The sequence below is a fragment of the Streptomyces sp. MB09-02B genome, from assembly GCF_033794485.1.
Classification (GTDB): domain Bacteria; phylum Actinomycetota; class Actinomycetes; order Streptomycetales; family Streptomycetaceae; genus Streptomyces.
Genome location: NZ_JARGEE010000013.1, coordinates 1 through 48,517 on the forward strand (window position 1 = coordinate 1; position 48,517 = coordinate 48,517).

Sequence of the window (48,517 nt, forward strand, 5' to 3'; positions counted from 1 at the left end):
GTCGGGCGACGTGGGCGGGGGCCGGCGGTTCCGGCTGGACCTGGACGAGCTGCGGGACGCCGTCACCGACCGGACGCGGCTGCTGCTGATCAACACGCCGCACAACCCGACCGGGACGGTCCTCACCCGCGAGGAGCTGACGGCGATCGCCGAGCTGGCGGTGGAGCGGGACCTGCTGGTGGTGACGGACGAGGTCTACGAGCACCTGGTCTTCGACGACGCCGAGCACCTGCCGCTGGCGTCGTTCCCGGGGATGCGGGAGCGGACGGTCACCATCGGGTCGGCGGGCAAGACGTTCTCGTTCACCGGGTGGAAGGTGGGCTGGGTCAAGGCATTTTCACCTGCCTATTGGACGCTGGTCGCGTGAACGCCTTGCCGGGCATCGGCCAGGATGGTCTCCGAAGGATCGACGGATACCCGGGTGAGGACGGTGGAGACATGAGCGGCAGGCCGCTGCTGAACCGCAGGCTGGACGGACTCGGGACGACGATCTTCGCGGAGATGTCGGCACTGGCTACAGCGACGGGCGCGATCAACTTGGGCCAGGGCTTCCCGGACACGGACGGGCCGGAGTCAGTACGGGAAGCGGCCGTACGAGCGCTACGGGACGGACGCGGCAATCAGTACCCGCCGGGACCGGGCATCCCGGAGCTGCGCCAGGCGATCGCCGACCACCAGCGACGTTTCTACGACCTGAGCCTCGACCCCGACACAGAAGTCCTGGTCACCGCAGGGGCAACCGAGGCGATCGCCGCAGCCATGCTCGCCCTCCTCGAACCGGGAGACGAGGTGATCGCCTTCGAGCCCTTCTACGACTCCTACGCGGCCTGCATCGCGATGGCCGGCGCGAAGCGCGTACCGCTCACCCTGCGCGCCCCGTCCTTCCGCCCGGACCTGGACGAACTACGGGCCAAGATCACCCCGCGGACCCGCCTCCTTCTCCTCAACACCCCCCACAATCCGACCGGGATGGTCCTCACCGCCGAAGAGCAGAGTGCCATCGCCGCACTCGCCGTCGAACACGACCTGCTCGTGGTCACCGACGAGGTGTACGAGCACTTGGTCTACGAAGGCACGCACCGCCCCATCGCGGCCCTGCCGGGCATGCGTGAGCGCACCGTCTCCATCTCCTCCGCCGGCAAGACCTTCTCCTTCACCGGTTGGAAAGTTGGCTGGGTCATGGCTGACGGCCCGCTCGTCTCCGCCGTCCGGACGGCCAAGCAGTACCTGACTTACGTCAGTGCGGGCCCCTTCCAGTACGCGATCGCCGAGGCGCTGCGCCTGCCGGACTCGTACTTCGACGGCTTCCACGCCGACCTCCGCCGCAAGCGCGACCTGCTCGGCAACGGCCTCCGCGCCGCCGGGTTCGAGGTCTACCAACCCCAGGGCACGTACTTCATCACCACCGACATCACCCCCTTCGGCGAGAAGGACGCCTACGCCTTCTGCCGCACCCTCCCCGAACGCTGCGGCGTCGTCGCCATCCCCAACTCCGTCTTCTACGACGACCCCGACGCCGGCCGCAGCCAGGTGCGCTTCACCTTCTGCAAGAGGGACGACGTTCTCGACGAGGCTGCCAGTCGGCTGCGACACCTGGCGTCCTGAACTCACGCCCTCTTCGTCCCGAATGAGGTTCGGGCGGGATTGATGCCGGGCGGTTTGGCGTTTTGCCTGCTCAGGGCGTTGGAGTGGAGTGGTCTCGGGCTGTCTGGACGGGGCTTGGGGGCGGGTTGGCTCCCAGGTGACTCCTCCCCCTCGTGAACGAGGGGGAGGAGTCACGCCGTATTCGCCCCGTGAATGCCGCCGCCAGCCTCGATTCTCTTGGTCCCCGGCAAGCTCTACTCCAGCACGGAGAGGAGCCCGCCCCACTTGCCCATATCTGGGGCGGGGAGCCCCCAGTCACGGTACGGGCACCCGTGGCCGTCGCACGTGCCCCCGAGGAGCGATTGGACGCCAGCGGCAAGGAGCTCGGCCGCCAACCTCTGGGGCGGGAGCAGAGCCATCGGGGGCCCGGCGAGCTCCGTACGTTCCAAGACGAGCCGGTCACGGGTGAGGAAAACGTGAGCGCCAACGGCCTGAGCCTCAAGTACCAAGTCGCGGTCGGCGCCATGAGGAGGGCCGGTCACTTCACCAACGGGAGTGGGCAACGGTCCGTGCGACGGCGCAGGCACGGACCAGTTTCCCACCTGGAACGCCAAGCTGTCCGCTAGCGCGTTGATCGACGGGAGCCTGCGTTCCAGGAAGCGCTCGGTGACCTTCTTGGCGTCGGTCTTCGATCGGGGGGTCACCACGAATCGAATGTCGCGCAACAGCCACAGGTTGAGAAGGTCCGCGAGGCCGGACAGCTCGTCGGCGTAGGCGACGTCCGCCGCAACTCGATCGGGCAGCGGCTCATCGTTCATGAGCGCAGCCCCATGCTGCTGGAGGTCGATCAGGACGTTCGAGTCGACGGCGACGACCAACGGACCGTGGTAGCCGGGTGGCAGCAGACCCGGAAGGACGTGATGGCAGAAGCCCAGCCCGCCATCCTCGGTGACTTCGTGGAGCACCCCCGCAGACTACGCCGGTGCGGGAAAGCGATGTAGACCAGCCGACGCACCGACCTTGCTGGCCAGGCTCAACTACCATCTTGCGTAGGTGGGGAGTTGGCCCGGGGGATGAGAGCAGAGCTACTTAGGAGACGTCCAGAAGAACGTCTCGGTTCTCAGCTCCATGGATCGCTCGGACACCACACGTCGGCAAGGGGTTGCAACGGGGAGCAGGACTGGAACTGGGCATGAAATACGACATCGCAGCCCCTGAACCTGCAGGCATGGTCGCCTCGCTCAGCTCTCTCGGCTATTCACTGCCCGCCGCCATCGCGGATCTCGTGGACAACAGCATCTCCGCGAAGGCAGCCAACATCGACATCGAGTTCACATGGGCTGGACAGGACTCGTGGATCGCTGTTGTCGACAACGGCGAAGGGATGAGCGCGGGCGAGCTCGTGACCGCCATGACCGTGGCTGCGCGCGGTCCCACCACACCGCGTACCGCCACAGACCTGGGGCGCTTCGGCGTCGGACTCAAGTCCGCGTCGTTCTCCCAGGCCCGTCAGCTCACCGTCGCGACCGCTGTCTCCGGAGAGTGGCACGTACGCACGTGGGATCTCGACGTCGTTGAGAAGTTCGGTGAGTGGAGGCTGTTGCACGGCGCGGACGAGGCGACGGCGGACCTGCTTGACAGGATCCGCGGTAGGGCTGACCACGGCACGGTCGTTTTGTGGCAGCGGCTAAACGGATACCACGTCGACGGCGTGACCGAGGACGACGAGCGGACCCAGAAGCAGTTCTACGCAGAGGCCGCCCGCGCGGAGTCGCACTTGGGTATGGTCTTCGCCCGTTTCCTGACGGGCAGTCGACGCCGCACCATGCGTGTCTCCGGTAGCCCGGTCGAGCCCTGGGACCCCTTCCTCTCCGGTCACCCTTCCGTTCAGCCCCTCCCTGTGGAGCAACTTCCGCTTGGCACCGGCTCCGTACGAGTGGAGGCGTTCGTCCTCCCCAGCGCGCAGCGGCTCACGCCTACCGAGTACGAGAAGGCCGGCGGCCCACGCGGTTGGCTCGACCAGCAGGGGTTCTACGTGTACCGGCGGGACCGTCTGATCCTGGCTGGCGACTGGCTTGGCCAGCGCGGTGTACGCCGCGAGGAGAAGTACAACCTGGCACGGATCGCCGTGGACATCCCCGCCGAGACGGACGTCGAGTGGGGCGTCGACGTCCGTAAGTCCAGCGTTGTGCCGCCCGTCGGCCTGCGTCCCCACCTCCGCCGGATCGCTCTGCAGGCTCGGAGGAGAGCCGCCGACGTGCTGCGCCACCGCGGGCAGATCGCGGCGCGAACGCACGGTGACCCACTCCTCTACGCGTGGAACGTCCGCCGTGCGAGTGACCAGGTCACCTGCAGGATCAACCGTGGTCACCCCTTGGTGAGGGCGGCGCTACGCCCCGGCGGCGCCAGTGCAGAAGACGTGCGAGCCCTAATCCGCCTGTTGGAGGAGACCGTGCCGGTTACGGCCCTCCGTGTGATGCATGAGACGGACACCAGTGACGACCCCGAGCCCTTCGGCGGTCCGGGACCTGCCGACGCCGGCGCGACGGAGGTCGCACAACGGATCTACGAGGCGATGGTCTCCGACGGTCGTTCGCCCGCAGCTGCCCGGGAGCGACTCCGGACCATGCCCCCCTTCGACCAAATGCAGGGCTTCTGGAGCGGGTGAGCCCGTTGTCAGTAGTCACCCCTACCCTGCCCGATACCGTCCCCGTTCAGCTGGAGGTCAGCTGTGAGTTCCACCCCTGAGGACTCCTTCGAGTCCCTTGCCAAAGCCAGGCGCCTGGTTCTCGCACTGCTGTCCCAGGACCGTCAGCCGACTCCGGAAGAGGTGCAGAACGCCGTCACCGTCATCTTCGGGATGTTGGCCGGCCAAGGGGAGGTTGTCGATCGAGACCAGCTGGCCAAGGAGATCGAGGCCATAACCGCTGTTTTCCAGGAGGGCTCCTCCGGTCTGGAGAGCGACAGGGGACACGAGCCGTGGCTGCCGGAGGCGAAGAACGACCGCGAATGGGACTTCTGGGAGCGCTACCGTCGCTACCTCGAGGACGTCCGTAGCCTGCCCCCGGTAGTCGTGCGTCGGCTGGACCAGAGCACGGACGAGGTCCTGAGCCAGCTGGAGGACCCGCGCCGCATCGGCTCCTGGCGCCGTACCGGCCTTGTGATCGGTCAGGTTCAGTCGGGCAAGACAGGGCAGTACATCGGGCTCGCCGCGAAGGCCGTGGACGCGGGATACCAGTTCGTGGTGGTCCTGGCCGGAATCCACAACGACCTCCGCAGCCAGACGCAGCTGCGTGTCGACGAGGGCCTCCTGGGTTTCGACACACAGCACCAGCAGCGGTCCAACCAGAACGGGAAGTCCCGTCTCATGGGTGCTGGGCGGATGCCCGGCGCCAAGAGGCTCGACATCGCGTCGCCCACGAACAGCTCCGAGAAGGGCGACTTCGGTCGTCAGGCGGCCAACGCGGTCAACTTCCCCCTCGGCCGGTTCCCGGTCGTCCTCGTCGTGAAGAAGCACTGGAAGATCCTCGAGTACCTCCGTACGTGGGTGACGGAGGTACAAGGCGCCGAGGATGAGACCGGCCGCAAGGTCGTGCGTGACATCCCGCTCTTCGTCATCGACGACGAGGCCGACAACGCCTCCATCAACACCAAGCGGGACCCTGACGCGGATCCGACGAAGACCAACGCCGCGATCCGAGACCTCATGCAGAGTTTCGAGAAGTCGGCCTACGTCGGGTACACCGCGACGCCGTACGCCAACATCTACATCGATCCCGATGTGGATCACGCCGCCCTCGGCGCCGACCTCTTCCCCGACAGCTTCATCCGGACGCTGCCCTCACCGTCCAACTACCTCGGTCCGGAGCGGGTCTTCGGACTCCAGGTCGACAACGACGACGAGGACGACGTGCCCCCGTTGCCGCTCGTGCGTCCCGTGGACGACGACGAGAGCTGGGTTCCGAGCAAGCACAAGTCCGCCTTCGTCCCGTCCGACGACCTACCCCAGTCCCTGCGTGAGGCGATCGCCTCGTTCGTGCTCTCGTGTGCCGCTCGCAGGGCGCGGGGGCAGACGAAGGTGCACAACTCCATGCTGGTGCACGTCACCCGCTTCACCGCGGTCCAGGGGATCGTTCGTGACCAAGTGGCCGACCATCTGGGCCTTCTCGTGGACTCGCTCCGTGACCGGTACGGGCAGGCTCCGGAGCGGATGGCAGAGCTCCGAGCCCTGTGGGAGCGCGACTTCGTCCCCACCACGGACCACTTCCCCGCGGACGAGGCCGAGCCCTTGACCTGGGAGGAGGTGGCCCCACAGGTCATGCCGGCCCTGCGCAAGATCGTGGTCAAGACGGTGAACGGCGCCTCACGTGACGCTCTCGACTACTACGAGCACCGTAGGACCGGTCTCTCCGTCATCGCCATCGGAGGTCAGAAACTCTCCCGAGGACTCACTCTGGAAGGGCTGACCGTCAGCTACTACCTGCGTACGTCCAACACCTACGACACCCTGCTGCAGATGGGCCGGTGGTTCGGATTCCGCCCGGGGTACGAGGACCTGTGCCGTCTCTACACGACGTCCGACCTCCAGGCCAAGTACGTCGAGGTGACCGCCGCGACCGACGAACTTCGCCGTGAGGTGGAGGAAATGGCCGCGCTCAACCTCACCCCAAGGAACTTCGGGCTGAAGGTACGTGCCTCCTCGCTCGGCCTCGCGATCACAGCCACCAACAAGATGCGCCAGGGTACGAAGGTCATGCTCAGTTACTCCGGCGAGGGCCCGGAGACCGTGATCTTCAACCTTGCTCAGAAGACCGTTGACCAAAACCTCAAGGCACTCGAGGACTTCGTCCAGCGGCTCGACGGCGTCGCGGCGGCCGAGTCGAAGGTTCCGGGCGGCAATGTCGCGTGGAAGTCAGTGCCTTCCGAGGTGATCGCCGACTTCCTCTCCAGCTACGAGACCGACCGCATGGCGCAGCGCGTCCGTCCCAGGTTCATCGCGAAGTACATCGACCAGTGCGTGGCAGTGGGCGAACTGCCTGAGTGGACGGTGCACCTGGTCGGCAAGTCCGCGGCACAGGATCCGCAGAACGTCGCCGGACACACCATCGGGCCGGTGACCCGCGCGGCGATCAACCCCGGTTTCAGGACGGAGGGGCGCTACACGATCCGCCGGGTACTCAGCCCGCCTGACGAGTACCTCGACCTCGAACCGGCCCAGGTGAAGGCCGCTCTCGACGCCACGCAGATGGCCGCGGCGATGAAGAAGAAGGAGAAGGTTCCCCAGACCCCCTCGGGCGAGCACCTGCGCTGGCAGAGGAGGCCCGACCAGGCCCTGCTGCTGATCTACCTGATCGAGCGGCCGGCGGCCTCTCCGGACGGTGAGGCAGAGCCGCCTCTGGTGGGCTTCAAGGTGAGCTTCCCCCGCTCCGAGCACCAGTCCGACACGGAGTACGTCGTCAACACCATCTGGCAGCAGGAGGGCCTCGACGCCTTCGACGACGAGGAGGGCGGGGAGTGACCGTCACCGAGGCCGAGTGGCGTGACCTGGAGACCCCCCAGAGCACGCCCGGTAGGTCCCGGCTTCGGCTGCACCCGAACGCTCCTCTGGACGTCTTCCTGTCCGTCACCCACCCTGGTCACCAACGCATGTTGGTCCTCAGGACCGACGCCCGCTCCGCGGACCACATCGTGCGCTCGGTGGGGCGGCTGCCGCGTGCGGCCGGACTGGAGATGAACCTGAGCGCGGTGTCGCGGCTCGAGTACGAACTCCAGGTGGTCCTGACCGCGAACGAACTGCGTGAGGTTTTCAACCCGCTCGTCACCGACGTTGCCGACACCGTCAGGGACGCCCCCGAGGCCGCTGCCGCCCTGACCGCCGCCGTGGACAGGTTCGAGCGGTGGCAGGACCTCCTTCGCTCCGTAGGTAGGGACGGCCTGGCTCCCGAGGCGCGCCGCGGCCTCGTGGGCGAGCTCCTCGTACTCCGAGAGCACGTCCTGCCCGCCGTCGACCCGGCTGATGCCGTGGAGGCGTGGACTGGTCCGAGCGGAGCCAACCAGGACTTCCAGCTATCCGAGGTGGCGATCGAGGCGAAGGCCAGCACCGCCAAGCGTCCGCGTAGCATCCGTATCGCCAGCGAGCGGCAGCTGGACGGCACCGGCACGCCCTCGCTGCTGCTGGCACTGGCGATGCTCGACGAACGGCGTGGTGGATCGGGTGAGAGCCTGAACCGGCTGGTCGAACGTATACGCGAGCGGCTCACCAGCTCCGCTGACCGGGCTCAGTTCGATGGGCGTCTCGTCCAAGCCGGATACCTTCCCGGACAGCGAGACATGTACGACGAGCCCCGCTACACCCTTCGCGACCTGCACTTCTGGCATGTGCGGGGGGATTTTCCGAGAATCGTCGAAGCGGATCTCGCCGCAGGTGTCGGCGAGTGCACTTACCACGTGAGTACCTCGGGGCTGGATCAGTACCGCGCCACGACTGACGAGGTGACCGAATTGATCGGGGGCTTGCATGCCTGAGCTCGACCTGTCCGAGTACTCCCGCGATCTCGTGGCAGATGTCCAGGCGACCGCCGACGCTGAGGGAACCAACCCCGCGGAGGCGTTCACCCGCCGAGTCTTCGAAGACCTGGAGCAGGCGGGCATCGCTTCCAACACCTTCACCGCTTACCACAAGGCGCAAGGGCATCTGGTCCACGGATACGGCATCGGGGAGTCCGGGGAGTGCCTCGACCTGTTCGTCACGGACTTCACCCTGGGCCCCTCGGAGTCCAAGCTCACGAAGAGCCAGACCGAGACGGCCTTCAAGCGGCTGCTGACGTTCGTAAAACGGTGCCGGGACGGGCTGCGTCAGCACATCGACGAATCGTTCGACGTCTACGACATGTGCGCGGCGGTCGAGAAGGCCCTCACCGAGGTACAGAGGATCCGGCTCTTCCTCCTCAGCAACCGTGTCGGCACCAGCACCGTGGTTCCGCCCACCGACTTCGACGGTCTCCCCGTGACCCACGAGGTGTGGGACCTGGCGCGACTGCACCGCCATGCGACGTCCGGCAGCATCAGCGAGCCCATCGTGGTCTCCTTCGAACCTCCGCTGCCGTGCGTCTCCGCGCCCAGCAGCGAGTCGGACCACTCGGTGGCCATGGCGGTCATCCCGGGGCGGAGACTGGCCGAGCTGTACGGGGAGTACGGCACCCGACTCCTCGAACTCAACGTCCGCTCGTTCCTGCAGGCCCGTGGCTCGGTGAACCGGGGAATCAGGGAGACGCTCCTGAGTGCGCCCGGCAGGTTCCTGGCGTACAACAACGGCATCACGGCGACCGCCTCGCAGGTCGACTTCGTGCACGGCCCGGACGGACAGCCGACAGGCATTTCCCGTGTTCACGGACTCCAAGTGGTGAACGGTGGCCAGACGACGGCGTCGCTGCACTACGCGCAGAGCCGCGACAAGGCGGATCTCTCGCATGTGTCGGTACAGATGAAACTGACGGAGGTGTCCCCCGAGCGGCTCGCGGAGATCGTCCCGATGATCTCCGAGTACTCGAACACACAGAACCGGGTGACGCTGGTCGACTTCAGTTCGAATCACGAGTACCACGTGGCCGTCCAGCGGATCACGCGATCCCTTTGGGCGTCGGCGACCGACGGGAGCGGTCAGGAGACTCACTGGTTCTACGAGCGTGCACGCGGCCAGTACACCGACGAGGTGGCCAAGGCCCGGACCCCTGCGAAGCAGCGCACCTTCAAGAAGCTCAACCCTACGAGGCAGAAGTTCACGAAGGCGGACCTCGCCAAGTACGTCAACTCCTGGAATCACCTTCCGTTCCAGGTCAGTCGTGGAGCGCAGAAGAATTTTGCGGCGTTCATGGTCCGCATCGACGAGGCGCCCCCTCACGTCGACGTGCAGTACTGCCAACGCGTGATCGCGATGGCTGTTCTGTTCAAAGCGGTCGACCGCATCGCGGCGACCCACGAGGCAGGCAGTTACAAGAGCATGATCACGACCTACACGGTGGCACGCCTGTCCCTCGCCACGGATCGGCGCATCGACCTCGACCGGATCTGGCGTGAACAGCGGATCTCGCCGGCTCTCGAAGACGCGATCGACGATCTGTGCCCCCGGGTCATGGCGGTGGTGACCAATCCACGCGAAGGTAACCACGTCGGCGAATGGGCCAAGAAGCCCAGCTGTTGGGACGCGGTCTCCAGGGTTCGCTGGACCGTCCCCCGCGACCTGCAGTCGGAGCTCCGCGAGCATCCCTTGGACGAGGAGGCGCTGGCGGGCGGCACCGAAGGAGACGAAGGGGCCAGGGATGAGGTGACGATGGTCCCCGCGGACGAGTGGTACGCGCTCGAGCGGTGGGCCAAGGAGACCCACAACCTCGTACCCGCACAGCGTCAGCTGGCCCAGTACGTCGGAAGGCGTCTCGAACTCGACCAAGAGGTCCCCGAGCCGCAGGCGGTGCAGGCCCTGCACGCTCGCAACGAGGCCCTGTCCCTCGGGTTCACCCCCGGGGCGTAGACGACACCCCACCGACGGTCAGAGCTGCCCCCGCTCGATCAGGTCCCTCATCGCGTCCTCGGCGCGGCGGAGCACGATCCGTCCGTCTCCGTCACTGAACGCGATGAGCGCGGCCTCCGGCGCGATGCCCGCCTCCGCGAGCAGGCTCATGGGGAGTTCGATCCGGCCCTGGCTGTCGATCCGGAGTTCAGATGGTTCCCTAAGCATGGGAAGAGTGTGGCACCCCTCCCTACGCCCAGATTGGCCGACGGCGGGACAACGAACATGGCAACGGGAGGCGACACGGCGGGCACCGGTTGGGTCAGTACCGAGAAGAGCGGTCACCTGCGCGGGCGGCGCGTACGTGACACCGCTCCGGAGGTCGCTCTGCGACGCGCCGTGCATCGGCTCGGGCTGAGGTTCCGACTTCAGCGCCGGGTGGCGGCCCGCTGCAGAGCGGACTTCGTCCTGCCCAGGTACCGCGTCGCCGTCTTCGTCGACGGGTGCTTCTGGCATGGCTGCCCAGTACACGGGCCTGCGGACTTCCGAGGCCCGAACGCCCCGCTGTGGAGGGACAAGATCGAGACGAACAGAGCGCGGGACCGCCGCAACACGAAGGCGGCCGAGTCAGAGGACTGGACCGTGGTCCGCGTTTGGGAGTGCGAGATCCGCACCGATGTCGAGCAGGCCGCGCTCAGGGTGTACGAAGCCTGCACAGGGCAGCCCTCTTGATCGCCGTCTTCCAGCCCGCTCCCCCTACGTCGAGGTCTGTTTCCTCTCTCCGCGCTCCCTGACCTGTGATTCCCCGTTGCCCTTTGTGGTCACTGAGACGTCTGATGCGTCGGACTTCCGCTTGCAGTGTTTACTCAGCGGACATTCGGAGCACATCGGTTCACGCGCGCTGCAGACGGTGTTGCTGATGAGACGCAGCGCCGCCATGCGGAGCGGTGCGTCCTCGCCCCCGGCGCCCACGAGCCTTACCAGGTTGACCCGGCCGTCACTGAGTCTGTTCGTGCGGTCCGCGTCGCTGTCGTTCAGACGTGCGGCAACGCGTAGCGCCCCTTGGCCCACCCAGAGGAGGTCCTCGCCCACCAGCAGGCGATAGAGCGACGCTTCGGCCGGCTTGAGGGCGAGGTGCTTGGGAATCTCAAGACGCCTGTTCTCCTGCCAGGCGGCTGAGTCATCGACGAGCGGAGCAAGGCGTTCCAGCCGTGTCCTGATCTTCTCGGAGGGGGCCGCTTCCAAGAGGTTCTGGAACGCCTTGGACGTGAGGGTCTTGCGCCATCTCACGTCCCTCAGGATCTCGTCCAGTCGGGCTGCCGACGGTTTGGCGCCGGAGAGAAGCGCAATCACGGCTGCCGCGAGCTGCGACATCTGCTCGCCGGGGAGGTGGCACCAGTCGTCGCCGTTCCGCCTCTCCCGGGCCCAGGCCACCAGCTCCTCCCTGACCTGCCGCCAATGCGGCTGTAGTCCTCCGAGCTGTGCCTGCACGCCTTCCACGGGCGCGAGTGCCTCGGCTGCTGCCTTGCCCAGCAGCGGTGGCACCGCGTTTCCGATCTGCCGGAAGGCGTCGCTACGGGTGCCGGCGAACCGGAACCAGTCCGGGAACGTCTGCACCCGGGCCGCCTCACGCACAGTGAGTGTTCGGGGCTCGTCCGGGTGGATGTACCAGTAGCCGTCCTTGGCGATATGCGCAGTGATGGAACGGCTGCGCTCGCCCCAGGCCAGCTTCTTGTACTTGTCCGTGAAGTTCTCGGCACTGTAGCGACGGAACTCCTCCGGAATATCCGAGTACAGGGTCTTGGAGTCCATGTGCTCGGAGAAGATCTTCCAGTCGTCGTCTCGGACCCGGCGCGTCATGTGGTCCCAGACAAGCCCCTCCGGGGCGCCCTTACGCATCATCTCCACGAAGGCGGAGGGAGCCTCTGGCATGCGGTAGGGCATCTCTCGTTCGCCGACGCGTTTCCTGGGCTGCGGATCGAGGCCGGGAAGGTCGCCGATCGCCTCACGGAGGTTGGTGAAGCCGTCCTGCTTCGGCTGCCAGTCGAAGCGCTCGACGTCGTTCCTCGCGAGCAGGATCAGGCGCTTCCGGTGCTGCGGAACACCGTAGTGCCAGGCGTCGACAAGGCGGACCTGCGTGGCGTACCCAAGATCCTCCAGGTGCTGCTCGATCGTGCGCACCACGAAGAAGTCGTCTCCAAGCCCCATGTCTGGCACGTTCTCCATGAGGATGGCCCGGGGCCTGACACGCGTGACAACGTCCACGTAGGCGCGCCACAGTTCCTTGCGAAGATCTTCCGGGTCCCGCTTGTGGTTCGTCACAAGATCCCGGATCTTGCTGCGTCCGGCGCGGCTGAAGGGCTGGCAGGGAGGCCCGCCTGCGATCAGGTCGATGTCAGCAGTCTTCAGGAGCTCAACCAAGCGGTCACGCTCGTCAGGGTTACCGAGGTCCATGTGGAGACTCATGCCGGGAAAGTTCGCCGCATGGGTCTCCAGAGCTCGCTCGTCGAAGTCGACGGCAGCCGCGACCGTCCAACCCGCCTGCTTCACGCCGTAGCTCAGACCACCGGCTCCGGAGAAAAGGTCGACGGCGAGCCGCTTGCCCTTACCGTGGGTCTTCAGCCATTTCCGGAAGTCCTCCGGAGAGCAGCTCTCCTCGTGCCGTTCGAGCGGAAGGTAGTCGCTCCGCTCCAGGGGTACGCCGTACTTCCCCTTCTCCACAGCACAACCTCCAACACGCACGAGACGAACGAGCACCAGGAGATCACGGACACGCTCGCGGAAGCAACAATTCCGACGAGGTCGAGCCTCCCGAACACCCGGCATCCACCTGGCTCGATCCGCCAGCGGGCTTCATGATCGGTAAGGTTCGCCCACTGTGTCTTCGAGATGATGTTTCTGGCACACCCTTGAAATGATCGATCGTACGGGATGCCACTGACAGCTCGATCAGGGGCCTCGCGCACAACCATCCCGTTCCGCCCGCTATGCCCCAACGAATCCGCCCGCCAGAAGGCACACCCGAGTGAGCCATTTCCCTGGTTGGCGCCGCTCTGGAGCGGTTTTCAGCCAATCCTGAGCAAGGATGTCCTCAGCCGCACGGCTACGCACGGGCCGTGATCCGCAACGTCGATAGGATCTGCCTCCTCCCGCCGCGCTGAGGGCTGGACCGGAACGGACCGAAAGTGGGGCCCAGTTGGATTCGGAGGGCACGGAAGCGTATCTCCGGCCGCGCGCGCGGTTGATGAGCACCTTGGGCGAGGAACTGATCAGCAACGAGCGTGTGGCGCTCACCGAACTGGTGAAGAACTCCTACGACGCTGATGCCAGCCTCGTACTGATCCGCTTCAACCCACCGCTCGAGGAGGGCCAAGGCTCGATCGAAGTATGGGACGACGGGCACGGTATGTCCCCGGACACGGTGCGCGGTACCTGGATGGAGATCGCCACTCCGCACAGGCACCGGAACCACCGCAGCGAGTCGGGCGGGCGGCGTGTGCTCGGAGCCAAGGGCATCGGTCGGTTCGCAGCCGCCCGCTTGGCCCATGTCACCACCATCACGACGCGACGTGTCAACGAGCCAGAGGTCACCCTCCGGATCAACTGGGGCAACTTCACGCAGGGTGACGCCTACCTGGACGAGGTTCCGGTCACCTGGTCCACAGCCTCGCCGTCCGTCTTCGCCGTGGGCGGCGAGGCGGAGCGGAACTTCGCCGAGGTCGTCAGGGGGTTCCAGACAGCTTCGGCCGGCGCGTCGGTTGGTCACGGAACCGTAGCCCGACTCGAGAAGCTACGGATGCCCTGGGGGCCCGACGCCGTCGAGGCCCTCAAGCGCTCCCTGTCACGGCTCCTGCCCCCGCCGCCTCCCGCTGAGTTGTCGGTGCCGGACCAGCCGGAGTTCGCCATCTACGTAGACACCCCTGACGGTCCGCTCCGCCACCACGCCGGCTTCGTGGCTGCCAGCGAGACATTGGCCCACCCGCTCTACCGGCTCGTTGGCACTGTGGACGCCGTAGGGAACGCACACCTGGCCATCTACGCCAGCGGGGACGAGCCCGTGGAGGTCGTCGAGGAGAACCTCCGGAAGGACTCGGACAGGCCGTCCTGCGGACCACTGAAGCTGGACTTCCGTGTATGGGACCTGGAGAAGTCGGCGCTGGAGCCCCTCTTCCACATCGACACCGGGTCGAAGAACCTCACCGAGGTGCGAAAGCTCATCCGGGACAACAGTGGCGTGGCCCTGTACCGGGACGGGTTCCGTGTTCAGCCATTCGGCGAACCGGGCTACGACTGGCTCGGGTTCGACCAGCGACGTGTCAACAACCCGACGATGCGACTGTCCAACAATCAGGTCGCCGGATTCGTCTACCTCTCGGCGGACGAGAACCCGGGCCTCCAGGACCGGTCGCACCGGGAAGGGCTGATCGACAGTCCGGAGTACGAGGAACTGAAGACGGTCATACTGCAGGCGATCTCGAAACTCGAGATCCAGCGCTACAAGTTGCGCCGCCCGGAATCCGCGGTGAAGACGAGGAGCCAACTCCTGGTCAGCCCGCCCCAAGCGGGAGGCCACGGAGTCTTCCAGAGCTTCAACTTGGATCCGCTACGGCAGGTCGCCACCGAACGGTATCCGGACGATGTCGTCCTGGGACGCGCCATCGAGGAAGCCACGGCGACGATCAACGAAGGTGTGCGCAAGGTCCAGGAGATCATCTCCCAGTTCTCCCGGCTCGCGACGCTGGGCACGCTCGTCGACGTCGTGCTCCACGACGGCCGGACCGCACTGGCCCGCATCGCATTCGACCTTCGTCGACTCAGGAAGATCACGGGGAAGGTCGAGGCCCACGACACGGACCTATCCGGCGCGCTCGGAGAGCTGCACACGGATTTCACCGCGCAGGAGAGGGCTCTCGACCGGCTGTTCACCCGCATCGAGCCCCTCAGCGGTCGGCAGCGTGGGCGTCCCCGCGAACTCTCGCTTCACCAGAGCATCTCCGAAGCTGTCGCCGTGCTGGAATCCGAGATCGCCAAGCACGGTGTGATCGTGACCATCGGCGGGGAGGACGTGACGGTGACGGCCGAGCCGGGTGACATCAGGACGCTCGTGCTCAATCTCGTGAACAACGCGGTGTACTGGCTGTCAACGACGCCCAGCGGGACGGAACGCGAGATCCTTATCGAGACCGAGCGCGCCCAGGAGGGCGAAGCCGACGTGGTGGACATCACGGTCAGCGACAGCGGGCCCGGGGTGCGCGAGGAGATCAAGGACCTGATCTTCGACACCTACTTCAGTGACAAGCCGGACGGTATCGGTCTCGGCCTCAGCATCGCAGGCAGCGTCGTGAAGGACTTCTACGACGGTGACCTGTGGCTGGTAAGTCCCGGCGCCCTCTCCGGCGCGAGTTTTCGGGCACGACTGCGAAGGAGAGTTGGGTGACGACGCCGGACGTTGCGTACCGCGTACTCATCGTCGATGACGACGCCAAGATGACCGAGGACCTCCAGGAACTCCTCACCGACGAGCTCACGGACCTGGGGGGTATCGAGTTCGAGGTCGAGCAGGACTTCGCCAGCGCGGAGGAGCGACTGAACCACGAGGACTTCGACTTGGTCATCCTCGATGTCCGGGATGCCGCTGACGGCAGCCCGTCCGCGGACATAGAAGGACGCGGACGTGAGCTCTACAAGAAGATCGCCAGCGTCAGGTGGGTACCAGTGGTCTTCTTCACCGGCGTCCCTCAGCAGGTGCGTGCCTTGGAGAAGCCTCCTCTCATCCGTGTGGTGACGAAGAACGCTTTGGACGACATCGCCCCTGCGGTCCGAGAAGGGCTGCTTTCAGGCGTGCCGGCGTTGACGCGTCGCATCTCCGGTCTGGTCGAGCGCCAGGTCCGCGATTTCATGCGCGACGTCGTTGCACCGCATTGGACCGAGATGGCGGCCGCCGACCCGAACGAGATCGCTCCCGTCATCGTCAATCGCCTCGCGGCCTGGCTCAGGGAGAACGGCCTCCGCGAGCTGGATCGCGTCGTGGACGGCGACCTCGTCGCAATAACAGGGCGGTCCGCGGCAGCACGTGTCTATCTGATGCCTCCTGTGACCCACCACCTCACGGCGACCGACCTCCTCGTCGATCCCCAAGGCGGTTGGTGGCTGGTCATCACCCCAGCGTGTGACCTCTACGAGGACCATCCGGACGCGAAGGTTGAGAAGCCTCGCAAGGCGAAGGTCCAGTACGTACACCTGGCCAAGGCGGACCGCGTGTTCACCGACGACGGGGACGGCTCTGAGTCCCCGCCCATCACCGCTTGGCTGTCGAGCGCCAAGAGCAACAAGGATAAGGGCCCCGCTCAGCGTGCCTTCAGGGTCGATGACAACCGCTACCGTGCACTCCCTCGCTATCTCGACGTCCCGGACCTGGTGATCGACTTCGAGAACGTCAGATCGGTATCGCTTGATGAGGCACGGGGTTGGAAGAGGGTCGCGACGCTGGACAGCCCCTTTTCTGAATCAATGCTGATTGCGTACAGCCGATCCGTCGGTCGCATCGGGACGCCGGACCTCAGTTTCGACGACGTACAGGTGCGGCTTGGGCTCGCGAAGCCGAAATCCGAGCCTGTTCCCATTCAACCGTCCTCCAGTCCGCCGAACGGCGCGGTGCTCAACCCCTGAGTTCCGTACCGTAGGGAGTTGCGCTAGACCGAGTGCCCCGTTCCGACCGTCATGGACAGGGCGCCGGTTCCCCGTCCGCTGTCAGCGCTGTGAGACATGATTGGAGGCATGGTTCCTTCGTCGATTAGGAGTTGTCCGTGATCCCAGTTGTGGACATAGAGGTTGACCCCACGTTTCCAGCCGGCGTGGCACTCGGTCTGCCCCCCGAGGATGAGATCGATGAAGAGGGGTACGGCTTCTTTCGGGGCGTCTGGGACATCGGCGCCGTGAGCCACGAGGAAGCCGTCACCATGGTCAAAGAGGAACGGCTCCTTGCCAGCCTGGTCGACCTCGCCGCGTCAGCTCACACTGACTTCGAGGCAATCGCCAGCGCCTTGGAGGCAAACGACCCGGACTGCCTGCCAGCAGGCTTTGCCGCCGAGCATCCCCAGAGCGAGATAGCCGAACTTGTCGGGGGAGGCTATGACGCCGAACCGCTCCTCGGCTCCTTGGAGCTTGGCGTCGCGGGTCTCTCGTACGCCCTCACATCCGTTGGCTGCTTCACTGCAGCAAGCTGCCGGAGTCACCTGTCCCATCACTCATGGTCTGAACGTCCCATCGTCTACTTCGCAGCGGAGCGCCCGACCGTCCACTGGCTGACACCGTTGGTTCGCGACACCGGGTGCGGATTCGGGGATGGCAGCGGCCACGGACGGTTGTTGTTCGTGGAAGCGCCGTCGATCGCGAACTTCATGGACTTGGCCGACCGGATAGTCAGTCAGGTGGAGCGACAGTCACCTCGCGGGTGAGTAGTTGTTGTTGTGCCGAACCTGAGCTTGTTGTTTTGATCTCCGCGCACGAGCCGCGTTCGGCACGCGGAGGTCAAGAAACAAGATGAGACGCCCAACACGCTTTCCAAATGATCGTCTGGGTGTCCAGCGGATGCCGGGGCGTTCTGACCTGGTGCGTAGCGTTCGCGGTGGCCCGGTCCGGAGGGGGGAGGCCGTAGGTGTCATCGGCTGAGGACGCGAAGCGACGCAAGGCTCCACTCCCGGACCTTCGCCCAGGGCTCGGCAAGATACGGCCCTCACATCGCGCCAGCCGCGAGCGACGTGTGCCCGGGAATCTCCTCGGCCACCAGCCACGCGGAGAACCCGGCTTCTAACAGCGCCACGCCGGTCGCGAGACCCGAGACGCCTGCGCCCACGACGACCGTCACGACTCCCTCCTCACGCCACAGTTCTCCGCTCAGCCCCGACGCTCACCGATTGCCCCGCTGGCGATTCCGCCAACCAGCGCGCGCATCGCCGTCTTCGGGAAGAACAACGGCCCACGGCTGATGTCCTTGGAGTCGCGCACTGCGGCACGCTCGCCCAATTCGGCAACTTCCAAGCAGTCGTTCGCGCCCCCGCTGTACGAGCTCTTCCACCAGCGCGCGCGTGCGAGGTCGACATCGTGCGGTGCGGCCGTGCTGGGCGTGCTCACTCTTCGAGCTCCTTGCTGATGCGTGCGATGCGGGTGCGGGTCTCCGACGGGTCGAGGGCGGTGTCCCGCAACTGGTCGAAGATCTCTGAGTAGTTGTCCACGTCATCCGGGGACTCGAAATACACGGAGTTCTTGGGATTCTCCAGCCACACCAGGTCCGGCGTGGGGGGCGGGAAGGTCAGGATGACGAACGGGCCGTACAGCCCGGGATGCGCGCCGAGGGAGAACGGCAACAGCTGCACGGTGACGTTTGGCCGCTCGCTCGCCTCCGCCAACTTCCGCATCTGGTCGCGCATCACCGCATCGGAGCCGACCGTCCTGCGCAGCACGGCTTCGTCGAGGATCGCCAAGAGTCTGGTGGGGGCCTGGCCACCCAAGCGGCTGTTCTGCCGCTCCATGCGGACCCTGACCAGAGACTCGACCTGCGGCGGGGACAGGTCCTTCCTCATCTGGGAGATCACGGCACGGGCGTAGTCCTCGGTCTGGAGCAGCCCCGGCACGAGCATCGGCTGGTAGCTGGCGAGGTGCGTCGCGCCGGCCTCCAGCGCTAGGTACCCGTCGTAACGGGTCGGGGTGAGCACTGTGGAGTACTTCCGCCACCAGGGCTTCTGCTGCTCCTTGTCCGCTCGCACGAGGTCGAGCACGTCGGCGCGCCGGTCCTCATCCTTCACGCCGTACAAGTCCAGCAGTGCCCGGACGAGGACCGGCGTCGTACCGCGTTCGCCGTTCTCGATCCGGCTCAGCGACCCCTGGTTGACCTCCAGTTGGTCGGCGACCTCGGTGAGGGTGAGTCCGGTCGCATCACGCAGTTCCTTCAGCCGTGCCGCGAGCTGTCGCCGGTACACCGACTGCGGGACCAGGCTTCTCTTCAAGGCCATGCCGGAAGTCTCTCCGTACCGGCGACACCTCTACAACCCATACGGGTCAACTTCACCAGACATATTGCCTAGTTGATGGTTACGTCGGCATGCTGTCAGGAGTCGCGGCGCGCGCTGGTACGGGCGTGCGCCGCAGCCGACCGATGGGCGAGTAGGCCACGACCTCGCTACCGGCACGCGCCTGCGTCGATCCTGCACGCCGTACCAGGAGGGTGGGCCATGCCACGGACAACGCTGCTTCGGCAGCTGCTCCAGCAACGGCACCTGACGACGCACGAGGCTTTCGCCGCCCAGTACGAGCGGGCCGCCGCCCGGCTGGCAGAGCTCGACCGAGACCCCCGCCTGGCGTCCCTCCAGGTCTCTCCACGTCAGTTCGACCGCTGGTACGGCGGGGAGTTGCTGACTCTGCCCCGTCCTGACGCCTGCCGAGTTCTGGAGCACATGCTGGGCAGACCCGTGTCCGAGCTGTTCTCCACGGCGTACAACGGCGACTCCGCGCACGACAGCGTCGAGGAACCGCGCACGCGCCAGCAGGTGACGAGTCCTGCTCCGCCACGCGAGGACGACGAGAACCCGCTGGACATCGTCACCCGGACCCGGCAGCTCACGGCCAGCAACGCCGACGACGCGACGCTCGCCTTCCTCGACTTTTCCCTGGAGAGCATCGCCAGCCAGTACGAACAGGACGGGCCGTACGTCCTCCGCCCCCAGGCCCGCCAGGTGCGGCAGCTCGCCCACACCCTCCTCGACGGCCGCCAGCCCCCACGCACGCGCCGGGAGCTCTTCCGCCTCGCCGCCCGCGCCTCCGGCCTGCTCGGCTACATGGCGGTGAACACGGGCGACTTCGCTCTCTCGGAGGCGTACTGCACCGAAGCCCGGGATCTCAGCCGTGCGATCGGCGACCTGGACACCGACCTCTGGGCGTGCGGCACCCTCTCCTTCAGCCTCTACTACGCCGGCCGGTACGACGATGCGGACGCCTGCGCCGCCGCAGCCGTCGAGCGAGCCCCGCGCCACGCCCAGTCCATTCGCCTACTCGCCAACGGCCGGGCCCGGGCCCTCGGCAAGACCGGCGACCGGCGTGCCGTCGAGCAGACCATCGGACAGGCACTCCGCCTCTCCGACCTCTACGAGGTACCCGTCGGGCTGACCTCATGCATCTCCTTCGAGCCGTACGGACGGGCCCGAACGCTGGCCAACGCCGTCACGTCACACGTTGCGCTGCGCAACACGGCGCAGGTACTGCGCGACGCCGAGCACATCGACGATCTGGTGGAGCACTCGGCCTCCTCCTGGAGCCGTTCGCTCGTACGCCTCGACGTCGCCACCGCGCTGCTGCAGCAGCGCACGCCCGACATCGACCACGCGATGGCGCTGGGCCGTGAGGCCCTGCGACTGTGCAGAGACACACCGATCAGCTCCGTCTACCAACGCTCCCGCGACCTGAACGAGCAGGCCGGGCCGTGGCGTGAACACCCGGCGGTACGCGATTATGGCGACGAGTTCCGGACCTGGAGCTCGCAGCCAGCCGCCCTGGCTATGGCGTCACCCGCGTCGTAGGCGCCGTGGGTGACGCCATGCTCCGGGGCAGTGTGAAGCCGAAGGAGTACGTCGGGTGCCCCTGCTCAGCGCCGATCCCGCCGCGTTCCCCACCGAGCCTCCCGCCGACACGCACGATCCGGCGGTCACCGCGGCCCACGACTGGGCGGCGTTCAGCGCACTCGACGAGATGACCGACCACTGGGCACGTCCCGGCTGGTCAGACGGCAGCCGCGCGTACTACTGGATGCTGACCTTCCCGGATGATCAGCGGCTCGCTGCTCTCGCTGGGCACTGCCAGGAGGAGCTGGCCGCCCTCGGTCTTGACCCGGTGCCGACGGACGGATTGCACATCACCCTCGCCCGAGTCGGAACGCCGGGCCTCGTCACCCCGGGCCAGCTGGACAGCCTGGCGCGGGACGCCGAGGCGTTGCTGCCCTCCGCGTTCTCCGTACGCGCCATGCCGCTGGCCGGCTCCCGCGGCGCCGTCCGGCTGTCCCTCGGCCCCTGGGAACCCCTGCTCCGGCTGCACCACGCGCTGGCCAAGGCAGGGAGCAGCGTCGGTCTGGCCCCGAAGAAGCCGACGTCCGCATTCCGGCCGCACCTGAGCCTCGCGTACAACAACCGCCGGCGCCCCGCCGCGCCCGTTGTGGAGACGGTCTCAGGGCTTCGCGCTCTACCGGCTGTCGAACTCTTTGTGTCCGCCGTCCAGTTGGTGGAGCTCCGCCGTGAGGGGCGGACGTACCGCTGGGATGTGCGGAGGAACGTCGCGCTCGGGTAGCCCGCTGGCGTCCAGGGCGAGAACCACGACCACTTCCTTGCCGGTCGCGGTCGGCCGGACGGACCATGCGGAGGCCAACTCCCCGACGAGCAGCAGTCCGAGACCACTGCCCTTCAGCTCATTCACCGACTCCTCCGCGGAGCGTGCCCGGACCCTGGAGACGTCCCGTCCCGCGTCATGGACTCGTAGTACCGCCACGTCTCGGTAGACCTCCACGCACATGCAGTCCGGCCCGCTGGCTGTGTGCCTGAGCGCGTTGCCCACGAGCTCCGAGGCGATCAGAACGGCGTCGTCGACCCGCTCTGGCGCGGCACGCCCCTTGAGGAATTTTCGTACGTGTCTGCGCGCGAGGCCCGAAGGCTCGGTGCAATCGGCCAGCTTCACCCAATGACGCCGTACTGGCGTCCGCCTGCAGAGGCGTTCTTCGTCCACCGCGTCCATCGCCGCTTCTCGTTTCCGCTTGGCACTGGACCGATCAGCCTCGCCACACCTGAGCCGCGGCGGTACGCCGTACCTCCGCCTCTTCGCGCGCCGCCGGACGGCGGACGAACGGCGTGCTGACGGCGTACCGCCGCCGACCGCCCCCGGCGAGGCTCTTCGTCGAGGCGCCGGTACTTGGCGTCTCGGCTCACCTGGCTGGAGGTAACGCGGAATGAGCGGCAGTGCGAGGCAAACCGCACCCCACGAGGTGCCCCAGGGCACGCGCCTGGTGCTGTACGCCTGCCTGCCCGCGTCGCTCGGTGAGGCCGCCGACCACAGCGTGGCCAGCACACGGCGGTACGTGGCCGATGCCGGCTGGGAGGCGGTCGAGACGTACGTCGACCGGGCGGCACCGTTCGAGAGCCGCGCCCTGTGTGAGGGCTGGCACAACGCTTTGGCCGCGGTCGAGCAGGGGAGGGCGGCCGGGATCGCCACCCCCCTGCTCGTGATGCTGGGCCATCTGGAGGAGGACAGGGCGAACCTCGCTGCCTGGCAGGTCCGGACCGGGGCGCTGATCACGACGCCGTGGGCGGTCGTCGACGCCGCCGGCTCCACGGCCTTACGGCGGTCGGCTGCGTGATGACCACCATGCGGCAGGGGTTTCTCCGGCAGTTGCTGGGCCAGGTCGGATGGGTGCTGCGGCATCCGGCGACGTACGTCGGCCGGTTCGGCTCGGCTCCTTTCAGGTGCTGTTCCTGCCCGTCCTGGCGACCGGCACCACTTTGACCATGCTCTACACGGGCCAGCTCCTGTAGCTCCGGCCCGTGTCCTCGGCTCCCCTCTCCGGATGCTCCGAATCCATTTCCCCCACGGAATCCGGTCAGTCCGGAGAGGGGTCGCACCGCAGGGTGCGAACGCAGGACCTAGCCGCGCCGCGATGCCACGCGCCGGCCGGGCAGCACGACGAACCGTTCGGATCCTTCCGACAGAAGAGGAAGTGCCATGACCGTAACCACGCTCAGTCCGATCACGACGACCACCACCGAAGTGTCCGCCGCGACGGCCGTCCCCAAGGTTCCCGCCGACCCGTTCGATATCGACCTGACCATCGTCACGGAGGTCGACGCCGACCTGCTTCCCAAGGCGTGCGGCACCGGTGACGGGTGCAATCCGTCCTGCGCCTCGTCCTGCACGAGTGCCGTCTGACGGCACTCGTGCACGGGGTCGGGAGCGCTGCCGCTCCCGACCCCGCCCGTTCACAGCACTGATGACTGATGGCGGAGGCACTGCAAATGGGAAGCGACGGAAAGCTCTACCAGCACACGGGCGTGGCCCTGCTCCGGGCCGCCGCGATGCCGTTGACGGATCTCCCGGGATGGTGGCCCGATCCGTCCGAGACGGAGGCGTGCAGCAGGTGGCTGAAGCAGGTGTGGGCCGACCCGCGGTTCGCCGACGCGGTCCGGCAGGCGAGTGGTGATCTCGCCACGCGCGTCGACGCGATCTGCGCCGGACAGTCGGCACGACCCAAGCAGGTCCGGCGCGCCGCCATGGCCACCGTCCGCTACGTGCTGCGCGCCACTGGGCGACCTACCCCGTTCGGCCTCTTCGCGGGCGTCGCACCTGTCAGCGTGGGCCCCACGCCGTACGCGAGATGGGGAGACGCACACCGGGCCGTGGCGCGGGTGGACACCGAATGGCTGGACGACGTCATCGTCCGTCTGGAAACATGCCCCGATCTGCTGGAGCGCGTGGACGTGGTCCTGAACGACCTGGCGGTGCGCCGCGGTGGACGCCTGCACGTCCCGCACGGCGGACCGATGGGGGCCACCGTCCGACGCACCAGCGCGGTACATGTGATCGAGGACCTCGCGCGCGGGCCGGTCCGCTTCGCTGCCCTCGCCGAGCAGTTGGCCGCCTCCTTCCCCCGAACCGAGCCGAAGGCCATCAGCGCACTGCTCGGCGCGTTGGTACGCGAGAAGTTCCTGATCACCAGCCTGCGCGCGCCGATGACCGACACCGATCCGCTCTCCCACCTGATCGAGCGGCTGCACGGCGCTGACGCGGGCACGGTCCCCGAAGTCTCACAGGTTCTGCACGAGCTCGAAGCGGTGCAACGCGCCGTACACGAGCACAACCGACTTCCGGCGAACCGCCAGGAGCCGCAACGGCAGGCGCTGGCAGCGCGGTTGCGTCGGCTCTCCGACGCGGGCCGCAGTCCCCTGGCTGTCGACCTGCTGCTGGACGCGGAGGCGCGGATCCCCGAAAGCGTCGCGCGGGAAATGGAGAGCGCGGCCGATGTGCTGCTGCGGTTGACGCGTCGGCCGACAGGCCACGGTGTGTGGAAGGAGTACCAGGTCGCGTTCTGGGAGCGGTACGGGACCGGCACGCTGGTGCCGGTGAAGGAGGTCGTCGACCCGGCGGCCGGGCTCGGCTACCCAGCCGAGTACCCCGGCAGCCGCATGACCGCGCCGCCTCCGGCGCTCTCCGAGCGTGACGAGCGACTGCTGGCACTGGCCTGGCAGGCACTGGCCGACGGCAGCAGAGAGATCGTCCTCACCGACGACCTGATCGACCACCTGGCCGACGAGGAGCCGACCGGGCAGGGCGCACCGCCCCACGTGGAGATGTGCGCGCGCCTGCACGCCGACAGCCTGTCCGCCCTGGAACGCGGGAACTTCACGCTCACGGTGACACCGGCACGCTCCGCGGGAACGCTCACCTCCCGGTTCACTCCGGTCGCCACCGGCACGGGACTGGACGAGATCTACCGCCAAGTCCCCGCGGGCGTCGAGAACGCGCTGACCGCGCAGCTGTCCTTCCCGCCGCTGTACCCGCACACAGAGAACGTCGCCCGCGTCCCCGCGTATCTCCCGCACGTGATCCCGTTGGGCGAGCACCGCGGCCCTGACGACACCGCGCCGACGCTCATCGACGTCGACGACCTCGCGGTCACTGCCACACACACCCGCCTCTACCTGGCCAGCATTGCCCGCCGCCGTGTGGTGGACCCGCAGGTCTTCCACGCCATGGCCCTGGACAAGCAACCCCCGCCCCTGGCCCGGTTCCTCGCCCACCTGACCCGCGCCTTCGGCCCCGCCTGGACCGGCTTCGACTGGGGGCCCCAGGGCGCACGGCTGCCGTTCCTGCCGCGCGTGCGCTACGGGCGGGCGATCCTCTCTCCCAGCCGCTGGCACCTGACCGCCGAAGCCCTTCCAGACCGTGGCGCGGACATGCGGGAGTGGACGGACGCCCTCGGCCGGTGGCGGAAGCGGTGGCACTGCCACGGCGCCGTCGAGCTGCGGGAGGACGACCGGACACGGCGGCTGCAGCTCGATGTGCCGGCCCACGTTGCCGTCCTGCGCGCCCACCTGGACCGGGAACGCCAGGCCGTGCTCACCGAGGCGCCGCCCGAGGAGAGCTACGGGTGGATCGGCGGCCACGTCCACGAGATCGCCCTGCCCATGACCAGCACCCGCCCGCCGGCCCCAGACCCGCTCTCCGGCTTCCTCCCCGTGCTCACCAACAGCACCCTCGGACCCGTACCGGGGGCGGCGCAGGCACCCTGGCTGAATGCCAAGATCTACACCCACCCCGACCAGTTCGAGGAGCTGATCGGCACCCACCTCGCAAGGCTCGTGGCCCAGCTCTCGGACGCACCCGAATGGTGGTTCGTCCGCTACCGCACCCCGCACGACCTCGACCACCTGCGCCTGCGCATCCGCACCCGCAGCCCGGGGCAGTACGCCGCCTGCACCGAGCTGGTCGCCCGATGGGCCACCGGACTACGCCACGAGGGGCTCAGCAGCAGGCTGGTGTTCGATACGTACACCCCGGAGATCGGCCGCTACGGCCCAGGCGCGGCTCTGCACACTGCCGAGGCGGTGTTCACGGCCGACTCGGCCTACGCCCTCGCCACCCTGCAGGGCCTGAGAGCCGACCCCGTCGACGGACGCGCGCTGGCCGCGGTCGGCATGGTGGACATCGTCAGCGCCCTGCTCGGCCCTGACGAGGGCATGCGATGGCTGACGAACCGCCCCGCGCCTCCCGCCCATGTCGAGCGAGGCGTCAGTGACCAGGCCATCGGCCTCGTTCGCCGCGCGACGCCCCGTGCCCGCGGCTGGGGCGACGCGCTCGCCCAGGCGTGGCACCGCCGCGCCGTGGCTCTGGCGCTGTATCGCGAGTGCATCGCCGAGAACATGAACCTCGACTCCGTTCTGGAGTCTCTCCTGCACTTGCACCACAACCGCCTGCGTGGCCTGGACCGGGAGGACGAGAGGATCTGCCGACACCTGGCGCGTCAGTCCGCCGTCGCCTGGGCCGCCTGGCCGGGGGAGAGCCGCTGATGAACAATGACGCACCGCCGACTCCCACCAGGCCCGGCTGGGGACAGTCGCTGTACTCCGGCGCGGCGGGAGTCGCCCTGCTGCATGCCGTCAGGGCCCGCGCCGGCGAAGAAGACCCGGACGCGCTCCGGCCGTGGGCCGCTGCCATGGTCAGGGGCCCCATCCAGGCCGCCCCCGAAGCATGCGGACTGTACGAGGGCGCCGCAGCCGTCGCCTACGTCCTCAGCTTCTCGCACACGAACACCGCCGCACGCGCCCTGGCGACCCTGGACAGACACGTCTCAGACGTCACGCGCCACCGCCTCGGGCAGGCACACGCCCGCATCGACCGCTGCGCGCTGCCCACCCTGGGCGAGTACGACCTCATCAGCGGACTGACCGGGCTGGGCGCGTACCACCTGCACCGCGGCCACCAGACGGAACTGCGAGACACCCTCGCCTACCTGGTGCGACTCACCGAACCGATCACCATCGACGCGCACCCCCTGCCCGGCTGGTGGACCAGCGACAGCCCCGATCTGCGCCCATCGCCACGCTGGCCCGGCGGACACGGCAACCTCGGCCTCGCCCACGGCATCGCCGGGCCGCTCGCGCTGCTGGCCACGGCCCTGCGCCACGGCCACACGGTGCCAGGACAGACGCAAGCCATCACCCGGATCTGCGACTGGCTCGACCGCTGGCGCGCTGGCACCGGCTCTCACACCTGGTGGCCGGGCCTGATCACCCGAGACGAACACCGACGCGGCAAGCTCCAGAGCCCAGCAGGACCGACACGCCCGTCCTGGTGCTACGGCGCCCCCGGTATCGCCCGCGCCCAACAACTCGCCGGCATCGCCCTCGGCGACTGGGACCGGCAACACCAGGCCGAACAGGCCCTCGCCGGATGCCTGGCCGACGACCGGCAGCTCGCCCAGCTCACCGACGCATCCCTCTGCCACGGCTGGGCGGGGCTCGTGCAGACCGTCTCCCGTGCTGCCCCCGACGCCATCGACGACGAACTCGCGGCGCGCCTGCCCCACCTGCACGCCCGGCTTGACGAGCACCTGGACCAGAGCGGACTACCGCACGGAGCCGGTCTCATGGACGGCACGGCAGGCATCCACCTGGTCCGTCTCACCGCCCCCGTCGACACGGCGCTCACCGTTCCCTGGGACCGCTGCATGCTCCTTACGGGATGACGTCGCGAACCGCACCCGCCCACCAGAGCACATGAGTACGATCTGCCCTCGCCGTACGCACGGCCGGGCACCTTCCGAAAGGACGCGATGAACACGGACACCGGCGCCTCTCCCGAGAACCTGCGCAACCGCCTGGTCGACGCCATCTTGAAACAGGACCCCTCCGGCCTCCGCGACGCACACGTCGAAACCGCCATGCGGACCGTACCCCGCCACGCCTTCCTCCCCGACGCGCCCCTCCAGGAGGCGTACGCCAACAAGAGCGTCACGATCAAAGAGAACCCCGACGAGGACGCACTCCCGCTGAGCTGCGCCTCCCAGCCCGACGTCGTGCACTTCATGCTGGTCCAACTCGCAGTCCGTGAAGGCGACAACGTCTTCGAGATCGGCGCCGGCACCGGCTACAACGCCGCCCTGCTCAAACACCTCACCGGACCTTCGGGACACGTCACCACGTGCGACATCGACCCCGACGTGACGGCCTACACCCGCCGCATGCTGGACACGAACGGATGCGACGACGTCCGCGTGGTCACCAGGGACGGCGCCCTCGGTGCCGAGGAGTTCGGCCCCTACGACCGCGTGATCGCCGCCGTCGGCATGTGGGACCTCCCCGGAACTTGGTGGGACCAGCTCGCCGTCGGCGGACGCCTCGTGGTCCCGCTGCGATGGCGCGGGCTGTCGCGGTCCGTGGCGTTCCGACGCGAGAAGGACCGGATGACGTCCGACTCCGTGAAGATGTGCGGCTTCCTCCCGGTGATCGGCCAGGACGGAGAGCGGAACGACTACACCGACGACGACCGGCTCGTCAGGCTCTACTGGGACGAGGACCAGCCCATCGTCCCGGAACTCCTGCGTGACGCCCTCACCCGACCGAAGACGGTCGTCTGGACCGACGCGACGGTCGGCCCCGTCGAGTCCTTCGACGGCGTCTGGCTGCGCCTGAGTGCCACCGAGCGAGCGACCTGCCGTATCACCGCGAATCCCGCAGCGATGGAGGCCGGCCTTCACCGCCCTGCCTCGCCCGCCCTGAGCCCCGCCCTTGTCGAGGGCCACTCGATCGCGTACCTCACCGTGGAGCGCACCGCCGAAGACCCGGGTGCCGAACCGCGGTTCCGACTCGGAGCCGTCGGTTATGGCTCGTCCGGCGCTGATCTCGCCGAGCGGATCTGCGCACAGATCCGCGCCTGGAGCCCGGCCAGGACCGTCGAACCCGCGGTCACCGCCTACCCAGCGGACACACCGGACAACGACCTCGCCGACGGAGCCGTGATCGACCGGCCTTCCGTACGGCTCGTCATCACCTACTGACGTCAGCGGGCGCGGCCACGGCGGGCACCAGCTTCCGCAAGGCGCGGTGGCCGCTCCCCTATCGGCCCCAGCCACGCACTGGTCAATCGGCTCGGGGCCTACTCGGCATCGCGGGTCGCGGCCTCGGGTCCAGTCGGTTCGGTGGACCTCGTACCAGCGCTCTCGCTCTTCTTGCCCGCCTCGATGGGGGCGTAGCGTCGCCGTTGCAGCTCGTCGCGTTCAACGTCCGGGATCGTCATCGACTCGGCAAGCACGGCGGCGAGCGCGCCTACTTGAGTGTTGTCCATGTCAGCGTGGAAGAGCCACCGGATGTTCTCGTCGCGCGTGATGAGGTCGATCGCCAAGCGCGCGCTTTTGTCCTGTGTGGTCGTTGTTCGGACGTATCGCACTTGGTCAGTAGGGATGTCTTGCCGGATCTCGGCTTGCTCAAGGAATGCGTTCGTCTTGGCCGTGATGATGCGGCGATCCGTGACAGCGACCAGTGTCTTTGCCGCAGCCTTATCCCTTGCTGCCGCCAACCTCTCCTTCGCTCCGCCGACGATCGCCGAAACGGGGCCGAGGGCATCGAGCTGGTCGGGGAAGCCGAGGACACGTAGGTTCTCACCGTCCTCGAGGAGCCATCGCAGGATGCGAAGGTACGGCTCGCCATCCAGCGATTCAGGTGCGCAGACGACGCCCGGAGCCTCAAGCGGAGGGGCCGGCGGATGGAGAGCGTCGGCAAGAGGCTCGATCGCCTCCAGAAGACGTGCGGAGGCTTCGCGAGCTGCCTTCACGTCCTTCCGCTTCCCCGGTAGCGGCCATGTGTCGGGTCCGGGGAGTTCGGCGGTGATCCGCAGCTCCCGCGTCAGCGCGTCGACAAGGCTCGTCGACGAGGCGAGAGCGGAGTCGAACTCCGCGCGGGTGTCGCGCGCGATGACCTCGGCGTACTGCGCCTCGGCGGCGTCTTCACGTCCAGCGGCTCTCGCCCTTGCGGCGCGGAGCGCGTGATACCCGGTCCATGCCTTGAGGGAGGACAAGAGGGCGTAGGCATCGAAGGCGATCGCCTCGGCGTTCGTCTGCAGATATTCACGGTGGCTGCGTGCGTCGGCCCGACCGATCTGCCTGACGTGGTCGCGGACGTTCTCCTGGTAGAGCTCAAGTTGCTTCTGCAGCAGCGCTCCACTACCCGCGACGTCCTCCCACAAGGACGTCGGGACCGATTCGATCTCTCGCGCCTGGTCGACCGCGCGATCAATGGCGGCGACGAGCCCCGTCAGTTCAGCCCACTGATCCTTGCGGATGGCGGTAAGGACCTGACTGGTCACCGCGAGGTTGGTCCTGACGAGGCCCGAGACCTCACTCAACATCATCTGAAGGCCGACCATGGCCAGCGCAGGCCCGACCGAGGCCGCGGTCTGCGCCTTGCTCATCCCATTCACGGAGAAGAAGCGGGCCTGACGCAGGAAGCGGCCAGGAACCATCACCGCTCCGAGGTTCCCCCCGTCCTTGACGGCGAGCGTCGCGCCGCTGTTCAGCAGGGCCTGTGTCGTGGCGTCGATCCTGTAGAGCCCCTGAACACTGGCGAACGCGTTTCCGAGATTGCCGACCACGGTCGCCGCGTTCCCGATCGAGGCGAGGATCGCTGAGATCCGCTTGCGGTCGGCAGCCGGCACGATCCCGAAGTCGATCAGATCGGGCTTCAGCTCCGGTGGGACCTCACCGGCGACGACAGCCACCCCTGGGAGCACCTCCACCAGGACCGTCGACACCGTCGTCGAATCGATGTCTGAGTCAGACGTCGGATCGTCCACAACAGGTGAATCGGCGGTATCGCCCCGGCCGTTCTCCTCAGGCTCGGCGATCTCCATCGAGTCCGAAGGGTCCTGCATGCGTTCTCCTCCCCCGCAGGCGCGCAACGGCCGGACCTCGTCGGCGTTGGCTGCCGAAGTCTACGGCTCAACGCCCTACGATTCAGCCCGAATCCGACGGACTGATCCCGGACTGGATAGTGCCGGGCATGGGTGAACCCGCTGGCGCAAGTCCACTCCCGGCGGCGCTTGTCGGTCGCCCCAAGCAGGGCTACCAGCGGCCGTATCTCACCGCCTTCCAGGGGCTGTGGACGTATCTGGAGTGGGCCACGGAGTCCGCGCGAATGCTGCGCTCCCAGATCAGCGACCGGGACCTCGACGTTCTGAACGTCCGCATCGTCGAAATCGCCGGACTAATTGCTCGCTTGCAGGGACCCAGGGAGCTGACAGAGTGACGCTCCGTTGCTGGCCAGAGCCTTGGAGGGAAGCATGTCGACGTCCGAAATCGGGTATCGCGTGGTGCGTCATGGAGACAAGGCGCCGAAGGACGGGACGCTATGGCGTACCGAAGCGGAGTCACGCAGCAGGGTAGCGGCGGGCGATCGTCCAGCGCTCCAGGAGGTTCTGTTCTGCCTGCGTGCCGATCTCGTGGATAGCATCCGCGTGTCCAGGTGGGATGACCTGGGCGATCCGATCACCCGGGAGATGGTCCGCGACGAGATCCGGGATCACCGAGCGACACTGACCGTGGCCGGTGATGTCATCGAACCCGATCACCCTCTGCGGAACACCGAGCGAGGTGTTCGCAACCAGGTTCAGGCTACATGCGCTGCACTTCGGGCTCTTCTTCCTCGCCAACGAGGCAAGCAGGGCCAGTTGGACATCGGCCGCGGCCTGAGCAAGAACGAAGTGGTGCGGCTCGCACACAAGTTGCACGTCGGGTTTCAACTGACGCTGGCGCAGACTGCGGACCTCCTCAACCAAGCGGGCTACATGTGGGATGGCGTGCAGGGTGAGCGGGACTTCAACAAGCAGGTCGTTCACCGGCTCCTCCAAGACGCGTGCTGGGACGACGATGCCCCCCGGACGGTCGATGGCGAGCGGATCCGTACCAGTGGGAGGTCACATCAAGTTCTCCGGGAGTTCGAGGTGATGGCCGTCTACGGACCAGACGACGAACGAGATCACCTCACGCGATCGAGAGACGTCCAGAACATCGCGACGGCGCACGACCACCTCTTCGCCTTCTCCTTCACCCCGAGCACTCCGGACTTCGGGCTCACAGACCTTCTCCACCTCGTGACCACACCCGTGCCTGTCCGCACCCTCTACGTAGCCGACTCTTCCCTCTTTCCCAGCGAATTGGACCGGCTGGTCGCGTACAGGTGGGTCGAGCACTTCGGCGTCCAGGTTCTGGAGGCGGGCAAGTCGGTGAAGTCGACCGTTGAAGGTTCCGGACAAGAGCAAGTTCTGCGGGAGGTGGTCAAGACGTTCGCTGCCCTTCGGATGCACGACAGCCACACCGTGATCGAGACCACCCGGTCCATCGATCACGCGAGGGCCGTCGCGAAGCGCCTGCGGAGCCAGGCGGGGTACTCGTATGAGGAGATCGCTCGTCACCTCAGGCTGGAAGCGATTCCCACGCGGAAGCGCAGCGGCGACTGGGGCAGAAGCGCTGTCATGGATCTAGTGTCCGGTGATGTCGCCTCATGAGCATCGCCCGACGTGATGCTCGTCGAGAGCGCGCGCTGACCCGACTTCGCACGCATGCAGGCGTCACGCTGAGCCGGCACGCCCTGTCCCGGGCGAAGGAGCTCGGTTTCGATGAGAGTGAAGTGCTGCGGTGCGTCATATCTCCCGAGCAAACCTACGGAGGCGACCCGAAATACCCAGGTGCCCGGCGCGTCCACCAGCGTCGAGATTGCGCCTGCGTCATCGACACGGCGACCCGAACGGTGGTGACAGTGCTGCTACGCAATACGGGCCTATGGCAACACGGAACGCATACCAGGTGGGACATGCCTCGTGCTTGCTCAAGTTGAGCGCGGGTCATAGGCTCTCCGCCTCTTTCCAATGTGGAAAAGCGCCCCGGGATCTGACTCGCACTCTGCCCGGGGCGCTGTCACGTCGTTTCCCGCCACCCCTGCCGCTCCAGTGCCCGCAGGTCGAACCGCTTCCGCAGGTCGGCCAACCCTGGTGGCACTTCTTCCATGCGGGCACCGGGGAGCGCCGTGTGACCCGTGATGAGAGCGATCCGAGGGTCCGACTCCTCGGCGACCACCTCGTCGTCCGTCTCAAGCGCTTCTTCGATGCGGCCAGGCAGAGACGGAGCCGAAGGGCGTCGCTGCCGGTGTAGGTGGTGAAGCGCGGCTCGACGCCGGCGATCTCGCAGGCGGCCAGACGGTTACGTCCGTCGAGGAGGACGCCGTTGGCGCTCAGGACGATGGCCTCGTGCTGGCCCTCGGTCTTGATGGACTCGGCCAGGTCGTTCAGCTCGTCCGCGCTGAGCATCGGGAACATGTCGGCGGTCGGGTGGGTCTGGATGATGCGCTCCTTGTCGGGTGGGGTGTCGGTGGCGTGCCGGAGATGTCCTGCGGCGTCATAAGGCCGGGGACAGGGCTGTTGTCGTTGATCGGTTGTCATCGTGACTTCGGTGGTTCTCGGTAGCGGGTGCGAGGCGTGCGCGGCCGCTGCGTGAGGGGGCTGGTGCTCACCGCGGCCGGTGAGTGTGGGATGGCGGTGGCGCGGATGTGGGAGGTGTCGCGGCGGTGGCCCGCGCTGTGGACAGGACGTGGGGGAATCGGGGGCTCCGGGCTTGGGCGGCTCGTGCACCTAGGCCCGGGGCGTGACGGTCGCCGAGGCGCTGGATGCGCCAGACGAGAACTTCGCATGCCGATTTGGCGTCGCTCAAGGAGCGTTGCTGGGCTGCCTGTCGGAGGATGGCTGCGGGGTTGTGGCCTGCGGCTTCGGCGGTGGCGAGGGCAGCGGTGAGTGCGGGCCAGGCAGCCTCGGTGAGGATCTGTCCGGAGTGGGAGGGCAGAACCTCGTGCAGGGTGCGGGCATACCGGTGGACGGTGCCGTCGGAGGGGCGGCGCCCGGCGAGTACGGCGAGGCTGGTGGGGGCGAGCTGGTCGTAGGCGGCCTGGAGATGGATGAGCGTTTGGCGGGCGGCGGCCACCTGCCGGTCGTGGTGGTGCAGCGCGCTGCGGCGCTGGGCTGCGAGGACGACGAGAATGGCGACGTCCAGGAGCATGGCCAGGCCGGTGTGGTCCGCGGGCTGGTAGCGCATGGCTTTCAGAGCGCCGCGCAGTGCGCGGGCGTGCTGGTGGTCGGCGTGGGCACGGGTGTGGGCGGCGTGCTCGAAGGCGACGGCGGCGCGGTGGAGTTCGGCCTTGAGATGGACAGGGGCGTGGGCGGGCAAGGCGTAGAGGACTTCGCTGAAGGCGGTCACGTGGGCTTGGGAGGCGCTGTCGTCGGCGTGATCAAGGTGGTGGGGGATGCGTTCGGCGGCGGCGGTGGCCTGGTGCCAAGGGCTGCGGCGGTAGTGGCCGGCTGGTGAGGTTGCAGTGGTGGTGTGCGCTTCGGTGGCGGCAAGACGCTGCTGGATCTGCGGGAGGGACAGGTCGGTGGCGAGGCTGGAGCCGGAGTACCAGATGGGTGTGCCGTCGTCAGGCAGGGCGACCTTGTAGCCGCCGAGGTCGCCGGAGGGCAGAGTGCGCGTTTCGACCTGAAGGCCGGCGTCGGCGAGCAGGTTGAAGAACTCGTCCAGGTCCTTCGCGTGGGAGAGCGCGGTGCGCACGGTGTGCCGCAGCTGCTCGCGAGCCGTCTTGTGGTGGCCCAGCCGTTTGGCCTTCTCCTGCTCGGCGCGGGTGGGGCGCTTCGCCGCCGGAGTGCCGCTGGCGGCTTGGGGGCCGCGCGGAACCTGGGTGAGGCCGAAGTCCTTTTCGATCCTGCCGAGTTCGGCCATGGCGCGGTGGTAGTCGTTCCAGTTCCGCGGCGGGCGCAGATCGCCGCGGACTTTGGTGGCGACGATGTGGATGTGGTCGTCCGCGTGGCGCACGGCAACCCACCGGCAGGCGTCCGGATCGTCCTCCGGTGCGATGCCGGTCGCATGGACCATGCGTCTGGCGATCGCCGCCCACTCGCCATCGGTCAGGATGCGGTCCTCGGGCGCGGCGCGCACCGAGCAGTGCCACACGTGCCCCTCGGGTGCCTTGTCGCCGGCCTGCTCGACCCGCAGATCCAGGGCCTTGGTGAGCTGGCCGAGCCGCTGCATGTGCCCGGGGCTGTCATACGGGCCGGGGTCAGGAACGAAGTCATCCCAGGACGCGACGATGTGCTGGTCGGTGTGTTCGTTCGCGCGGCCCTTGTCGAAGAGGTACGCCAGGACGCCGTAGGTGTTGTTGCCCGGCTTGACGATGTTCGCGATCAACTCAGGCCGCCCGCCTTCTGCCCGGCTGCCCGGAAGGCCGCGTCGTCGATCGCCCGGACCGTGTCGTGGGCGGTCGCGAGCAGGCGCTCGGCCCGCTGAAGGATCGCGGCGTCCACAGGGTGTGGATCGCCGCCCGAGTTGAGGCGGCGGGCGATCTGGTTGACGTTGTTGCCGATCCGGGCGATCTGCGTCCGCTGGGTGGCGAGTTCGTCAACCGCATCGTCGTAGACAGTGCGAGGGGCGGCGACGGTGATCTCACCGCGGACGCGGGCCATGGTGGCGTCGGCGATGTATCGCGCCATGGTCACGTGCTCGGCTCTCGCCGCCGACTGGATGTCGTGCTTCTCATGCGGCGCAAAGCGGGCGGTGACGTGCTCGGAGCGCTGCGCGTCGAGGTTCGCGCGGCGGTGCGGCGTGCGCTGCTTGGCCTCCGTGACGAGAGCGGTCGGCTGATTGCCGGCGCCCACTCCCTCCTGCTCCGGCACGCCCTCGTGCCGGAGCTGCTCCTCCGCCACCCCCGGGGCGGAGGAGTTTGCGATGGACCGGCCTATGGACGGTCCATCGCCATTGCTTGCTGCGCGTGTGACGGGAGTGGTGACCATCTGCTCTTGGGAAATGGGGAGTTCGGGGTAGTGGTCGCGCACGACGCGATGTCCTTGTGTCGGGGTTGCTGGGGTGGTGGGTTCAGGCGGCGCGCGGTTGCGTGTTGAGCTCGGCGAACTGCTCGGCCGCGAGGTCGAGCAGATCCACCAGGCGCCGCTCCGGGAGGCGAGCTGCGGAGGCCAGGACGCCGTCGATGCGCGGGTCGAGGGTGCTGACGGCATCCAGTCCGGTGGCGCGGGCGACAACCATGCGCAGCTCGGCCTCGAGCCAAGCCCACTGCTCGATGGCGGGCACCGGGGTGTCGTCATCGATCTGGCCCACGGGGCCGATCCTGAGTCGGCTCAGGTAGTGGCCGCCGGCAGAGAGGATGTCGGGAAGGGAGATCTCGTCCTGGGCCATCCATCGTCCGTGTTCCAGCAGAGTGAGGATGGCGCAGCGCAGCAGGGTCATCTCGTCGCGCCCAGGTGCGGTGCAGATGGGGCAGGACCAGTTGTGGCAGTCCCAGGCGGGCGTGGTCGAGCGGGGCATGGCGGAAGGGCCTTTCAGCGATGTGTGGTTAGAGGTGCGGGGGAGAGTTCAGTGGGGGTGGCCGGTACGGGCGGAGTCCTGGTGCTCGGCCTTGACCGCGTTGACGATGCTCTGGGCAAGGTCGGTGCCGACCTGGTGGCCGTCGGCACGGACGGCTGCCTTGAGGGAGTCACGTGAGAGGCGACCCGTCTCGCGGTAGATGCGCTCCGCGTACGCGATGAGGGCATCCCGCGGCAGGTCGGGCTTGCGACCCGGGCGTTTCGGCTCCGGCGCCTCGCCGGGCTCGGCACCCGCGTCTCTGCCCGTACCCACCTTCGCGCCCGCATCAGTAGGGGATTGAGGGCGGACGATGGATTCCGGGCGGTCCGACCGGTGTACGCCTTCGTCGCCCGGATTCGGTACGGCCTCCGGGTGCTCGGGCCTTGCCCGCTTCCCCGCGGCAGTGCGGGGCTGGCTGACTCGCTCTCCGGGCGTCTCCCACCGTTCGGGCAGCGGGAGCGAGGCCAACCGTGTGGCCTGCTGTCGGGTCCCGAGCTTCCGCAGCAGCAGCTCGTCCTGGCGGAGATCACCGTCGACGTCGGCCCTCTCCAGCGCTTCGTGCAGGCGCCGAGTCGCTCGCCGGCCACGCCCCTTGTTGCGCTTCGTCTCGGGCATCGCTTCGATGCGGAGGATCAACGTGACGGCCCGGCTCAGGGCACGCTCGCGGATGAGTCGTGCGGCATCGGCGCCCTGGTCGTGGATGCTCAGGCGCGCCAGGAGCCGCTCGCGTGCCTGCCGGCCGAGGATCGCGAGCAGGCTGCGTGAGGCGGCCTCGGGGGTGTGGTTGCGTAGCTCGATTCCCATGGCCAAGTGCCAGAGGACTGCGGCCATGACCGGGCCGATCAAGGCGCGGACCGTACCGCCGACGGGACCGGACTCGGCGTAGGCGGGGATGATCTGGCCTCCGGTGATCACCCATACCAGGACGCCCGGCGGCCCCGGCGACTGCCTGGGACCCTTCAGGTTCTGGCGCGCCATCAAGGCCATTGCGAACAAGGCCAGTTCAGCGGTAGCGAACATGAAGGCGCGCTCGACGGTGCTGCCCATGTCGAGGTAGTCGGCGGCGAAGCGCCAGCTGGTGTCTGCGCTGTAGGCGGTGCAGCCGATCGCGGCGACAGCGGCAACCGGGATGGCGGCGGTGCCACGTCGCTGCCCGACACCGGGCTTCTGGGCCCGTCGGCGGAGCAGCCATCCAGCGAGCAAGGCGACGACGAGGAACGGCGCGCCGATCGCGAGCAGGGACGAGGGTGCAAAGGGGTAGGTCACGCAGCTCCCTGTCGGGTGATTTCGGCGGCGGCGAGGTCGAGGCGCGTCGGGTGGGGCGTGGTGCGGGGCGCATTGCCTCGGGCACGGCCGTCAAGGCCCACGCGTCGACTGCGGCAGGTTTCGCCCTCGCGGGCATGGCACCAGGGGCACCGGACGCCAAGGGCATCCGGGAGCCCTGCGGCGACGGCGGCCTCGCGTGCGGCACGGGCCGGACGGTAGGGGGCGAGCGCGGCGCGGATTGTCGGTGGGACGCACGATCCGATGGCGCGCACGCGGGCCTCCACGTCGGGGTGTGGGCCACCGTTGGTGAGCTGTCGGTGCGTCGAGGGCGCAGCCGTTCCGGTGGCCACGGCCTGCCGGGTGCCGAGCAGTTCGGCCCGCCATGCGGTCGGGTCGTCGGGGTCGGCGGCCGGCGCGGGGTCGGTGTGCCGGTCGAGACGGTCGCGGCGGTACATGCGCCACGCGCGGGCGACGTCCACGGGCAGGATCGGGTAGGGCGAGCCGAGGACGTGCGCCCGAATCGCCTCGCGGACATCCCAGCCGTAGTCCGTGGCGAAGGGGACGTCGTGGAGCAGTTCGTGCCACTGGGCGAGCTGGTCGCGAGCCTCGCCTGGGTCGGTACGGATCGTGCGGGGGTCCAGGCGGCCGATGTAGGCGAGGACGGCGGCGACTTCGCGGCGTTCCAAGGGAGTGGGTTACTCCATTCCTGTCGGTTCGTCGAGGGCGGCGAGGAGGGCGGCAGTGTGTGCTTCGGCGCGGGTCATGCCGCCTGCGAGTGGGGCGGCACCGCCGGGCAGGGCGTGCAGGTTCGGCCGTTCCGGGATGGGAGTGCGTTCCCGGGCGATCCATGTGCGCCAGTCGGCGCCCCACGCGGCGGCGGGGCGGGGCGCCCACGTCGCCCGGTAGGTGCGCCACTTCTCGTCGGCCGCCCGCAGACCGTGCTCGCCGAGTCGGGCGAGGTGCCCGTCGTGCCGCAGCCAGACCCAGGTGGCGTCGTCGATCTCCCACTGGACGGCGGTGATGAGGGAGGCAGAGCTGCTGCTCTTACCGTTCACCTTCGGTTCACTACCGTTCTGGGGGTCGGAATCCGTGCCCCCTGAGGGCTGGAATGCGGTCCCCCCAGGGGTCGGAATCCGGTCCCCGGGGCCGTTAACCCGCTCCCCTTCAAAGACGCCGGCAGGGTCGGATTCCGGCCTTCCGAGGGTCGGAATCCGTGCCCCCGGCGGGGCCGAGTTCCGGTCCCCCTCGTCTGCTTGGTCGGCGAGGAAGGCAGCGGCGATCGGGAGGTGGTAGTACGTCTCTCCGCGCGGCCCCTTACGGCCCGCGAGCTGCGTCAGCTCCCCGCTGGCGATCAGCTTCGTGAGGGCGTCGCGCACGGCCGTACGGGAGGCGTTCGAGCGCTTCATGAGGGTGGGCACGGACGCGTACGCGATGCAGCGGCGATCGCGGCACCGGTCGGCGATCAGGGCGAGGACCATGCGGGCGGTGCCCTTGCTGTTGCTGTGGTCCCACACCCATTCGCGGGCGTCGTAGCTCATCGGGTGGCGGCTCCTTCATCAGGGCAGGCGGGTGCGACGGGCCCTCTTCGGGCGGTGCACAGGTGGGGGTGGGGTACGGTCCCCGGTGCCGACGTGTCGGTGGGGGCCGCGAGGGCGCCGGGCAGATGAGACCCAGCCACGGTTGACTCCTTGGCCCAGGCGCGCTGGGGTCTCTGTTTCTGCGGGCCAGCGCTCCAGGCGGAACACCAAGACAGCCACACCCGCGCGCGAAGATCCAGCGTTCGGCCGAGAAACCACACAGCTCACGGCGAACGCGTCCTTGGCGGCGTATCCGAAGCTGCCAGCCGGTGCGCTGATGCCGGTTGATGGCGACTGCAGGGCCGCCCTGCGAGCTACTGCTGGCCGTCCTAGGACCCGCGACGAGGCGGGACCGCTCTCCGGCTCCAGTCAGGCAGCCTGAACGTAGGTCGAGGTAGAGAGCAGGTCCGCGAGCCGCGCGGCGCTCCGTGGGCTGATCGTCGTCGTGAACCCCGCGCATACGCGCTGGAGAGCGGCGTCCCTCGCCGAGTCCACCTTCTGACGGACGGCGCGGGCTCCTTCGGGGGCGATGACGGGCCGGATGACGGCGGGTTCGGTCTGGCGTTGGGGCATGGACGTCCTCAGGGCGGCGTTCGGTCGGCGACCCGCCGGTGTGTGGTGAGGGCCGGCGGGTTGGCTGGGGAGGTCCATGCTCCGGAGAATCGCCGGTTGGGCTAACCGGCGATCGTCGGCTATGTTGCGCCCTTCATCGCCTCGGTCGGCAGGGCGAATTCCACCGGCCTCGCCCCGCTACAGCGGGTTCTGCTCGATGCTGATCCGGTCCCAGTCCATGAACCGGCCGAACTTCTTCGGCTCGTCGATGACCACCCCGGAGAACAGGAACCGCAGCACCGCGTTGCGCCGCTCATCCGTCATGTCCTCGGCGTCCCAGGCGGCCCGCGCGCCCGCGCCCGTCAGCCCGTCGAGAAGCACCATCGGCCGGACGACGACCTTGCGCTGCGCCTTCGCGATGCGATCGGTGATCTCCTTGCGCATCTTGCGGTACTCCGCCGTGGAGATCTCCTTCGCGGTCCACATCTGATTCAGTTCGCCGAGCAGCCGCTGGTCGTCCTCCAGCTCCTCGGTCACGCTCTCGGAGAGGTTGCTGCTGGCGAGTCGGCCGTCCACCCGTAGCTTGCCGAGCAGCTCGACCGCGGCGTCGGCGACGAAGTCCTCCAGCGTCTGGGCCATGATCGACCGGGTGCACTTCTTCTCGTCGTTCCGGCCCCGGCGGTTGCACTGGTAGACCGGGCCGGTGCCCTTCGCCGTACCGGACATCATCGTCCCGCACCGCCCGCACATCACCAGGCCGCGCAGCAGGTAATAGCGCTGTGCGGGCTTGCTGAGCACCTCCCGGTACACCGCCGACCGGTACTCGCGCCGCGTCCGCACCTCCGCCCACACGCCTGCGTCGATGATCGCGGGCCAGGTGCCGGGGCCGACCTCCTCGCCCTGGTGCATGCGGATGCCGGCGACGTGCCGGGAGTCGAGCAGCGCACGGACGGTGCCGCTGTTCCATGCCTTGCCGCCAGCCGTCTGGATACCCCGCCTGTGCAGGTCCTTCGCGATGGGCGCCGCGCCTTCGCCCTTCAGATAGCGGTCGAACACCTCCCGGACGATCTCGGCCTCCTCCTCGATGATCGTCATCCCGCCCTTGGTGTAGCCGAACCGTCTCACTCCACCTTGAGGCTTGCCCTCCTGCGCCCGCTCCTGCATCGCGGACTTCAACCGCCGTGAGGTGTCGTCCGAGGAGCGGCAGGCGTGCGCGACCTCGATGCGGAGGATGAAGCGGTCGTCGGGGTCGGAGAGGTCCCGCCGGTTCGCCTCGCCGTGGAGGGTGATGGCGTGGTCGTCGGAGACCTGGAGCAGCTCCTCCAGGTCTCGGGGCTGCCGCATGAGCCGGTCGGGGTGGTAGGCGATGACGTGCCGGAAGGTACGGTTCCGGGCATCCTCCAGCAGGCGGTCCCAGCCTGGCCGCTTCCGTTTGCGACTCCAAGCAGAGCGGCTGTTGTCCACGAAGATGTGGGCGGGATCGATGACGAAGCCGCGCCGTTCGGCGATCTCGCGGCAGATGCGCTCCTGGCGGTCGACGCCCGTCTGATCGTCGTCGTCCGCCTGGGATATGCGGCAGTAGATGGCGGCCGGCTCACCGGCGGTGCTGGAGTTGCCCCTGGTGGGCCTGTTGTACGACACGTGAATGAGTGTACGAACGAGGAGTGGCCTGGGTTACCGGCGCCCCCGATCTCGTCACCGCCGTCCGCTCGGCGAAGCAGTACCTGACGTATGTCGCCTCCGGGCCCTTCCAATACGCCGTGGCCGAGGCCCTGCGTCTGCCCGACTCGTACTTCGAGGAGTTCCGCGCGGACATGCTGACCAAGCGGGACCTGCTCGCGGGCGGCCTGGAGCGGGCGGGTTTCACGGTCTTCCGTCCGGCCGGCACGTACTTCATCACCACCGACATCCGCCCCCTCGGCGAGAGCGACGGCTTCGCCTTCTGCCGTTCACTGCCGGAGCGCTGCGGGGTGGTCGCGATCCCCAACGCGGTCTTCTACGACCACCGCGAGCACGGCGCACCCTTTGTTCGCTTCGCATTCTGCAAGCGGACAGGCGTGCTGGAGGAGGCGGCCTCCCGACTCAAGACGCTGGCCCCCTGACGGCAACAGACGTACCAGGATCTGTACCGGCCACACGGCCTGGTTGCCACGAGCCCCCGCGCACCCGCACTCGACTGCCGCCAGGCCCGCTGACAGCACCCCCGGATCATGCAGGACAGGGGCAGGAAAGAGTCATACCGGCCCCGAAGGAAACGAACCCGAGCTGGGCTCTACGCGGGAGGTGATGGGCGGGCAGTAGCCCTCCTCGGCCAGCCAGGCGCGGGCCCTGCCGCGCTGTCGCTCATCGCGGAACCGGTGGTACCGGCGCCAGGAGTGCTCGTCACCGGCGAGGACGTCCTTGAAGCGCCGGAAGGCACCCCGCCCGCCGATGGCGATCCGCAGCCGGTTGGCAAGGGTGGCGTCCCCGACCTCTTCGATGAACAGCTCCATGTCCCGGTAACCGGCCCGGGACCCCAGAGCCGGAACGTACAGCCATCGCTCGGGGTCGTCGTCCTCCTCGGCCTCGGGCCCAGGCCCCGGCTCATCGGTGAGCGCAGGCCGGCACTCCCCGGTGGACAGAGCGACCCGGCCACCGGACTCGGCCGGGTCGCTCTCCAGCAGCATGGCGAGCATCTCCAGATCGACCGCGAGCGGGCGCAGGAAGGGGATCGCCGCGTCACCCGCGGCCGCGCGCAACCGATCCGCCAGTTCCTCATCGCCCCGGAAGCCGCGCTCCTGGAGCGCGCCGAGAAACAGGGCTGCCATCTCCGCAGCCCCCGGCAGGCCCTGTGCCGCGGTCCCGGCCACACCGTCGCCGGCCAGCTGCAGCACCTCACGCACGGGTCCACGACGCAACGCCGCAAGCAGCGTCACCCCGTCCTGCGCGTGGAGCGCACCACGCAGGGCCCGCAGTCCGCCCTCGTCCCATCCCTCAACCACGACCCCGACGGTAACGCGTCGCCAAGGACGTACGACGCCGGAACCATCGGTTCCCTCTGCCCGGCGCCCGGGGGCAGACGGTGTCGCCCGGTCAGCGGCGCCGCTTGCGGCCGCTCTTGCCTGAGGAGCGCCGAGCCTTCCGGGCGCGGCCGACACCGGCGCCGTGCGTACCCAGTGCCCGGGCCGCCAACTGCCTGAGCTCGTCCAGTCCCGCCCGGTCCGGGTGCGCGGAGTCCAACGCGGCGGCAACCGCGTCCCTGGCCTGGGGGCCCTGGGCACGCAGCATCTCCTCGGCGCCGTCCCCTCCGCCCGCCAACTCCACGAGCTGAAGCAGGCTCTCGGCGAGCACCAGCAGCTGCTCGGCGTCGGTCATGTCCTCGGGGGACAGCAACTCACGGTGCGCCAACGCGTTCAGCGCCAGCGGCGCCAGCTGTGTGTCTCGCCGCAGCGTGCGCAGCATCCCCTCCCCCTCACCGTCCAACGCCACCGACAACACGTCGAGCGTCGCCTGCGCACGCGTGCGGAAGGTCATGGACCTCACCGCGTCGGTCAGTTGCCGCAGGGCACCTTCCCGCTCGCCACGGGCCGTGATCCAGCCGGCCAGCTCCGTCCGGGCGGCGTCCGGGTCGTAGTCCTCGGCCAGCACCCCCAGCAGGCCGGCCGCCGACGCCTGGGCCAGTTCACCGACCACCGGTGCGTCCCTGCCGACCGCAAGCAACCGCTGTCGTACGGCCCGGGTACCGAGCTCGGTGAGACGGATGAGCTCGACCGGCCCGGCGGTCAGCTCCTCTCGCCGGGCATCGGCACGCTCCCGCGCCGCCGGGTCCGTTGCCGGCCCCGCGCCGCCCAGCAGCTCCGCGAACTCCGGCGGCATGTCCGCGGGCAGCTCGGGACCGGCGTCGGAGAGGTCGATGTCCAGGAACACCGGATCGGCCATCCCACGGTCCCGCTCGATCGCGCCCAGGTCGACCAGCAGGTCGAGCACCGCGCGCAGGTCCCGGTCGGCGTGCTCGAACCACATCCGGTGCTGAGGGTCCGACCCGGCGTCGAGCTGGAAGGAGGCCCGATAGGCCAGGTGCACCGTGTCGCGCAGCCGCGGCCAGGGCATCGGGTACGGCAGGCTGTAGAGCGTGTTCAGCACATCGTCCAGGATGTCCTCGTAGACGTCGAAGAGCATCGACTCGACGTGCCAGCCGCTGCGCGCCCCGATCAGAGCCTGCCGCAGTTCGAAGCACGCGTCGAAGGCGCGCAGCCACAGCTGGAGCGGGTCGGCCAGCACCGGCCGGGCCTTGGCCACCGCGTACAGCCGCCCCTTGACCACCCGGACCAGGCGCGCCTTCTTCGCCCACTCCACCAGCAGTCCCAGCCGCGGCAGGTCGGCCGAGGAGCGCACCCCCTCGATCTTGTCGCCGGTGCCGAGTACGTCCACCAGCTCACGGGCCTCCGCCATCCGCAGCCGTCCCGTCGCCGTCACCGGTCGGCCGCCCTGCCCCGCCCATTCGGTGAGTCCGCGCAACCGCGCCACGGTCGTCGACGCCTCGGCCCGTCGGCGCAGTTCGTCGTCCGGGGGAAGCATCACGGGCAGTTGCGGCTCGGCCCGGGCCACGCCCGACAGCGCGCGGCCGGTCAGCCGCCGTTCCATGATCGCGGCGAGAGCCTGCTGATCGTAGGCGACCTCTCCGCGCTGCGCCCGGTCCGCGAAGCGCTGAAACGCCGCCCCGTCCTGGACGTCCACGCCCTGCTCCGCGGCCGTCATCGCCCAGAACTTCGCCAATCCCCAGCGCGTGCGGTCCGTCATCGCCGCCAGATGCTGGTCCGCGACCCTGTCGACCGCGCCAAGGGAATCCTGGAGTGAGGGGCCGCGTGGATCCGCCAACCGCGCGGCGTGCAGAAAGCGCAGCAGCGTACGCAGTGTGCCCGGGACGTCGGCGCGTTCCTCCCCGGGAAGCTCGGTGACCTGCTGGGGAAGCCAGGAGAGGAGGAACTCCTCCACATGGCGCGACTCCCACAACCCCAGTCGGCCGTCGGCAGTCGCCCGGTGCCGGTAGTCCAGAGCCGTCTCAGCCGTGAACCCGTCCACCGTCAGCCCCTGCTCCCCGGCCCACCGGACGAGGCGGTCCACCAGCAGCCCGCACGCCGCCTCGAACTCTTCCTCGGCCTCGGGTTCGAACCGCATCCGCATGAATTCGTCCACCCTGTCAGCAGCCGTCCTTGCCGCTCCACGCTATCGGCCTCAGGGGCCGGACATGGTGGTTGTCACCCACAGCCACCGCGGCTTCGAACCTCCTTGCGAGGAACCGGACTTCGTCGTCCGGCCTCACGGCAGGGGACCGGCCGCGCCCGGGAGTCTTCGTCAGCGGGCGTCTGACTCGGGCTCCGGGCGCGGGAGCTCGTCGAGGTCGAGGGTGAAGGTGCGGCCGTCGGCCAGGGGGATGGGGAGTTTGCCCGTCCCGTACTTGTGGGTGTGTGCCGCGATGTAACCGGTGGCGGTCGGCTGGGTGTGGAGGACGACTTCCTGGGCGTACGGGTCGACGACCAGGTAGATCGGGATGCCGTAGCGACCGTACTTGGCCGTGCAGTCGTCGTAGTCCTTGCGCGCGGAGGAGGTCGAGACGACCTCGGAGATCAGCAGGACGTCCTCGAAGCCGTAGCGCTTGCCTTCCCGGCGGGCGTCCTCGCGAAGGATCACGAGATCCGGGGCGGAGTTCTCGTCGGCGGGGAAGTCGATGTAGACGTCGGAGGCGGTCTTCGCATGGCGTCCGAGGGACACGATCGTGTCGTACTGCATCGACTTGATCGTGCTGGAGTGCTCGAAGCTCTGCGGAGTCATGATCACCTTTCCGTCAGCTCCGAACAGGACCGTGTATCCCTTGGGGAACTCGGTGTGCACGATCGCGTCGACGCTCATGGACGGCTCCTTCCCGTGTGTGGTCAGGATACGACGGGCAGTGCCGCGTGACCGAGCCCTGCGGTAGGGCCCGGAGACCGGTCCGGACAGGTTGTGCCGCCCGCTCACCGCCGGTGCCGGAGGTCCGCAGCGGGGCCTGGTCGCACCACACAGGAATAGGTAGGCCAACGAGGAGTCACCTGGGTGACGGCCGCGCCCGCGCTGGTGACGGCGGTGCGCTCGGCGAAGCAGGTACCTCACCTATGTGGCGTCCGGGCCGTTCCAGTACGCCGTCGCCGAGGCCCTCGCGCTGCCGGACAGCTACTTCGACGCGTTCCGCGCGGACATGCTGGCCAAGCGCGACCTGCTGTCGGCGGGGCTCGCGGACGCCGGCTTCGCGGTGTTCCGGCCGTCCGGGACGTATTCATCACCACCGACATCCGCCCCCTCGGCGAGACCGACGGCTTCGCCTTCTGCCGTGCGCTGCCCGAGCGGGCCGGTGTCGTCGCCATCCCCAACGCGGTCTTCTACGACCACCGCGAGCAAGGCGCACCCTTCGTACGGTTCGCGTTCTGCAAGCGGACGTCTGATTACTCGGTGTGTTTGGGATGCCTGGTCGATGCGTAGACGAGAATGACAGTCGAGGTCTCCGGGCTGACCAGGTATATCGCACCCTGCCACCACTCGTGATTTCGTATTCCCACTGTTCCAGGGCGGAGCCCTTCCATTCCTTAGGGGCGTGCCTGCCGCGAAGTTGGTGCTGACGGTTCCAGTTGGCCCGCTCCAGCGGATCCGTGCGAAGGGCTTCCAGGCGGCGATGCGCGTTCGGCAACGCCACCCGGCACAACTCCTCCCAACCGGTCGCGGCCTCCGTCGTCCCGTGGATGACGTTCCAGCCACTCAGCGGCGGGACACTTACCCGGTCGCCTTTCTTCGGGCTCACCCGTGCGCCTCGACCGGGCCGAGGTCGACGTCACCGAGCGGACGGAGTGCTTCCCGGAGCTGGACAGGGTCAGCGTTGATCCGGGCGGTTGCCCGCCACGAGACGATCGCTCGGTGCACGGCCTCCCGGGCGCCCAGCTCAGCGGCGTCGGACAACGCCTCCAGGAGCTCGAGGTCTCCAGGTCCCGGCTCTTGATCCGTCCGTCCTTCGACAGCGGAACCCAGGAGCGGTCGAGACCATGCGTGATCCACTCCTCGTCCGGGATGTCCTGGCCGTCGTCCGGGAAGACGTCCCCGATGCGGTGAACCGTCCACCCGCAGGCTCTCAGTCCCTCCGCCACACGACGACCTGGATTCCGGTCGAGGAAGAATTCGAGGACTCAGGCGACAAGGTGCACCACTGCCTGGCAGAGCGCGTCCACCTGCTCAGGCGTCATCTCGTGGTCGTACGCGATGTCCTCGACCGTCTCGCCGGCCTCCCACAGGTCGGTGATGGCCTGGACCGTGACGCGGTTCGCGGCCACAACAGGGAGTCCGTGACCGAACCTCGGGTCGATCACGACGGGGACGGAGTCCGGGTACTGCCTCAGTCGCAGGCTGGAGGGAAAGTCGCCGCCCGGCTCCCAGCTGAGGTAGCGGAGGTAGTCCGAAACCACCTCATGGATGGGGACCTGGCCGTCGCGGGCTCTACGGAGATCCCCCAGCCGTGCTCGACGAAGATGTCCACGCCGTCCGTGGCGATCCGCTTGGAGACGAGACCGTAGGGAGTGTCAAAGGCGTCCCGTACTGCTGCGGCCGCCTCCCTGATCTCGCTCATGCGGAGCCCCAGAGAACGCAGAGAACGCAGGGCGTGCGCCTCGGCCACCGCGATGAACGGCACCGACGGCTGCCCTTTCCGTAGCGGCTCCACCTGGCGGACCAGGGGTACTCCGGCAGCTTTGCCCTTCAGCCACGAGGTGAGGGTCGACTGAGGGATCTGAAGGTAGGAGGCTGTTTCCGTGGGCGTCAGAAGTCCGTCCGTGAACCTGTCGACCATGCCCCACCTCCTCTTGGCGTCTGGCTTCGCACGTGCCACATCAAGCCCCCCACCTGCGGGTGGACCGCATACCCTGCCACCGGCTCAGCCCGTCGCGGGGAGTTGGTCCCGGGTCCGGCAGTCCCGGCAGTGGCTGTGTCCCGCGGAGCGGAAGCCCCGGTCGCAGCCGTCGCAGTTCCGCATTCTCAGGACCGTCGGGCGCTCTGCGGTCTCGGGGCTTCCGGTCTCCGGTGCGATCAGTGGAGTCTCCTTGAGCCGGTAGGCGAGGATGCCGACCGGGCGGACGAGGAGGTCCGCCGGGAGTCGTGCGGTGAGGAGGTCGGTGATCTGGGTGGGCAGCAGGCCTGCCCCGAGCCACCGGGTGACGGCGGGGGCGAGGCGGGCGGCTTCCCGCTCGGACAGGACGAGGCGGGGATCGACCCGGCGGAGTCCGGCGAGTACGACGATGGCTCGGGGGTCGACCTCGGCGTCAGCGTCGGCGTCAGCGAGCGGGACCGGTGACCCGGCGCCGGTCTCGGGCTCGTTCTTGGCCTCCGCTTCCGGCTCCGCCGCCTCCTCAGCCGGTACGGGCGTCTCCACCGTGTCCTGCACGGCCCCGGACGCGGGCGCGGAAGTGGCAGCGGCGGTCTGCTTGCGGGGGCGACGAGGCTTGGGGGGCCCGGGAGGCCCGTCCGGGTCCGGGGCTGGTTCGCCGCCGGGGACGTCGTAGAAGTACGTACGGGTGCGGACCTGGCCGGTGGGGGTCCGTTCGCGGCGGCGCTCCAGGTATCCGGCCGCTTCCAGCTCCCTCAGCGCTCGCGAGACCAGGATCTCGCCCTCGTCGAAGTGCGCGCACAGGGCGGCGATGCTCACGCACGTGCCGTCCGGCAGGGAGGAGATGTACGCCGCGACACCGACCGTGACCGCGCTGCCGCGCCGCTGGGCCAGGACGTTGGAGATCACCGTGAAGTCGGCCGTGAGGCGGGTGCGTACGTGGATCACGCCGGAAGTCGGAGTTCCGGCGTCGGCGCGCAGGGGCGCGTTAGACTGCGGGCCAGCCATCGGGAAGCGTTCTCTTCCTGATCGGTCAGGCCCTCGTTCGGGATGCCAGTCCCGGCCGGGGGCCGATGTCTGTCTTCGGTTGTCGCGGCGAACGTAACCGCCCAGATCCCACGCCTGCAAGCCCGTCACTCGGACGGGTGACGCGGGTCTCCCGGCCAGGGACTGTCCTTTAA

The 48,517-nt window shown here is 68.3% G+C and carries 43 protein-coding genes and 3 pseudogenes; 22 read left to right on the forward strand and 24 right to left on the reverse strand.

Going from position 1 to position 48,517, the window contains the following annotated elements:
• Together P1P70_RS03800 and P1P70_RS03805 are read left to right on the forward strand one after the other, a co-directional pair.
• Positions 1-334: pseudogene (locus P1P70_RS03800) on the forward strand (aminotransferase class I/II-fold pyridoxal phosphate-dependent enzyme); the annotation flags it as partial.
• 104 nt (positions 335-438) lie between these two features.
• The gene (locus tag P1P70_RS03805) at positions 439-1,605 is read left to right on the forward strand and encodes a pyridoxal phosphate-dependent aminotransferase (RefSeq protein WP_319234565.1); all 1,167 of its coding nucleotides are present in this window, start codon (positions 439-441) and stop codon (positions 1,603-1,605) included.
• 233 nt (positions 1,606-1,838) lie between these two features.
• Here the strand turns inward: P1P70_RS03805 and P1P70_RS03810 are convergent, their stop codons facing one another.
• Positions 1,839-2,549 (reverse strand): hypothetical protein, encoded by a 711-nt coding sequence (locus tag P1P70_RS03810; RefSeq protein ID WP_319234567.1) that lies wholly within the window; start codon positions 2,547-2,549, stop codon positions 1,839-1,841.
• 227 nt (positions 2,550-2,776) lie between these two features.
• Between P1P70_RS03810 and P1P70_RS03815 the strand changes: the two genes are divergently transcribed.
• The 4 genes from P1P70_RS03815 to P1P70_RS03830 all read left to right on the forward strand — a co-directional run bounded on the left by P1P70_RS03815 (position 2,777) and on the right by P1P70_RS03830 (position 10,111).
• Positions 2,777-4,252, forward strand: a complete 1,476-nt coding sequence (locus P1P70_RS03815) for an ATP-binding protein (protein WP_319234568.1) — start codon at positions 2,777-2,779, stop codon at positions 4,250-4,252.
• Positions 4,253-4,315: 63 nt separating this feature from the next.
• A complete protein-coding gene (locus tag P1P70_RS03820; protein ID WP_319234570.1) occupies positions 4,316-7,102 on the forward strand; it encodes a Z1 domain-containing protein in 2,787 nt (928 codons plus the stop codon).
• Positions 7,099-8,109 carry a PD-(D/E)XK motif protein gene (locus tag P1P70_RS03825; RefSeq protein WP_319234572.1) on the forward strand — a complete coding sequence of 337 codons (1,011 nt, stop codon included), beginning with the start codon at positions 7,099-7,101 and terminating at the stop codon, positions 8,107-8,109. The genes P1P70_RS03820 and P1P70_RS03825 overlap by 4 nt, the downstream gene beginning before the upstream one ends.
• Positions 8,102-10,111, forward strand: a complete 2,010-nt coding sequence (locus P1P70_RS03830) for an AIPR family protein (protein WP_319234574.1) — start codon at positions 8,102-8,104, stop codon at positions 10,109-10,111. The genes P1P70_RS03825 and P1P70_RS03830 overlap by 8 nt, the downstream gene beginning before the upstream one ends.
• A gap of 18 nt (positions 10,112-10,129) precedes the next feature.
• Here the strand turns inward: P1P70_RS03830 and P1P70_RS03835 are convergent, their stop codons facing one another.
• Positions 10,130-10,318: a hypothetical protein gene (locus P1P70_RS03835; protein ID WP_145809442.1), complete on the reverse strand. Its 189-nt coding sequence runs from the start codon at positions 10,316-10,318 to the stop codon at positions 10,130-10,132.
• 57 nt (positions 10,319-10,375) lie between these two features.
• On the opposite strand from P1P70_RS03835, the gene P1P70_RS03840 reads away from it, so the two are divergent.
• The gene (locus P1P70_RS03840; RefSeq protein WP_319234577.1) at positions 10,376-10,822 is read left to right on the forward strand and encodes a very short patch repair endonuclease; all 447 of its coding nucleotides are present in this window, start codon (positions 10,376-10,378) and stop codon (positions 10,820-10,822) included.
• 24 nt (positions 10,823-10,846) lie between these two features.
• On the opposite strand, the gene dcm is transcribed toward P1P70_RS03840, so the two are convergent.
• Positions 10,847-12,811, reverse strand: a complete 1,965-nt coding sequence (gene dcm / locus P1P70_RS03845; RefSeq protein WP_319234579.1) for a DNA (cytosine-5-)-methyltransferase — start codon at positions 12,809-12,811, stop codon at positions 10,847-10,849.
• A gap of 523 nt (positions 12,812-13,334) precedes the next feature.
• Here dcm and P1P70_RS03850 point away from each other — a divergent pair.
• The 3 genes from P1P70_RS03850 to P1P70_RS03860 all read left to right on the forward strand — a co-directional run bounded on the left by P1P70_RS03850 (position 13,335) and on the right by P1P70_RS03860 (position 17,547).
• Positions 13,335-15,527: a sensor histidine kinase gene (locus P1P70_RS03850; RefSeq protein ID WP_319234580.1), complete on the forward strand. Its 2,193-nt coding sequence runs from the start codon at positions 13,335-13,337 to the stop codon at positions 15,525-15,527.
• The gene (locus tag P1P70_RS03855) at positions 15,524-16,759 is read left to right on the forward strand and encodes a hypothetical protein (protein WP_319234582.1); all 1,236 of its coding nucleotides are present in this window, start codon (positions 15,524-15,526) and stop codon (positions 16,757-16,759) included. The genes P1P70_RS03850 and P1P70_RS03855 overlap by 4 nt, the downstream gene beginning before the upstream one ends.
• 137 nt (positions 16,760-16,896) lie before the next feature.
• Positions 16,897-17,547, forward strand: coding sequence for a hypothetical protein (locus P1P70_RS03860; RefSeq protein ID WP_319234584.1), 651 nt, complete (start codon positions 16,897-16,899; stop codon positions 17,545-17,547).
• Positions 17,548-17,825: 278 nt separating this feature from the next.
• Here P1P70_RS03860 and P1P70_RS03865 read toward each other — a convergent pair whose 3' ends face one another.
• From P1P70_RS03865 to P1P70_RS03875, 3 genes are read right to left on the reverse strand one after another with little or no spacing between them, the layout of a single operon-like run.
• Positions 17,826-17,957, reverse strand: a complete 132-nt coding sequence (locus tag P1P70_RS03865) for a hypothetical protein (protein WP_413471414.1) — start codon at positions 17,955-17,957, stop codon at positions 17,826-17,828.
• Positions 17,958-17,986: 29 nt separating this feature from the next.
• A complete protein-coding gene (locus P1P70_RS03870) occupies positions 17,987-18,223 on the reverse strand; it encodes a DUF397 domain-containing protein (RefSeq protein WP_319234585.1) in 237 nt (78 codons plus the stop codon).
• On the reverse strand, positions 18,220-19,101 hold the full coding sequence (locus P1P70_RS03875) for a helix-turn-helix transcriptional regulator (protein WP_319234587.1): 882 nt from the start codon (positions 19,099-19,101) through the stop codon (positions 18,220-18,222). The genes P1P70_RS03870 and P1P70_RS03875 overlap by 4 nt, the downstream gene beginning before the upstream one ends.
• Positions 19,102-19,320: 219 nt before the next feature.
• On the opposite strand from P1P70_RS03875, the gene P1P70_RS03880 reads away from it, so the two are divergent.
• Together P1P70_RS03880 and P1P70_RS03885 are read left to right on the forward strand one after the other, a co-directional pair.
• On the forward strand, positions 19,321-20,661 hold the full coding sequence (locus tag P1P70_RS03880) for a hypothetical protein (protein WP_319234589.1): 1,341 nt from the start codon (positions 19,321-19,323) through the stop codon (positions 20,659-20,661).
• A gap of 55 nt (positions 20,662-20,716) precedes the next feature.
• Positions 20,717-21,421: a 2'-5' RNA ligase family protein gene (locus P1P70_RS03885; protein ID WP_319234592.1), complete on the forward strand. Its 705-nt coding sequence runs from the start codon at positions 20,717-20,719 to the stop codon at positions 21,419-21,421.
• Here the strand turns inward: P1P70_RS03885 and P1P70_RS03890 are convergent.
• Positions 21,317-21,862 carry an ATP-binding protein gene (locus tag P1P70_RS03890; protein ID WP_319234594.1) on the reverse strand — a complete coding sequence of 182 codons (546 nt, stop codon included), beginning with the start codon at positions 21,860-21,862 and terminating at the stop codon, positions 21,317-21,319. The genes P1P70_RS03885 and P1P70_RS03890 overlap by 105 nt on opposite strands.
• Before the next feature lie 211 nt (positions 21,863-22,073).
• Here P1P70_RS03890 and P1P70_RS03895 point away from each other — a divergent pair, with 211 nt between their 5' ends.
• The 6 genes from P1P70_RS03895 (at position 22,074) to fxlM (ending at position 28,673) form a co-directional block, all read left to right on the forward strand.
• The gene (locus P1P70_RS03895) at positions 22,074-22,481 is read left to right on the forward strand and encodes a hypothetical protein (RefSeq protein WP_319234596.1); all 408 of its coding nucleotides are present in this window, start codon (positions 22,074-22,076) and stop codon (positions 22,479-22,481) included.
• A 49-nt stretch (positions 22,482-22,530) separates the two neighbouring features.
• Positions 22,531-22,656, forward strand: coding sequence for a hypothetical protein (locus P1P70_RS03900; protein WP_319234597.1), 126 nt, complete (start codon positions 22,531-22,533; stop codon positions 22,654-22,656).
• A gap of 187 nt (positions 22,657-22,843) precedes the next feature.
• On the forward strand, positions 22,844-23,047 hold the full coding sequence (locus tag P1P70_RS03905) for an FxLD family lanthipeptide (RefSeq protein ID WP_319234599.1): 204 nt from the start codon (positions 22,844-22,846) through the stop codon (positions 23,045-23,047).
• A gap of 86 nt (positions 23,048-23,133) precedes the next feature.
• Positions 23,134-26,184 carry a lantibiotic dehydratase gene (locus P1P70_RS03910; RefSeq protein WP_319234601.1) on the forward strand — a complete coding sequence of 1,017 codons (3,051 nt, stop codon included), beginning with the start codon at positions 23,134-23,136 and terminating at the stop codon, positions 26,182-26,184.
• Positions 26,184-27,362 (forward strand): lanthionine synthetase C family protein, encoded by a 1,179-nt coding sequence (locus tag P1P70_RS03915; protein ID WP_319234603.1) that lies wholly within the window; start codon positions 26,184-26,186, stop codon positions 27,360-27,362. The genes P1P70_RS03910 and P1P70_RS03915 overlap by 1 nt, the downstream gene beginning before the upstream one ends.
• Positions 27,363-27,449: 87 nt before the next feature.
• Positions 27,450-28,673, forward strand: a complete 1,224-nt coding sequence (gene fxlM / locus P1P70_RS03920; RefSeq protein WP_319234605.1) for a methyltransferase, FxLD system — start codon at positions 27,450-27,452, stop codon at positions 28,671-28,673.
• Positions 28,674-28,771: 98 nt separating this feature from the next.
• Here the strand turns inward: fxlM and P1P70_RS03925 are convergent, their stop codons facing one another.
• Positions 28,772-30,541 (reverse strand): hypothetical protein, encoded by a 1,770-nt coding sequence (locus P1P70_RS03925; protein ID WP_319234606.1) that lies wholly within the window; start codon positions 30,539-30,541, stop codon positions 28,772-28,774.
• Positions 30,542-30,669: 128 nt separating this feature from the next.
• Between P1P70_RS03925 and P1P70_RS03930 the strand changes: the two genes are divergently transcribed.
• Complete coding sequence (locus P1P70_RS03930; RefSeq protein WP_319234608.1) at positions 30,670-30,915, forward strand: hypothetical protein; 246 nt, start codon at positions 30,670-30,672, stop codon at positions 30,913-30,915.
• 34 nt (positions 30,916-30,949) lie between these two features.
• A complete protein-coding gene (locus tag P1P70_RS03935) occupies positions 30,950-32,173 on the forward strand; it encodes a hypothetical protein (RefSeq protein ID WP_319234609.1) in 1,224 nt (407 codons plus the stop codon).
• A 336-nt stretch (positions 32,174-32,509) separates the two neighbouring features.
• On the opposite strand, the gene P1P70_RS45655 is transcribed toward P1P70_RS03935, so the two are convergent.
• The 9 genes from P1P70_RS45655 to P1P70_RS03975 form a co-directional block, all read right to left on the reverse strand.
• Positions 32,510-33,103, reverse strand: coding sequence for a ParB N-terminal domain-containing protein (locus P1P70_RS45655; protein WP_413471415.1), 594 nt, complete (start codon positions 33,101-33,103; stop codon positions 32,510-32,512).
• A 67-nt stretch (positions 33,104-33,170) separates the two neighbouring features.
• A complete protein-coding gene (locus P1P70_RS03940; protein ID WP_319234610.1) occupies positions 33,171-34,892 on the reverse strand; it encodes a relaxase/mobilization nuclease domain-containing protein in 1,722 nt (573 codons plus the stop codon).
• Positions 34,889-35,494, reverse strand: a complete 606-nt coding sequence (locus P1P70_RS03945; RefSeq protein ID WP_413471416.1) for a MobC family plasmid mobilization relaxosome protein — start codon at positions 35,492-35,494, stop codon at positions 34,889-34,891. Before P1P70_RS03945 ends, P1P70_RS03940 begins: the two co-directional genes overlap by 4 nt.
• Before the next feature lie 82 nt (positions 35,495-35,576).
• Positions 35,577-36,023 (reverse strand): hypothetical protein, encoded by a 447-nt coding sequence (locus P1P70_RS03950; RefSeq protein WP_319234613.1) that lies wholly within the window; start codon positions 36,021-36,023, stop codon positions 35,577-35,579.
• 48 nt (positions 36,024-36,071) lie between these two features.
• Positions 36,072-37,328 (reverse strand): hypothetical protein, encoded by a 1,257-nt coding sequence (locus P1P70_RS03955; protein ID WP_319234614.1) that lies wholly within the window; start codon positions 37,326-37,328, stop codon positions 36,072-36,074.
• Positions 37,325-38,014: a hypothetical protein gene (locus P1P70_RS03960; RefSeq protein ID WP_319234616.1), complete on the reverse strand. Its 690-nt coding sequence runs from the start codon at positions 38,012-38,014 to the stop codon at positions 37,325-37,327. Before P1P70_RS03960 ends, P1P70_RS03955 begins: the two co-directional genes overlap by 4 nt.
• Before the next feature lie 9 nt (positions 38,015-38,023).
• Positions 38,024-38,866 carry a helix-turn-helix domain-containing protein gene (locus P1P70_RS03965; protein WP_319234617.1) on the reverse strand — a complete coding sequence of 281 codons (843 nt, stop codon included), beginning with the start codon at positions 38,864-38,866 and terminating at the stop codon, positions 38,024-38,026.
• Between the two features lie 408 nt (positions 38,867-39,274).
• Entirely contained in the window at positions 39,275-39,478 is a 204-nt protein-coding gene (locus P1P70_RS03970) for a hypothetical protein (RefSeq protein ID WP_319234619.1), read from the reverse strand.
• A gap of 177 nt (positions 39,479-39,655) precedes the next feature.
• On the reverse strand, positions 39,656-41,098 hold the full coding sequence (locus tag P1P70_RS03975) for a recombinase family protein (protein WP_319234621.1): 1,443 nt from the start codon (positions 41,096-41,098) through the stop codon (positions 39,656-39,658).
• Positions 41,099-41,121: 23 nt separating this feature from the next.
• Here P1P70_RS03975 and P1P70_RS03980 point away from each other — a divergent pair.
• Positions 41,122-41,559: pseudogene (locus tag P1P70_RS03980) on the forward strand (aminotransferase class I/II-fold pyridoxal phosphate-dependent enzyme); the annotation flags it as partial.
• Positions 41,560-41,691: 132 nt separating this feature from the next.
• On the opposite strand, the gene P1P70_RS03985 reads toward P1P70_RS03980, so the two are convergent.
• The 3 genes from P1P70_RS03985 to P1P70_RS03995 all read right to left on the reverse strand — a co-directional run bounded on the left by P1P70_RS03985 (position 41,692) and on the right by P1P70_RS03995 (position 45,346).
• Complete coding sequence (locus P1P70_RS03985) at positions 41,692-42,438, reverse strand: UPF0158 family protein (protein WP_319234622.1); 747 nt, start codon at positions 42,436-42,438, stop codon at positions 41,692-41,694.
• 91 nt (positions 42,439-42,529) lie between these two features.
• Complete coding sequence (locus tag P1P70_RS03990; RefSeq protein ID WP_319234624.1) at positions 42,530-44,632, reverse strand: hypothetical protein; 2,103 nt, start codon at positions 44,630-44,632, stop codon at positions 42,530-42,532.
• Positions 44,633-44,791: 159 nt separating this feature from the next.
• The gene (locus P1P70_RS03995) at positions 44,792-45,346 is read right to left on the reverse strand and encodes a Uma2 family endonuclease (protein WP_319234625.1); all 555 of its coding nucleotides are present in this window, start codon (positions 45,344-45,346) and stop codon (positions 44,792-44,794) included.
• A gap of 174 nt (positions 45,347-45,520) precedes the next feature.
• Between P1P70_RS03995 and P1P70_RS04000 the strand changes: the two are divergent.
• Positions 45,521-45,952, forward strand: a pseudogene (locus P1P70_RS04000) (aminotransferase class I/II-fold pyridoxal phosphate-dependent enzyme); the annotation flags it as partial.
• 104 nt (positions 45,953-46,056) lie between these two features.
• Here the strand turns inward: P1P70_RS04000 and P1P70_RS04005 are convergent.
• The 4 genes from P1P70_RS04005 to P1P70_RS04020 form a co-directional block, all read right to left on the reverse strand.
• Entirely contained in the window at positions 46,057-46,608 is a 552-nt protein-coding gene (locus P1P70_RS04005; protein ID WP_319234627.1) for a hypothetical protein, read from the reverse strand.
• A 39-nt stretch (positions 46,609-46,647) separates the two neighbouring features.
• Positions 46,648-46,791: a DUF433 domain-containing protein gene (locus tag P1P70_RS04010; RefSeq protein ID WP_319234629.1), complete on the reverse strand. Its 144-nt coding sequence runs from the start codon at positions 46,789-46,791 to the stop codon at positions 46,648-46,650.
• 62 nt (positions 46,792-46,853) lie between these two features.
• Positions 46,854-47,303, reverse strand: coding sequence for a hypothetical protein (locus tag P1P70_RS04015; protein ID WP_319234631.1), 450 nt, complete (start codon positions 47,301-47,303; stop codon positions 46,854-46,856).
• A gap of 84 nt (positions 47,304-47,387) precedes the next feature.
• Complete coding sequence (locus tag P1P70_RS04020) at positions 47,388-48,344, reverse strand: hypothetical protein (protein WP_319234632.1); 957 nt, start codon at positions 48,342-48,344, stop codon at positions 47,388-47,390.
• Positions 48,345-48,517 lie beyond the last annotated feature (173 nt).

Excerpts from the sequence above, each read along its gene's own strand:
- P1P70_RS03840 (WP_319234577.1), top strand. The coding sequence starts at position 10,376 with ATGGCAACGGGAGGCGACACGGCGGGCACCGGTTGGGTCAGTACCGAG.
- P1P70_RS03890 (WP_319234594.1), bottom strand. The coding sequence starts at position 21,862 with ATGGACGCGGTGGACGAAGAACGCCTCTGCAGGCGGACGCCAGTACGG.
- P1P70_RS04020 (WP_319234632.1), bottom strand. The coding sequence starts at position 48,344 with ATGGCTGGCCCGCAGTCTAACGCGCCCCTGCGCGCCGACGCCGGAACT.
- P1P70_RS03830 (WP_319234574.1), top strand. The coding sequence starts at position 8,102 with ATGCCTGAGCTCGACCTGTCCGAGTACTCCCGCGATCTCGTGGCAGAT.
- P1P70_RS03835 (WP_145809442.1), bottom strand. The coding sequence starts at position 10,318 with ATGCTTAGGGAACCATCTGAACTCCGGATCGACAGCCAGGGCCGGATC.
- P1P70_RS03895 (WP_319234596.1), top strand. The coding sequence starts at position 22,074 with ATGAGCGGCAGTGCGAGGCAAACCGCACCCCACGAGGTGCCCCAGGGC.
- P1P70_RS03815 (WP_319234568.1), top strand. The coding sequence starts at position 2,777 with ATGAAATACGACATCGCAGCCCCTGAACCTGCAGGCATGGTCGCCTCG.
- fxlM (WP_319234605.1), top strand. The coding sequence starts at position 27,450 with ATGAACACGGACACCGGCGCCTCTCCCGAGAACCTGCGCAACCGCCTG.
- P1P70_RS03805 (WP_319234565.1), top strand. The coding sequence starts at position 439 with ATGAGCGGCAGGCCGCTGCTGAACCGCAGGCTGGACGGACTCGGGACG.
- P1P70_RS03925 (WP_319234606.1), bottom strand. The coding sequence starts at position 30,541 with ATGCAGGACCCTTCGGACTCGATGGAGATCGCCGAGCCTGAGGAGAAC.
- P1P70_RS03875 (WP_319234587.1), bottom strand. The coding sequence starts at position 19,101 with ATGGCCTTGAAGAGAAGCCTGGTCCCGCAGTCGGTGTACCGGCGACAG.
- P1P70_RS03970 (WP_319234619.1), bottom strand. The coding sequence starts at position 39,478 with ATGCCCCAACGCCAGACCGAACCCGCCGTCATCCGGCCCGTCATCGCC.
- P1P70_RS03930 (WP_319234608.1), top strand. The coding sequence starts at position 30,670 with ATGGGTGAACCCGCTGGCGCAAGTCCACTCCCGGCGGCGCTTGTCGGT.
- P1P70_RS03935 (WP_319234609.1), top strand. The coding sequence starts at position 30,950 with ATGTCGACGTCCGAAATCGGGTATCGCGTGGTGCGTCATGGAGACAAG.
- P1P70_RS03850 (WP_319234580.1), top strand. The coding sequence starts at position 13,335 with ATGAGCACCTTGGGCGAGGAACTGATCAGCAACGAGCGTGTGGCGCTC.
- P1P70_RS03900 (WP_319234597.1), top strand. The coding sequence starts at position 22,531 with ATGGGTGCTGCGGCATCCGGCGACGTACGTCGGCCGGTTCGGCTCGGC.
- P1P70_RS03945 (WP_413471416.1), bottom strand. The coding sequence starts at position 35,494 with ATGGTCACCACTCCCGTCACACGCGCAGCAAGCAATGGCGATGGACCG.
- P1P70_RS03950 (WP_319234613.1), bottom strand. The coding sequence starts at position 36,023 with ATGCCCCGCTCGACCACGCCCGCCTGGGACTGCCACAACTGGTCCTGC.
- P1P70_RS03915 (WP_319234603.1), top strand. The coding sequence starts at position 26,184 with ATGAACAATGACGCACCGCCGACTCCCACCAGGCCCGGCTGGGGACAG.
- P1P70_RS03910 (WP_319234601.1), top strand. The coding sequence starts at position 23,134 with ATGGGAAGCGACGGAAAGCTCTACCAGCACACGGGCGTGGCCCTGCTC.
- P1P70_RS03880 (WP_319234589.1), top strand. The coding sequence starts at position 19,321 with ATGCCACGGACAACGCTGCTTCGGCAGCTGCTCCAGCAACGGCACCTG.
- P1P70_RS03905 (WP_319234599.1), top strand. The coding sequence starts at position 22,844 with ATGACCGTAACCACGCTCAGTCCGATCACGACGACCACCACCGAAGTG.
- P1P70_RS04015 (WP_319234631.1), bottom strand. The coding sequence starts at position 47,303 with ATGGTCGACAGGTTCACGGACGGACTTCTGACGCCCACGGAAACAGCC.
- P1P70_RS45655 (WP_413471415.1), bottom strand. The coding sequence starts at position 33,103 with ATGACAACCGATCAACGACAACAGCCCTGTCCCCGGCCTTATGACGCC.
- P1P70_RS03995 (WP_319234625.1), bottom strand. The coding sequence starts at position 45,346 with ATGAGCGTCGACGCGATCGTGCACACCGAGTTCCCCAAGGGATACACG.
- P1P70_RS03965 (WP_319234617.1), bottom strand. The coding sequence starts at position 38,866 with ATGAGCTACGACGCCCGCGAATGGGTGTGGGACCACAGCAACAGCAAG.